Raw genomic sequence first — 57671 nt, forward strand, 5'->3', positions numbered from 1 at the left:
GCATCCCGGCATCTTTTCCACCGTTTTCTATCAAAATCGGGTTGACTCCATCTTTCAGTAATTCCATTCCCTCGCCCGAATATGTCCCGAAGCAGCGCGACGTGTAAAAGCCACGAGAATCATTGACGACAATGGGCGTTTTGCGAATCTTCCGGGTGAAATCGATGGCTACGGCCAGCGCGTAATCCGACGTTTGTTTGCCCATGATGATTTCCACAAGCATCATTTTATCGACGGGCGAGAAGAAGTGAATGCCGATGAAATTTTCGGCCTTTGCCGATGCCTGCGCCAGCCCGCTAATGGGTAGCGTAGACGTGTTGGAGCCGAGAACGTTTAGCCCTACAGGTGCCAGCATAGGTTCGGCTTCTTTCGTGACCTGTGCTTTCAGCTCCCGATTTTCGAAAACGGCTTCGATAATCAGGTCGCAGCCCTGCAAATCCTGTGCATTGGCCGTGGGTTTGATCAGGTTCAGCGTACCGTCGACTTTTTGCGGATCGACTTTACCGCGTTCAACGCCCTTCTGAAGTAATGTCCGCGAGTAGTCTTTTCCTTTTTCGGCTGCTTCGACCGATACGTCTTTCAAAACAACTTCAATACCCGCCTGCGCCGATACATAAGCAATACCCGCGCCCATCAAACCGGCCCCCAGGATTCCGAGTTTTTTGACGTCGGTTTTAGCTTGGTCTTTTGGGCGGCTGGCTCCTTTGTTGGCTTCGTTCATACCCAGAAACATCGTCTGGATAAGGTTCTTTGCCACTTTCGAGGTGGCTACCTTCACAAAATGCCGTGCCTCGATCATCAGCGCCCGGTCGATGTTGACCTGTAAACCTTCATATACACACGCCATAACTTCGAGCGGGGCGGGATAATTACCTTTGGTTTTATCCATCAGCATGGCCGTACCAGCCGAAAATGTTTGAGCACCTACGGGACTCTGCACGTTACCACCGGGAACCTTGAAATTATCTTTGCCGACAATTTTCCCGGTTTTGCGGTCGATCTCGTCCCAGGGTTTCAACGGCTTTTCGTTGGCGTCAATCCAGGCACGGGCTTTATCCATCATCTCGACTGGACTATCGGCAATGTCGTCGATCATACCCAGGTTTTTTGCTTCCTGAACCCCTACTTTTTTGCCTTCCAGAATAAGCGGCAGTGCCGCCTGGATACCAAGCATACGGGGTAGTCGCTGGGTTCCGCCTGCACCGGGCAGGAGCCCAATGGTTACTTCGACCAGACCAATTACTGTTTTTGGATTATTGAGAGCCACGCGGTGGTGACAGGCTAAACAGATTTCGTAACCTCCTCCCAGCGCCGTACCGTTTATGGCAGCAACGGTAGGCTTTCCCGATGTTTCTATGGTACGGAATATACGGTTCAACTCCGACGTGACTTTCAGCATCTCGGCGGGGGGCTTATCATTACTGCGGAGTATCATCTTCAGGTCTGCCCCCGCCACAAATTCCGGCTTTGTAGAGCTGATAATCAGCCCTTTAACAGATTCATCGGCAAAGGCGCGTTGCAGAGCCGCGTCAAATTGGGGGATCGATTCGTCATTGAGAACGTTCATAGGAGAGGAGGTCATCTCCCACGTAATGATAGCGATATCTTGATCAGTGGTGTAGTTTATCATTGCTCTATGAATGGATAATGAATAACGTAAAATGTATAATGGTGCAAGCAACGACCTAGCACCAGAAACATTATCTATTATTCATTTTACATTATTCATTAATTGACCCGTTCAAAAATTGTGGCAATACCCATGCCGCCCCCGATGCAGAGGGTCGAGAGACCAAACTGTTTGCCCGAACGTTCGAGTTCATCCAGCAGCGTGGCCGAAATGATGGCCCCCGTTGCGCCCAGTGGATGCCCCAGAGCAATAGCCCCGCCGTTTACATTCAGCTTGCTGTGATCGACGCCGAATTCGTCCATAAAGAGCAATGGTACGGCGGCAAAGGCCTCGTTCACTTCGAAGAGATCAATATCGCCGATGCTCATGCCTGCACGTTTAAGCACTTTACGCGTAGCTGGAACCGGTCCCGTGAGCATGATCGTTGGTTCAGATCCCACAATGGCGAATGCTTTGATGCGGGCACGGGGCTTGAGTCCCGACATCTCGCCAAATTCACGACTACCTATTAATACTCCGGCGGCCCCGTCGACAATTTGCGAGGAGTTTCCTGCGTGGTGAACATGGTTGATTTTATCGTATTGAGCGTATTTGAGCAGTGCCAGCGCATCTAAACCCATCTGGCCCATTGCCTCAAAAGCAGGCTTGAGCTTACTCAAACTTTCGGTTGTCGTGCCGGGGCGTACACCTTCGTCGCGGTCGAGCAGCAGCATCCCGATCTCGTCTTTAAGTGGAACGAGTGTTTTATGAAAGCGATTGTCGGCCTGCGCAGCAACGGCCCTGCGATATGACTCAGCCGCGAAACTGTCTACATCCGAGCGGGAATAACCGTATTTAGTGGCGATCAAATCGGCCGAAATGCCCTGTGGCACAATGTTATGGCGGGCCACAATCTGTGGATTCATGAAAATAGCGCCCCCGTCGGAGCCCATCGGCACTCGCGACATCGACTCTACACCCCCGGCCACGATGGCGTCGACCTGTCCCGACATGACGTAAGCAGCCGCCATATTAATGGCTTCCAGTCCCGATGAGCAGAACCGGTTGAGCTGCACCCCCGCCACCGATTCGTCGTAGCCAGCTTCGAGCGCGGCTGTGCGGGCAATATCGGCACCCTGTTCGCCAATGGGCGTTACACAACCCATGATCACATCGTCTATGAGTGATGTATCGATCTGGTTACGGTCGCGGAGCTCGCGCAAAACGCTGGTGAGTAGTTGAATGGGCTGCACATCATGCAGCGAACCGTCGCTTTTGCCCCGGCCCCGAGGTGTACGAACAGCATCATAAATGAAGGCTTCAGCCATAATTTTGTCGAAAAATTAGTATGCATGCATACGGTTTTCAGTCAAACAAAAGTACGGTAAAAGCTGAATGTGGCAATAGGGTTAGGTTAAATTTAAGAAAGCACAGGATGGTTTAGGACTGTGGTTGTACCAAACAGCCTCTGGCTGTTTGAGTGTTAAGACGATGACCAACTTACTGGCAATTTGTCTTCCACTCAAACAGCCAGAGGCTGTTTACTACTTAGCTATTTATTAAATTACTTATCCAATACGACCGTTTCTCCAATCAGGTAAGCGCCGGATTCGGTAGCCAGATTGTACACCGTCTTCACTGACCGGATGGCCGATTCTGTTCGAACTACTTTATACCCAACAGTGCTATTTGTTGCGGCATCATACCGGTACAGCACCTCGCCCGCTTTTACGTCGCCCAATGCCTTGCGGCCGCTGGCGGTGAGAACGGGATGATTAGCCGTTGCTTCCAGTAAGATGGGTGCCCCAGGCAGGCCACGCACATCAGCGGTGAGTTCGTTGGTCGAAGTCAGCCAAACGCCAGCTAGTGAGAAATCACCAACGTGGGTATCTATTTTTGTGACACGTGTTGGCGTAAGCGATTTCGTTTTAGCATCATAACCAAGCACAACGTCGCCGGTCGTTACAGCACTGATGGCTTTTGACGAACCATCGGCCAGGGTCACAGGGGCATCGGCAGCGAAGCAGAAATTGTATTCTTCTTTTTTCTTCGCGCCACCCTCTTCAGTCTTGCCCGCGCCACCCGACAGCAAACCGGCCATCTCGCGTGATAGTACGAAGGTTAACGTCGACATCAGGCCGGGCTCTTTTTCACCAACGTATTTCAAGTCGTCGATGTAAGCGTCCCATGCTTTGCGGTCGGCCGAAGCACCGGGAATAACGAACGGTTTTATCTCGCCCGATTTTTCGTTTTTATAAATTGCCAGCAAGCCAAGCTCCTTAGTGTCTTCTACGGTGAATACCTTGTACAGGTAAATTTTGCGGGTAATGCCGTCTGTGTAGTTAAAGACATAGGCCGGGCGCTCTTCGTAGCGATCCAGGATAAAGCCGCCCGATTTAAAATAGGTGTCTTTATCGAGGTTAGCGACTTTAATGGTTTTGATGGCTTTGAGTTGCTCAACGGTCATGGATGTCGAGGTTGTCTGCGCCCAAACACGCTGACTAATTAACTGCGTTGCCACAGCGCAACTAAAGAAAATGAGAATTGATAGCAGGTTGTTTTTCATAGTATTTTTTTGTCATGCTGGAACGCCAGCCCGGTGCCGAAGGAAGCATCTTCATCGGTAGTAAAAATATGTCATGCTCGAAGATGCTTCCTTCGGCACCGGGTTGGCGCTCCAGCATGACAAAAGTAAAAACCATTATTTCTTGGTGTACTCTCCCACTCGGGCATGGAGTGCTTCAACCGTTCGGCGGGCCGACGTGAAAGCACCGGCCATCCAGGCGGTCAGGTAGGTTGTGTGTTCTCCCGCAAAATAGATGTTGCCATCCGGCTCAAGCAGGGTAGGGTAGTACTTTTTACGGGTGTTGTCGTCATACGTAGCCCAGCCACCTCCGCTGTAGGGCGTGCGATGCCAGGCCAGTGAGAACGAATTCTCAAACTCTGCCGGATACTGGGGGTGAATTTTGCTCCCCTGCGCCAGTGCCATTTTTTCGCGCTCTGCAACGGGCAAGGCACCCACGGCTTCGGCCCGGCTGTAGAAATTGTAATAGCCGATCAAAACACCTTTTTTGCCCTGCAAACCAAACGACGGATACCAGATCTGGTTGATGTCGAGATTCGTGCGCGAAATACCGCCGTAAATACCATCGTCTTCTTCCCAGAAACGCCGTTTAAATTGGAGGCCAATTTTACCGGTTTTCATATAGGGCACAAAGTCAGCGGCTCGCTTTACTGTTCCCGACAAGTCGGATTCCAGATTCTTCAGCATGGGCAACGGCAAAGTACAAACGCAGAATTCACCTGTTATTTCGACGGGTTTGCCATCTTTCTGATACACAACCCGAACGCCGTTTTCAGTCTTGCGGAGTTCGCTGACAGGCGCATTGAACATGATTTTCCCGCCTAATTTCTTCTCCAGTGCTTTCGGGATGGCATCCATACCACCCACCGGTTGCAACAGCGTTGATTGCTGCTCATAGGCATAATCCCCAACGTTGTAAAAAACGGGTTGCATAAAGCCTGAGCGCAGTAAATCAGTTAAACCGTAAGGGTCGGTCAGGGAGCCGGGTGCATGACCTGCACCTGGGTGGCTTTTATCTTTATATCCTCGTCGGTTGGTGCCTTTGTACAGGTGCGCCGTATTCAGATCACCTTCGTTTTTGAGGAAGTCGATCAGTTTCTCAACATCTTCTTTCGTTAGCTGCTGATCCAGCGACGACTGGTCGAGGGCTTTAGCGAGCAACTCGGCCGTATAGCCGCGCATATCATGATGGTAATCGCTGATTCGCATGCGCCGATTTGCCAGATCGCCTTTCCCTCCATCGTTATACAGGTAAGCCGACTCGTTGGAGCCGTTGAAGATTTCGAGCGGAACACCCAGCTCACGGCAATAATGCAGGGTTATTTGGTGATGGTGCGGAATTCTGGCCGCTCCACCGTTAAAATAAAGGCCATTTTCAAATGAACAGGTTTGGGGGGTGCCGCCGTTTAATTCGGTTTCTTTGGTGCCGCCCCGAACTGTCCAAACGCGACCGCCTGAGCGAGAGCGGGCTTCCAGTACTGTGCAGTCATACCCTAATTTTTCAAGTTCATAAGCAGTGGTCAATCCCGCCAGACCCGCCCCTAAGACAATGACTTTTCGCCCTTTACCATCGCTTTTTTGCCCGTTGGCGGGTAAGTCGAGCGCCGATGCGGGTGCTGGTTGTACCATTCCCCACGCCAACAGGCTGGCATAACTCGCACTGGTTGAATTAATAAAGTCTCTTCGTGTCATTCCTTTTCAGTAATAGGAGCGAGGAGTCAGGAGCGAGAATAAGAACCTGCCTCAGCAATACTCCTACCTACTCGCTCCTCGCTCCTAACTCCTTTTTTATCCTACTACTTTTTTAAATCCATCAATGAACATGGCCATTTCGTCCATGGTACCAACGCTTACCCGGCAATAGGGTTGTCCGTTGAAATCACGCGTTTGGATGCCAATGCCCTGAGCAAACATCTGGTTGCTAAAGGCACCCGTTTTCATACGAATCGGGAACAGGATGAAATTGGTATACGATGGAATGACCTCGTAGCCCATGTTCGTCAGGGCTTTGGTCGTGTAGTCGCGCGCTTTGGCGTTTTCGGTCCGGCAGTGATCCTGCCAGGCAATGTCCTTATAGCTGGCAATACCGGCCATAAGGGTCGTAATGCTCACATCACCTTCGGCACCGATGTACTGATGCAGGGTTTTCAGCATTTCGGGCTGAGCCATCGCATAGCCTAACCGAAGACCGGCAAAGCCGTGAATTTTAGAGAACGTACGGGCCTGAATGATATTCAATCCTTCGGCTACCAGCTTACCCAGCATTGGGCGGTCGGCAGGCGTCAGGAAGTCGATATAGGCTTCGTCGAGGAAGACCGGCACTTTTGGGGCCACCTCCCGGCAGAACGCTTCGAGTTCGGCAGGCGACAGAATCGTACCGGTTGGGTTATTGGGATTCACGATGTACACCAGTTTCACATCGGGGGTGAGAGCGGCTTTCAGCGCAGGTAAATCGAATTTGAAGTCTTTCGTTAACGGAATTGGCTTGATGGTAGCGCCAAATTTGGTTGTTTTATCGAGCAGGTCATCATAGGTTGGGCGGCAGGTAAGGATCGTACCTCCTCCCTTTGCAAAATGCTCAGCCGCAGCCAGCAGAATATCCGACGAACCCGGCGACATCAGGATGTTCTGCGGCTTTACTCCTTCGTTGTCGCTGATCATCTTCTTCAACGGACCGAATTCTGTCCACGCATAGCGATTGCCAATTTCAGTTGCCTTCATAATGGCATCTTTTGCGCTTTGCGAGATGCCCAGCGGATTTTCGTTGGCAAGCAGGCGCACCTTTAACTTGGACATTTTCTCGAATGGATCGTCCATGAAGGCGAACTCATTGGAAAAGCCAGAGGCTAAAGGGGCATTAGGCGTGCTGGCTTCAGCAGGGGTAAACCGGCTCAAACCGAGACCAGCAGTTAGAAGACCGCTGGCGCGAAGCCAGTCCCGGCGAGTTAGTTGTGACGACATGAGTGCAGGTTTTTGTACTTATCTAGGATAAAATAAAAGTAAAACTAAATCTAACTCCTTAGTAGATAGGGTTTTGTGAAAGTACGAATAATGTTAACAAAAAAGGCGTTTTCTGATTGAAAAAACCTTTAAAATATTTTGCTCAATTTGTAATAGTCAAAATTTATATGACAAAAATGCGATATTTGCCAAATAAAAAATCAATTTTCTGCTCGCTGTTAATTGCTGGTGATTCATTTAGGGAGCGGTCATCACGTTAGAACCATGTCTTAACCAGCAGCGCACAAAAAAGCCAATGCAGGGCATTGGCTTTTTTGCTAATCAGTTAGCTTTACCTAACAATATAATTTGATATTATTTCCGATAAATCAATTGAAGCTGTCCAGCAGCCGTTGCGGTGGTTGATACCGGAAGAGTATAACTAACAGGCTTGCTTGCAGCTAATTCTTCAATGTTTTTATTTTTCGAATAAGTAAAAGTGCCCTCATCCCCAACATCATACTTTAATGTAAGGGTGTTGTTTGAAAAATCCCATGTTCCGGCAGCATCTTCAACCGTAACACTCTTATAGTTTTCATTAAATGTATTATCCGAGTAAATATCTATGGTTGACCCATATGATTCAAAATAATACAGATCTAATGCGGCTCCATTAATATTTGCTGTTGTAGGAAAACCACTTAACAGCCCTCTATTTAATTCCCAACGGCCTACAACGGCTGGAACTGGTACCGGATCACTGGTTTTATTACAGGAAGTTAGCCCCAAAAAAGAGACCATCAGGCAGATCACATATACAGAGTGCTTCATAAACAATTGATTTTCAATAAAGTCAGAACAAATAAGAAACAAGTGAGTGTAAACTACAAAAAAAACAATTAACGCAATATACCTGGTACGCTAAAAACACACTTATTGATGCAATGAGTGTACATCGCGGGTCATTTTATAGAAAAGAATGAGTTAACGCTATAGCGTCTTTGACTTCAAATACTTATCGAACCACTGCAAATACCGGTCAACGCGATCTTTCTGGTAACTTGGTACCGAGATGCCGTGAAACTGGCCGGGGTAAATTATCAACTGGGTGGGTATACCCAGCGACCGGAGCGCCTGGAACATTTGCTCGCTGCCCGCGGTAGGAACATTGAAGTCCTTCTCGCCCGCCATAAAGAGGGTTGGCGTTTTGATGCGGTCGGCCTTAAGGAACGGGTACGATAGTTTCAGCCATTTATCCGTGTTCTTCCAGGGCGCTCCCAGTTCGGTTTCGTACTGATTGGTGTATTGGTCAATACCGTACATCGACAGTTGCAGGGAGCTGCCGGCCCCGCTGGCTGCGGCTTTAAACCGGGTGTCGGTAGCGATGGTGTAGTTGGTCAAAATGCCACCGTAACTCCAGCCGCCAATGCCCAGCCGGTCAGGATCGGCGATGCCTTTCTCAACGAGATAGTCGGTAGCACCTAATATATCCAGTACTTCTTTGTTACCCCAATCGGCATAAATTGCTTTGGTGTAGTCGAGTCCCCGGCCATTGCTGCCCCGGTAATTAACCGCCACCACCGCATAGCCGCCAGCGGCCAGCAGTTGCCGGGTTATATCAAACGAAAACTCATCCTGCGCGACAGGCCCGCCGTGAATGAAGAAAATGGTGGGCAGTTTTTTGTTAGCTGGTGCATTGGCCGGTTTGAATAGCAGGTTCGATACCTGGGCACCATCTTTGCTTTTCGACGTAAACCCTTCTACTGTAGCCAGTTCAAGCGGAGCCAGAAAGTCGTCGTGCGTATGCGTCAGCCGACGGGTTGTTCCGTTTTCGAGGGCGTATAATTCGCCGGGTGTTTGGGGCTCGCTCATCAGCGTCAGCCAACTGCCGCTTGCTACAGGTTCCAGATCTCCAAATGCCCGATTCCCGGTGGCTACTTTTGTGAATTTACCATCGAGCGTATACTGACCAACGTAAGCCTGACGGTCGTCCTGCACCAGCACTCCAATCATTTGGCCATCTTTGGTCCAGCGTGGGTTCCGAACAGGCCGATCCAGTGCTTTTGATAATAAGGTCGGCTCGCCACCATCCCGGCCAATAACGGCCAGTACGGGCTGGTCGTACATCAGGAAGTTACCCGACGCCGTTGAGCGGGTGTAGGCAATTCGTTTGCCATCGGGACTCCATTCCGGGTTGTTGTCGGCACCGGCCCAGGTGGTCAACTGCTTCATTTTTGCGCCCGATTTCGTGTCGATGACGTAAATGTCGGTATTCTGATTCCGGTCGGGGTCTTCGGTGCGGTTACTCACAAAAGCAAGCTGCAACCCATCCGGCGACCAGACCGGCGAACTTTCGTCATATAGACCCGTTGTCAGGGTGTCCAGCTTTTTTGAGGCCACATCGTATACGTATAAATGCACGGAGCCTTTTTCCAGATACCCTTTTACATCGGCCTTAAAATGGTAACGATCCAGTACATACGGCTTCCTGACTTTGGTTTTGGCCGAGTCGGCATAGTCGGGGTCACGAAGCGCCATTGCTATCTTTTTGCCATCTGGTGACCAGACGTATTCTTCCAGATCAGTTTTTAGATCGGTGAGCTTTTTGGCTTCACCGCCCCGGCGGTCCATCAGCCAGATTTGCCCTTTTGTAGCGCCCTGCCGCGACGAGATGAACGACAGGTATTTACCATCCGGACTAAAACGGGCTCTCGATTCGGCATCGGGGCTATTGGTGATCTGAACGGATTCCTTACCGTCCCAACTTACCATCCAGACGTCGGAGTTGCGTTTGTCTTTCGTTGTATCGACGGTCGATATGCCATAGGCAATCCATTTACCATCGGGCGAAACCTGCGGGTCGCTAATGGATTGCAGCCGGTAAATATCTTTTGAGTTGATAGGACGCTTTTTCACTGGCGTTTGCGCCAGGCCGGCAAGCGTTGAGAGGATGAGAAAGGAGAGGAGAATCGAGCGGTTCATAGGCTAATTAATTGAGTTTTTGAAGAGTGTACCTACGGGCTTTAGCCCGTGACTTTTGTTATTACGTATGTTACGGGCTAAAGCCCGTAGGTACGGTTACCCCGCCAGTTCGTTCAATGCCTTCACGAAAACGTCTAATTCAGCGGTGGTCGTGTACACATGAGGGGTTACACGCACACCCTGCACCGGGGGCGAATCAATAGCAACGGTAAATACTTTGTAGTTGTCGAACAGGAGTTTAGCCAGTTCGGCGGGAGTTTTTCCGGCTACGCCAACGTTGGCAATAGCACAGGAACGGGCGGGGTCTTCGGGAGTATTGAGTATGATTTTCGGGTTGTGCCGTACCTGATCTGTCCAGTAGCGTTGCAGGTAGCGCAGCCGGGCTTCTTTTCGCGCAATGCCAATACGTTCGTGGAATTTGATGGCGTCCTGAATGGCGAGGTCGGTAGCTACGGGATGTGTGCCGGTATGATTGAGTTTTCGAATGTCATTATCAGGTACGCTGCTGTCGGCAAACATGGGCCAAATTCCCGCAATCTTGTCTTTACGTACGTATAAAATACCCGCACCCAGCGGTGTACCCAGCCATTTGTGCAGGCTGCTGGCATAATAATCACAGCCGCCGAGGTCATCCAGTTTAAAATCCAATTGTGCAAACGCATGAGCACCATCCACCAGGACTTCAACACCATGTTTATGGGCCATCTCGGTAATCTGGCGAATGGGCAGAATCTGGCCGGTGATGTTGACCATGTGGCAAACCATCAACAGCCTGGTTTTGGGCGTTATGGCTTTTTCATATAGACTTACAATCTCTGCATCGGATTTAGGATGGTTGGGAAGCGAAAGTGTCCGGTTCACAACTCCATGCCGCCGGGCCTGAAGCTTGAACATGTCCTGCATGGCGCCGTAATCCTGCTGCGCCATAATTGTCTCGTCGCCCGGTTTCCAGGTCAATCCCCCAATAACCGTATCCAGCGATTCGGTGGTGTTTCGGGTAATGATGAGTTCATTGGTGGAGCAGCCCAGTAGTTTAGCCAGTTGGGTTTGCGATTCCCGTTTATCGTCGAACTGACGCGTCCTCATATAATAGGACGACACCGAGTTTATCTGCTGAATATGCTTCAGATAGCCATCCATCACGGGCTGAGCGGCCAGTGAGTAGTAGCCGTTTTCGAGCTGGATAAAATCAGTTGTAACTGGGTACATCGCCCGAATATCCGCCCAGAAATTCTCCTGTCGCGCTAATGTTACTGCTGGAATATGCGCCACGTTTGCCAGCGTCTCGTCCAGACCTCCCCAGGTCGACAAGGCGGCTGTACCAACGATGGATTTCAGGAATTGTCGCTTGGAGAGATTGGTCATGGGATGCAAAGGGTTTAGCTGCTGACTGGTTACGGCAAGTGCCTTTCTGATACTTTTTTGTCGAAATTAATGAAATATGCCTGACTGTCTACGGAGCATCTTATTTTACTGATTGTTACGGTCTTTATTGGCTAGTCGTTTATGTATGTTCAATGTATACTTGTGTAGGCGGCAATATCCTTAAATCATAGGATACAAAATCATTGGAATTCGGGATAGTTAGGCAATAGGTATGTCAAGACCTTTGCTACTGTTATTCGTCCACACTATAGACCTTTGTGCTTACTCAGCAAAGCCGGTCAGCGTATCGGCTTTGCTGTTGTGGGCTATTTAACGTATCGGTCTAAAATCAAACTAGTGGTCTGGTTAATTACCAGTAACACAGTACTGATTTGCATTGGATTGATTTTTAGTTATTTATGTATCAGATTGCAAAAGATTTATCGTTGATTGCCACGCCCATGCGTATTCTTGTCGCCGAAGACCACCGAATGATCCTGGACAGTTTAGCGTTGCTTCTGTCCAGTATCGACGGCATTGAGGTGGTGTCGAAACACACTAACGGTCGGCAGGTGTTGACAGCTCTGGAAATTGAACCGGATATAGCCGTTGTGGTTTCTGATCTGCAAATGCCCGTGATGGGAGGCATTGAGCTGACGATTAAACTTCGCGAACGTTTTCCGCATGTGAAAATCTGTTTGCTAACTGTAGAGGATAAACCCGACACCATAAAGGAGGCCATACGTGCCGGGGCTGATGGCTATGTACTGAAAAGTGCCGAACGCGCCGAACTGGAGACAGCCCTGCACATGATTGTTAAAGGAAATAAATTTTACAGCGAACAGGTGATGATGCAGTTGGCCCACGAAACCGGCATCGAATTAATTCCCGATGCTGGGAAGCCACAAAAAATAACCATTTCGAAGCGAGAACTGGATGTGTTGACGCTAATTGCTCAGGAATTTTCGGGAACGCAGATCGCGGAAAAGCTATTCATCAGCCCCACCACCGTTGAAACCCACCGTAAACACCTGATGCAAAAGTTAGGCGTTCAGACCACGATCGGCCTAGTAAAGTATGCGATAAAATTTCAGATTATTTAATCCAATCAGTTCACGTTTAATCCTCACTCAAATCATGGAATCAGGCACCCGGATACCATTTGAAGACTTTAAGTACCTTACTTTTACAGGTTATGCAGAAATTAGTGTTAATGCCGACGGTAGGTTAACCATTGTGCTCTTTGATGAAAAACGCACACCCATCAATGCAGAAAACCCCCTGGTTATTTCTGAACAACCGCTCAAGCTTGTCAATATGGAATTGCTTGCGGCCTTCACAAAAGACTCGTTTGACCTCAATAAAGAAACTATTCTGAAGATGGATCCAGCTATAAACGAACTGGAGAAGGCTGAGGTGCCAACGCGTAAAGAAATGCCAGACATGAACCCCATTCATCCACCAACAAAAGGCGGAGGGGGAAATTAAATTCACTCATTCAATACTCTAATCCCCATTGAATCGAACCGTTTCAATGGGGATTTTTATAAGGATTCGGGTTCCTTTTTCGGCTGACAATACTGTAGTTAATATTCCACCCAAAGAGTCTAGTCGGGCTTGAATGTTTTGCAGACCAATGCCGGGCTTATTCGGATTATGGCCCATTCCTATACCATCGTCAATAACCGATAAATTAATTCCTGTATCGGTTCTGAACAGGCTAATTCCCACTGTAGTAGCTCTGGCATGTTTGATGGTATTGTTTATCAGTTCAAGCACAATACTGTAGACATTAAATTCAATTTCAACAGGTAGCCGCTCCTGTAAGCCTGTTATTGTGAGTGAAAACTGCAACGGTGAATTTTGATTTAGCTGGCCTACCAGCGTGGTCAGTGTAGTGGCGAGTCCTTCCCGGTCAAGTTCAGCCGGTAAAATATTATGCGAAATGTTCCGTACTTCGGCATACGCGTTTTGAATAAGCTGCCGAACATTTCGATAGACGGATTGCTCCGGTTCCGACAGATTTTGTGGATTAATTGCCTGAATGCTCATATTCACGGCACTAAGCAGGCTGCTCAGGTTGTCGTGCAGTTCGAGAGCCACTCGTTTGCGTTCAATCGTTTGCCCCTTGAAGAGTGCTCCTTTTATCTCCTCATTTTTCTGGATCAGTTCGCGGTTAGCCTTTACGAGGTCTTTAGTACGGTCGTCTACCCGTATTTCCAGGGTTCTATTAATGTCGGCAAGTTGTTTACGGGCGCTTTCCAGTAAGGCTCGCTGCTGGTTAATTTCTACGTTTTTGGCTTGCAGCCGTCTATTGTTCCAAAAAAGCAGCAAGGCAAGGAGCAGGGTAGCTGCTATACCCAGAAAAAGCCCATTACGTGTCTGGGCCAGTTGCTGATACTTATTTTTTTGGGCCAGCAGTGCATTTGTTTTCTGCACATTGTCATACTGGGCTTGTAACGTTTCAATACGTTGCTGGTTCTTGTCTTTCGAGAGGCTATCTCTCAGAAAGACAAAACGTTCGTGAGCCTCCAACGCTTTGTCTGGCTGACTTGTCTGCTTGAAAATTTTATAAAGTTTTTCGTCGGCTTCCGCTACGATACTACTGTTTTTTACCTGTATAGCCATTTGTTTCGCCTGCATACAATACGCCAATGCCTGTTTCCATTGATGCTGCCGGGCATACAAATCAGTGGTGTTCAGGAGAATATTTCCTTCCAGCTCAATACTCCCTGTTTTGCGGGCTAGAACAAGAGCCTTTTTGTGGTAATCAAGCGCTTTGGGTAGATCGCCCATGTCTTTATATACCAGGCCAATGGCATGCAAACCATGGGCTTCATACCACACGTTATGTTTAGATTGAGCCAGATTGTACATAGTCTGATTGATCTTGAGCGCATTCAGTAGTTGACTCTGTTCGCGGTAGATAACGCCCAGCACATTCAAGATCGACAGTTGAATTACTGCATCAGGATAGTGGCTAAGAACGGCCAAGCCCTGTTTGCAAAGTTTTGTTGCCCGTGCATATTCTTTAAGGCTGGTGTATGCATGCGCCAAAGCTCCATGTGATGCCGCTATTCGGGTGTGCATCTTTAGTTTTTCTGCCAGCGGGAGGGCCTTGTAGTGAAATCGGATACTTTGATGATAGTCTCCTCTTATCTGGTAGAGGTAGCCTGCATACTGATACGCATAGACAAGCTCTTTTTGCAATCCTGAACCTTTACAAAGCCCGATCATCAGGGTGTTGTAATGCATGGATGAATCTACGTTTACATCCGAATAAGCCCGCATTACGGCTTTCAACGTCTGGTAGCGCAGGGTATCGCGGGCATATCCGCTCGGGTTTTTATCCAGAAGCACCAGTTCCCGTTTCAGGCTGTCGATTTGAGTTGACTGGGAGAGCCCGGTATGGGCAAGCAAGCACAAAAAAAGTAGCAATTTTTTCATGAGCGTGCGGATTTTAGATAAACTTACATACTCTGACTTTATTTCCCAACGATTGCAATATCCTTAAATTATAGGATGCAAAATCGTCATAATCAGGGATTTGTGCGTGAAGATAGACAATAGACCTTTGTGGTGTTCAATCGGTTTTATCGAATTTCATTCGGCGTTCCGATTCTATCCACACTTAACGCTATTCACTTGCCTATCCAATCACCCATGCTATGAAAACCAGTATTCCTCTTCGCACTTTCAGTATTCCAGTCACTCATTAATCCCTATTCCATGTTAAATACATTCGACCTCCGAAACCGGGAACTACTTGACGGTATTCAGGGAAATATTCTCAAAGCACATGGCCGTCACCATACGGCTAATCTGTTCATCCACTGCGATGATGGTAGGCAAGCTGAGGCTAAGGCCTGGCTCAAAAGTCTGGTTGATCCAGACGATGGTATTATTCGCTCAGGATATGTACAACTACGCAGCAATGTGCTTTGGAAAGAAGCAAACGTAGACACGGGACTTTTTGCCTGTGTCCACATTAGCGCGGTTGGCTATGACTATCTGTTCGGCGAAAACGCACGCCTTAATTTTTCTGATTCTTCTTTTCAAAATGGAATGAAAAATGCTGAGCTGAACGACCCGGCAATTGTCGATTGGGAAGAAGGCTTGCGGGCAGATAACCATTTTATGCTGTTACTGGCCAACGCAGACACTGACGCACTAATGGCATTGATTGAAGAAATCGAACAGGATATTTTACTATTTGGCCGCATCAACAAAATCGAAAGAGGGGATGCTTTGCTTAATAGAGAGGGTGCGGGTCTCGAACATTTTGGGTATGTCGATGGTGTATCGCAACCCTTATTCTTCGACGATGAATGGGAGGAGTACAAAGCCCAGAATAATATTCGAAATGATACTGAGATTCAGTTCGATTCTCGGGCTGAGTTAGATCTGGTGTTAATCAATGATCCTTTTGGAGCGGGTGATCCAAATGCGTTTGGAAGCTATTTTGTCTTCCGAAAACTAGGTCAGGATGTTAGAGGCTTCAAGACTGCGGAGCAAGTTCTTGCTGACGAATTAAATCTGGTTGGTGAAGATCGGGAACGAGCCGGTGCTATGCTTGTCGGGCGATTTGAAGACGGAACACCCGTTCAGCTTAGTGATGAAGCGGGGATAATCCATAGTGCTGTGACCAACAACTTCGACTATGATATCGACATTCCGTCCAAATGCCCGTATCACGCACACATCCGCAAATCAAATCCACGTTCGAGTATGCCCACAGGGTTTGGCGGTGTACAGGAAGCTAAGAGGCACATCATAGCCCGGCGTGGCATTCCGTTTGGCGAACGGCAAGACGACCCCAACGACGGGCAACTCGACAATAAGCCAGTGCTTGCTGATGGCGTAGGGCTGTTGTTCATGAGCTATCAGGCCAGCATTATCAATCAGTTCGAGTTTATTCAGAAAAATTGGGTAAACAACTCCAGTTTTCCTCATCTCGACCTTTCTGTTCCCGATGGTTTAGATCCTGTTATTGGACAGGGAATGCCAAGGGAAGCGGGAGCTTTTCCAGCCAGATACGGTAATCCATTAACGCTGACCCGCGCAGGTTTCGACCAGTTCGTACACATGAAAGGTGGCGAATATTTCTTTGCGCCAAGCATGAATTTTTTGAAGACTGTCGACACCATCCTAATTGCATAAGACAATGAAAAAATTACTCGTTCCTCTTTTGATTTGCTCGATGTATGAACTACGGGCACAAATAATTACTTTTGATTATGCTTCGAAATCTTACACACCCGATCTGGAGTCTGTAAGTCAAAATTCATCTATCAGTTATCGGATTATTAATATCAATACATTCACTAAAAAAGTATTAGTGAACGGTACTCTTTTTAGTCTGAACACGGATATGCCAACTGAGTTTTCTACGTTGTTCAGAATAAAAATGGATAATGTAGACGATAAATTAAAGGATGCACAACAGCAGGTAGATAAAATGGTAGAAGTCGCCGACGAAGCTAAGAAAAATGCGAAAAGTGCAGACGCGATAATAACACCAAACGTTGCTAAAAAGGAATCTAAAGCATTAATTGCTACAGCTGCTCAGGAAGCTGATAACTTGGTTGTTAAATGTCAGAACTTCTACAGCGAGGCTGAAAAAATTAAAGATGCATTAGCTTTTCAAAAAAAACTGACTGAAACTATAACTGATGAGCATTTTGATAATGAAACATCTATGAAAAAAGCCTTAGATGTCAGAGGGATAAATCCTGGAACTATTGAGGCATTGAAAGCTACCCTTGGAAATTTCAAAGATGCTTATAGAAAAGTATACTGGCAATACGGAGTGACGGCTAATGCAGCATCTGATGTAGATGCAGATGGCCATGAAGCAAAAATAAAAAATGCTCAGGAGCAAATTCAAAATGACTATGAAGCTCTGTTAAAACAGTACGAAGAAACCTTGGCCAGTATTGATGATTTATTTTTAAAAGCGGTAACTTCTGCTAATTATATTTTCACATCAGAAAACCCGGTTTTCGTAGAAGAAGGTACCGATGAAATGGAGTTTAAAATTCAGGTAGGAAATATCAAAGATGACTTTAGTAAAATTAATCCCTTCAAAAAAATAATTAAAGTTGAAGGAGGTATGAAAATAGATTATAGCGTAGGGCTTGCGTTTAAATCTATCTCAGATAATCAATACTTTTTTGATGCTGATAATAAACTCCAGAAAGCCAATAGTACGAAGACTCTTACACCAGGGATTGCACCTATGATGCATTTGTATAAAAGGACTCGTAACAATGTCGGATGGGGCGGGATGTTCGGTATAAATGCTGATTTTAAACAGTTAACCGATATTAATCTGGGCTTTCTTGCAGGTGCTTCCGTTATTTTAGGAAGGTCGCAAAAGGCAATTATCTCAACAGGTATAAGTTATTCACAGGTAAGCCGCCTGAAAGAGAGTCAATACAAAATCGGTGATGCCTATGTTGATACTAAACCCGAAGACGTTACCGAGCGAGTGTTAAAACCTTCCTGGTTCGTTTCCTTTTCTTTAAGCATTGCTAAACGTACAGTTCTAAAGCCTTAATTAAGAAGCTTCTGATTGTTGGACTGTATCCCTCTTCCGTAAAGTTTGTCCAGACAACACACACATACGGGGAGGAAGCGGCCATCCAAAAAATATAATCCAGATTTTGTTGCAAACTGCGCACATATAAGATGCTTAGATTAGAGCGATTGGTATTCTAACATTGAATACCAATCGCTCTAATCTAAGCATCTACCGCAAATTCGGCACTGGTAGTACCGGTAAACTTTCGTTGCCATCTTCACTCACGGCCTGTACAGCGAAGTAGTAGTTGTCTTTCGAATAGGGGAGGGTCATGCCCAGTTTGGTCGTGAAGAACTTCTTCTGCCAGAACGGCCAGTAGGTTTCGCGCATTAGTACATAATACCCTTTCACCTTGCCAGCCGTTGGGGCCTGCCAGTATAGAACCGTTGCGTTGGTGAGGTTCCGTACATCGACGGTCACTTTTTGCGGTACTACCGGCGCTTTTGCCAGATTGGCGAGCGTAGCCAGGTTGATCGCGGTGTTTTTGCGGAGGTACTCGAAGTCCATGAACTTCGGATAATCGCCGAATTCAGTACCGTTTTCGGTGCGCAGATCCTGGTGCTGGTGTTCGTAGTTCTCGTTCATCTCGGTTAGGCGAACGGCCGCAAATCCACGCTGAACATAAGGCGTATGATCACCCCCACGCAGGTAGCGGTCGTTGCGATACACCATCACGACTTCCAGATTTTCGACATAACGCTCACCCACTTCTTTCAGGTAGCGGGCCAGGGTGCGAGCTTTGCCGTCATTTTCGTTGCCAAATCGCTGAATCTGCCCAATACGACCCGTTGTGTCTTTCAACAGGTTGGAGGGCAGTCCCTCACTAAACACACGGATGCGGGTATTGTCGATGATGCGTGTGTCGCTGCTGTTGTTACTGCCCATAATATCATTGTTGAGCACTGCTTCGAGGTTCCATTTTTCCTTAATAGCCCGTTCAGACAGGTGTTCTGCACCCAACAAGCCTTGTTCTTCGCCCGTCAGGGTAACGAAGATGACCGTAGCTGGAAACGACGATTTGCTCATGACCCGGCAAAGCTCAATAACGGCAGCCGTACCCGAACCATCGTCGTTGGCACCCGGCGCATCGGATTCACGGTTCATGACATTCGTAACGCGGCTGTCCATGTGGCCCTGCACAATGAAAACGCGGGTATCGGTAGGGTCGGTGCCTTTAAGGGTAGCCATCACGTTGCCCATGTTGGCGGGTTTATCAACGCGCTTCCCATCGGGCTGGAGCGTCCAGGTATCGAGGGTGGCCGTCATTCGCCCACCCGACTGTTTCGCGTATTGATTGAATTTGCCCAGAATCCACTGCCGGGCGGCTCCAAGGCCTTTTTTGCCAACCTGAGCGGAGGCATCGGCCGGAACACTCAGCGTATGGCGAGTACCAAAACTAACGAGTCCATTGATGTGCGCCCGCAGGCTATCGGCGGAAATTTGGCTGACAAGATCTGTGATTTGAGGGTCGCGATTGACAATCGTTTGGGCGTTGAGTAAGGGCGAAAGGAGAAGGAACGCAATAAAAAGAAGACGTGACGAATTTGTTTGCATGAGTTTGCTGATTGAAGTAGCGAAACTACTAAAAAAGCGCAAACCTGCCTAGTTTGCGCTTTTTAGACTTCTCAGTGCCAATGAATATTTTGCCAACGAGCAATCAGGCCAAATAAGCTTACAGGTGCTCGGCTAGTGCATAACGGGCAGGCAACTTTTAAATGCAATAAGACCATATGCCCGTTTATTGCGGATTGTGTAGTTGGAAACCAGTTGGCCTTCTTTGTTCCACACTTGCTGGGGACCATCCTGTTCACCAAGCGTGAAGCGGCTTTCTTCCCGTTTCGTTCCGTCTGGAAAAAAGACGAGCTGTGGGCCATGATATTGGTCGTAGCGGTAGTGGAATACGTACCGAAGATGTCCGTTAGGCCACCACTGTTTGAACAAACCTTCCTTTTTGCCATCGACAAATCGGCGTTCCAGCAGTGTCTCGCCCGTATTGTACCAGCCTTTTGCCAGTCCGTTCTCCTGCCCATCCAGAATGGGCAAGCGGTATACGATTAGGCCGTCTTTCTCTTTCTCGACCATATAACCCGAAAATACCGTCCCTTTATAATACCAGCCGCTATCGGTTTTTTGCAGCAGTGGGTCATAATTGACGACCTCAACGGTCGGAGGAGTTCGGTATCTGTTCAGGAAGAGAAACAGGCAGGCACTGAACGAAAGCAGTAGACCGGTAAGCAGCCATTTTTTCATAAGGGCGCTTTATTGAGTAACCAGAAACTGCCCCATCATGCCCCCGTCTTCGTGGTTCGAAAAGTGGCAGTGGTACATAAAAGCGTTGGTACTGCTGGCAAAGTCATCGAATTTGGCAATGACCGAGACACTTTCGCCAACGGGTACATAAACGGTGTCTTTCCAGCCCGATTCGTGCGTACCCACTGCACCCGAACTTCTCGAAATAATCTTAAACTGAATGTCGTGTATATGAAAGGAATGACCGAAAATGTTGTTGTTGGTAATCGTCCATTTCTCAATGGCATTCAGCTTGATGGTCTGGTTGATTTTTGTTTCGCCATAGAGATTGTTATCGAACGAAAAAGCGGTTGTGCCCTGCCCACCCGTAATCGTGATTGTCCGGCTGTTGGTCACGTCGGCATTTGTCCAGTAGGTGTTTGTGGTCAGTTTCGCCGAAAGGGCCGTGATACCGGTTGGCGTAGCGGCCTTCACGTTGACATGCAGCACTGAAAAATCCTTGTTGTTTAACAAACTCCCAAAATTTCCACTTGTGTTGGGCTCACCACCGGGAAAACCAAAGGCCTGCCCCGAGTTGTACGCCATCAGGTCCAGGCTTGCCCCATCGGCATCGGTGCCGAGGTTAACCAGGATTTCAACGCGTTCGCCGACCATCATTTTTACCCGTGTTACCGGCACCGGTGTATCCAGCAGACCCCCGTCGTTGGTAATAATATAAAACGTTCGGTTGTCGCTGAAACCGAGGTTATACCCGCGCTCAATTTCGGCGTTGAGGATGCGCAGGCGCACAAATTGTTTGGGTAGACTTACCTGTGCACTCGATGTGCCGTTGGTAAGCTGGTAATCGCCATAAGCACGGTCTGAGATGTCAAATGCATTAGTCGACGTGTAGTTTCGGCTGGTCAGGATGAGCGGGATATCATCTTCGCCATAGGTCCGGGGCAGGGCCAGCGCCGATTCAACGGGGTCTTTAATAATGATCAGGCCACCGGCACCATAGTTCAGTTGTTCTTTTGTTTTTTCGTGCAGGTGTGGATGGTACCAGTAGGTACCCGCGTTGTTCTTTACCTCAAATGAAGGAGACCAGGTTGTGCTGGCGTCGATCATCTGGTGGGGACCGCCATCCATAACCGCCGGAATGTGGAAGCCGTGCCAGTGCGTAGTGGTTGCTTCCGCTAAGTTGTTGGTCACGTTCAGCTTAACCAGATCACCCTTATTCATGATCAGGGTAGGGCCCCAGAAGGTCGTGTTATTGTAACTGTACGTATTGGTTGCTGAACCCGTTCGAAGTTGCTTGGTAGATTTGGCCAGCGTCAGGTTAAACGTAGTGCCCGTGAGGGTAGGCGGAATCCAGAGATCGTTGTAAGTCGATGTACCCGTTGGCGTTGGCGTTACTGTTGTATCATTCTGCTCGCTACAACTGATGACAAACAGGAAACCCAGGAGTACGGTAAGTGCACGTATTTTTTGCATGGTCGGTCGGTAAAAATGAATGGTTGACAGTAGCGTTACCACTACCTATATTCAGATTAGACGACATGCCTTTGGTTATTCCTATGCTGCTGATCGTTTTTTCGACAAGAGAATAATCTGGAAACGGATTCTGTCCAACGGAAGTGGAATAGGGACCGACTCACAGAATTATTTATAGTTAAAACCCCAAGACACCCCTACACCCGCAGCCAGCTGTCCCGTTAGCGGAACCGGTGAAAAGGATATGCCCACCCGGGGCTGACGAAGTAGTTGATTATACCTTGTTACGGCTTTATTGATCTGCGCGTTTCCGATGATCGAAAGCGTTAGCGAGGCTGCAATGGAGCCACCATACACCGTCCAGTAGGTGCCTCCGGTTCGATTGCTGCTCAGTAAAATGTAAGCCAGAGGCACCAGCGCCGTCAGCCGACTCAGGGTGGTTACGGTACGGAATGTCTGAAACCGATGGGATACATCGGGGTCGTTAAGTTCATAAAACGGAACTTCCAGCGAATACGGCGATGATAGCTTTTTGCCGCCGTAAAAATACACGCTGCCAAGTGACGACGACCCATACGCCCGCTCAATAGGTAACAGATGCGCCGGAATAGGAACGCTTCGGTAATGGGACGTATCATCGTCGCGTTGGCGCTGGGCATTGGCCAATTGACAGATAACGAGTAGTAGAATGAGCAATAAAACTGTTCGCATAGGGATAGAACGATAAAAAGCGCATAGGGGTGGGTGCAGGTTGTAAAAACAATGACGCTCCCATTGAAAGCGCCATTAGTTAAGGGTAAACGGTAACCTTACTTTACCACCTTCAGCGTACCCTGCATCAGTGACGAGTGGCCGGGGAAAGAACACACGAACTGATAATCACCCGGCTCGGTGGGCGCCAGGAAATAGATACTTTCCGAGCTTTCGGGCTGGAGAATATTGGTGTGATACAGTACGTTGGGCGTGGCCGGTACATAGTTCATTTTCGGGCCGTTGAGGTTGAGCCGTAAGGCGGCATCTCCCACGGCATTAGCCGCACCGGGTTTCGTGATAACGAAATTGTGCAGCATGTCGTCGTTGTTGTTAAAAACTAGCTTGATACGGCTGCCCGCTTTTACCTCCAGCCTGTCGGTGTCAAATTTCAGACCGGGTTTGGTGCCTATTGTCAGCGTTTGGTCGGGCCCGTTGGTCCAGTCGGCAGGCATGGCTACCGTCCGTTTGGCATTGACCGATTTTACGTTTCGGCTGGTTGTGGCTGCCGCTTTCTTTTCGGTCGCCATCATCTCCGCATGGTCGTGTTTGGCCATAGCCACCGCCCGCGCCGGGAGCGTCAGTTTCTCGCCCGGCGCAATGGCATTGAGGGTATAGTAACCAACCGAGTGCAGCAAAGGCACTCCCGACGCCGACCGGACGCCCTCGGCCTTTACTTCATGAATGTAGCCTTCACGCAGAACGGTATCGGCAACGATGCGGGCACTCAGGCCATCTGGCGCAACGACAATACCCCGAATGGGCACCGGGCGCGTATTTTCGATGGGGCTTCCGTAGGTTTTGTGGTATTTATAGGTGAAGCTGTTGAGGCTGTAACTTTCGGGATTTTCGGCCGTTTTCCGGTCGACGGGGGTGGTGAAGGTGACGTCGAAGCCATCGGGTTTGGAGGTGATCGTTTTCATCTCGAAGGGCGTTTTGCCCGTCCAGACCAACCGCTGTATACCGTAGGGGTCTTTGCCCGTTGCGGCCCAGCCCCGGCTCGTCATGCCCACAAACAGCGAGCCATCCTGCCCCCAAACAGTCCGGATAATGCCCGACTGGAATCCTTCGCGGAAAGGGAAACAGGCTCCCTGCCACTCACCGTTGACTTTTTCAAGCGCTACCCGCATAATTTTGCTATGCCCCTGATCGCCCACGAACAATTGCCCGGCAAACGGACCGAAAGCGCCATTGGTCGTATCTTCCTTAAAGTCGGAGGTCGAAATACCCATAAGCGTATGCGGAAACCAAACGGCGGGCACTTTCAGCTCTTTAACGGTTTTCGCTACCTCAAACATTGGTTTGCCGGTGCTAGGCACATCTTGCGGCTTTAGCGACAAGGGAGAACCCGGCTCGCCTGACCAGCGCAAACCCGCCGGATTACCCGCAAAAGCTCCTTTGGTCAGGTTCGTCATCCGGCCAGAGCCAACCCAGTCGCCCTGGTTTTCGGTATAGAAAATACTGCCATCGCGCAGAACGCCGAAGCCAGCCGGTGAGCGAAGACCCGTTGCCCAGGGCGTCATCTCCCCATTTTCGGTTAGCTTGAGCATCCAGCCGCGCCACTTGGACAGACTTGCCCCATACCCGATCCAGCTTAGGTTGAGCGTAATGATCATGTCGCCATCGGGCAGCAGCACCGGGCCGTAACTGTATTCGTGGTAATTGCCCGAGATTGGCCATTTGTAAAATGACCGGTATTCATCGGCCACGTCGTCGCCATCATTATCAATCAGCTTCGTGACTTCGCCCCGTTGCGTACAGAGTAAATAACCTTTCGGATGCCACATCAGGCCCAGCGGTTCGTGAAGCCCCGACGCAAACTTTTTATAAGTTGGTATGCGGCTTCCCTGCATGTAGGGATTACTGATAATCCAGACTTCGCCCCGGCGCGTACAGACCGCCATCCGTCCATCGGGCAGGGGCGCCAGACCACCTACTTCCAGCTTGATGCTTTCCGGAATTGGCAGGGTTACAATTCGGTAATAGTCTTCTTCCGTAGCCGGGCGCTGGGCCAGGGCGAAAGAGAGGGGAAATAAAAGAGCGAGTAAAAGACCGGGTATGGTCAGTGATTTTTTCATAGTCTGATTAATTTCAGGACGTAATAGATTGTCAGGGCGAGACGCTGAATCGGTCAGGCAATTCTCATCCCATTCTGCGTTGGTCGTTCGGTTTGGAGCAGGGTTACGGTACCATCGTCGGTCACGGCACCCAGCACCAGGCATTCGCTCATAAACGTGGCAATTTGCTTGGGCGGGAAATTGACTACTGCCACCACCTGTTTACCAACCAGTTCCTCCGCCTGATACAATTTGGTGAGCTGTGCCGATGTCCGTTTGGTCCCCAACTCGCCAAAGTCGATGGTTAGCTTATAGGCTGGTTTGCGAGCCTTTGGAAACGCTTCGACAGCCATAACAGTGCCGGTGCGAATCTCTACTTTTTCAAAATCGGTCCAGGTAATTGGCTCATTCATGGTATGTACTGGCGAATAGGTAGGGATTGGGGTGAAGGCCACTATTTAAAAAACAATCGAATACTGAACTGTCCCGGCTCCGCTTTTCATGTCTACGGGCAGTAGCAGTTCCTGTTTTCCGTTGCTCTGGCGCAGTTTTACTTTGGCTTTCGGGTCGAAGCGAACAAAATAACTCCGGTCATTAACGGCGTATAAACCTTTGGCAACTTCGTCGATAGTCGTACCGGCAGCCACGCGGCAGTAGGGCGTACCATCGGGTGAGCCTTTCAGCGTGAGGGTACGAACCAGTGCATTGCCGTCCGGGCGGATTGCATCCGTAACGGTTGCACCGGCCAGGGTGTACTCAATGGTGGGCATACCCTGTTTGTCGACTATAAGTCCCTTGTACTTCAGTACGTTTTCGCCGAGACTGTCGGTCCAGGCTGTGTTATCGTTGGTAAGTACCATAAGGGGCGATTGAGCCGGTGGCCGAACGGTTACGCCCATCGGGCTCAGGAGCTGGGGTTCACCCCGCTCGTACCACATTTCGGTAACGTTGGCAAAATCGCCTTTCCAGACTTGTAACAACACCATCTGGTTCAGGTCGACGGTATAGTGCAGACCCTCCGGCGAACCAACCGACAGGCTGTGGGTGCGCTTCGTTTTTTCGCCCGGCATCTGAACAAACGACCGGATCAGTTCGGTTTTTATGGTAGGCTGCACACTAACAACCGCCACAGGGTCAGGCTCGGGTAACGACGAGAGCGAATGAAGCGGTTGCGAACGAGTACCCGCCTGCGACACAAACAGACCCAGTCCGGGCCGAAACCAGGAGCGCGAGAAGTAGACCTCTACGGTATGCGGCCCGGCCGTAAGGTTTGTTGTTCCGAAGCTGGACTGTCCCAGTTCGCGATGGTCGGTTGGAATGATTTCTTTGCCGTCGATCCATACGCCCCCAACGCCCCCCTGATTCAGTTCGAACTGATAGTCACCTGTCTGCAAGGCTGTCAGTTTACCAGAAAACAGAATGGAGTACTGACGCGGCTGGCCATACGACACTTCGTACGTCAACAAGGCAGTCGTGTCCTGTTTAAGAACTTTTTTGGTTTGGGCGTCGGCACGGCTGGTCACGTAGCCGCCCTCTACGATGGTATAACTTACCGGCGAACTCCATTTCGCTACAGTCCGGGGCGACATAACCCGGTAGCCTATGTTTCGAATGGCAACACTTCCGGTCTTCGCCATAACCGTTACCGGGCCGGATTTAGCATTATTCAGGGTTTGACTTTCCCGCACCGTTACCCCGTTGAGCGCGAGTTTTTCCAGAAGAGCATGGCCTTTGCCGGTTTTATACCAGACATCGACGGTTTGCCAGAGGCCGGGGGCTTTGGTCAGTCGGGCCAGTTCCTGCGTACCGGCAAACGAAATGGCCTGGCCAGTTGGCAAGGTCAAAACAAAATCGGCATTTGCCGAAAGGAGCATGTCGAACCGCAGCCGGAAATCATCGGTGGGGGTTAGCAGGGTTAGCGGTTCAGTGGAGCCGGTCAGGATGGTACTGCCGGACTGGGTTTTCAGCGATGACCCATCGGCCGTTGTGGAGACAGCCCCGACTAACTGCCAGCCAGATGGCCGGTTGAGCTGTGCCAGGGGTAAGACTGGCAATTCCTGCTGTGCATAGAGCGGCACGGCCAGAAGCCAACAAAACAGTAGGGGTAGCGTCTGATTGAAAAAGGATGTAATCTGTTTGTTCATAGACCTCTTTGTGTAGAAATAGCTACTATTGTAGGCATCAAAAATACATAAACAGCGGTGTCTACTGACTGACAACAAAAACTTTTGTCTGTCACCTTCCGTTTACCGGGTGTTATACGGCGCAATGCGCCACCCAAGCAACTTTTAGCCATGAAAACAATCGTACTTTTAGTTACGGTAACAACAACCTTAGCCCTTGCGGGACCGGGCACGACAAGTCCCGGTAAGTCGGTAAAGCCAGCGCCCGCAAAACCTGGAACGGTATCGACAACTCGCTCGGCCATCGCCCCTGATCCGGACAACGGCGGCCTTAAACTGGCATCCGGTTTTGGTGCCCTGACGTTTGCCGATAACCTGGGGAAAGCCCGGCACATCATCGTTGATAAGTCGGGAGCGGTGTTCGTGAAATTAGAAAAACTCAATGAGGGCAAAGGCATTGTTGAGTTGATTGACGCCAATGGCGATGGCCGCGCCGACGAAACAATCAAGTTCGGAAACAATACCGGAACGGGTATGGGTATCTATAACGATTACCTGTATGCGTCGTCTGACACGTCTGTTTATCGCTACAAACTGACCAATGGCAAGGTGATGGAAACAACGCCGATGGAGCCGATCATCACGGGCCTGACGCTGCAACGCCAGCATGCCAGCAAGTCATTGGCTATCTCGCCCGATGGTAAGCTGTTCGTTAATTTTGGCGCACCGTCCAACGCCTGTCAGGAGAAGGACCGGCAAAAAGGGTCGATGGGTATGGACCCTTGTCCAATTCTGGAAGAATACGGTGGTATCTGGCAGTTCGATGCCAACAAGCTAAACCAGCACAAGGCCGATGGTAAACGCTATGCGACGGGTATTCGGAACGCCGTTGCCCTCGACTGGAACACCGCTAGCAACACGCTTTACGCGCTGCAGCATGGCCGTGATAACCTGAACAACTGGGGTGGCATTTTCACGGATGAGTACAGCGCCGAGTTTCCTTCCGAAGAAATGCTGATGGTGAAAGAAGGCGCTGATTTTGGCTGGCCTTATTGCTATAATAACCAGGATAAAAATCAGAAACTGCTTGCCCCCGAATATGGTGGTGATGGGACTAAAATAGACCGTTGTGCCGGAAAAGAGAAGCCTATTATGGCATTTCCGGGTCACTGGGCACCTAATGATCTGTTATTTTATACGGGTGGGGGCGCAAATGCCTTTCCGGCCCGTTACAAAAATGGTGCGTTTGTTTGCTTCCACGGCTCCTGGAACCGCGCTCCGCTGAAACAGGGCGGCTATTTTGTGGCGTTTATTCCGTTCGGAAAAGACGGCCGTCCGTCGGGGAAATACGAAGTGTTCGCCGAGAATTTTGCCGGTGTAGCCGAACTGGGCAAACCCGGTACCAATGTCAATGCGGGTAAACTCGACCTGGCCAGCCCCGGCGATGCCAAAGCCCGCCCGGTGGGATTAGCACAAGGCCCCGATGGGTCGCTTTATATTTCCGATTCAGTGAAAGGAAAAGTTTGGCGGGTGATGTACACCGCGAAGAAATAGCATTTTAAACCAGTAAAAAGCGCGTACTACCTCTAGGGGTGGTACGCGCTTTTTTTATAGATTTTTCTCAACAAAATTCGTCATCATCTGGTAGAGGTGCAGCCGAGTGTTGCCGCCGTAGATGCCATGATTTCGGTTGGGGTAATAAAAGGACTGGAACTGTTTGCCAGCCGCGATGAGCGCATCTTCAAAGGCAATAGAGTTCTGGAAATGAACATTATCGTCGCCGGTGCCGTGGATGAGCAAAAATGGACCACGTAGTTTGGCGGCATGCGTTACGGGAGAGTTGTCGTCATAACCTGATGCGTTCTCCTGCGGACGCTTGAGGTAACGCTCGGTGTAGATTGTGTCGTAGAATCGCCAGTTTGTAACAGGGGCCACCGAGATGCCCGCTTTGAAAACGTCGGCACCAAGGGTCATGCAGAGGGCCGTCATATAGCCGCCGTAACTCCACCCCCAGATACCCACACGGGCAGGATCAACAAAAGGGATGTTTTTTAACTGTCGGGCGACCGCGATCTGATCTTCGGTTTCGAGTTTACCGAGTTGGGCATAGGTAGCGTTCCGAAACGCAGTACCCCGCGCGCCCGTACCCCGGCCATCTACCGAAACAATGATGTAGCCTTTCTGGACTAGCGTCTGATACCAGAAAAAATCGCGGCTATCCCAATCATTTTTGACCGTTTGCGACCCCGGTCCGCCATACACAAACATCAGTAGCGGATACTTTTTTGTACCCGAACTATCGAAATTGGCCGGGCGAATCATCCATCCGTTCAGGGATGTACCATCGGCGGCTTTGGTTTGAAAAAACTGTTTCGGCGAGATAGAATAGGCCGATAGCCGGGATTTCAGGGCTTCATTCGATTCCAGAATACGTCGGTCGGTAGTCGATTTAGTATCTCGCAGGCTAACCGTCACGGGGGAGTTGGCCGAGGTACGGTAAAGCAGATAATACCCAAAGTCAGGGCTAAAATTGGCCGTATACGTACCGCCCTGGCTGGTAAGTTTCTGTTTGTTTTTACCATCCAGCCCAACGCTGTAAAGGTGCCGTTCGAGGGGCGATTCCTCGGTAGAGATGAAATAAATGGTGCCAGCTTTTTCGTCCACGCCCGATACGGTAGCCACCTCAAAGCTGCCCGATGTAAGGGGTCGGGTGAGTTTGCCGCTTAGGTCGTAGAGGTACAGGTGTTTGTAGCCCGTGCGCTCGCTGCTCCACACAAATGAGTTGCCATCGTTCAGGTAAGTCAGGTCATCGGTAAATTCCAGATCGACATAGGTCGTGCTTGTTTCGGTCAGTACTGTATTGGCTTGCCCTGTGCCAGCGTTTACGTGCAGCAAATCGAGCTTATTCTGGAGTCGGTTCATCCGCCGAATGGAGAGCAGATTTGAATTTTTTGTCCATTGAATTCGCGGCAGGTACATATCTGTTTCTGCACCTGTTTGCGCCTGTACTTTTTTGCCGGTCGCCACATCGGCTACCCAGACGGATACCTGTGCGTTTGCTTCGCCCGCCTTGGGGTATTTGAATCGATACTCTACCGGATACAGCTTACCCCAAAGCTGCATGTCATATTCGGGCACGCGGCTCTCGTCGAACCGAATCCAGGCCAGTCGCTTACTGTCCGGCGACCATTCGAAAGCCCGCGACATGCTGAATTCCTCTTCATAAACCCAATCGGCCCCACCGTTGATGATGGCATTCTGCTTACCGTCGGTCGTCAGTTTTATTTCTTTTTGGGTGCTCAGGTCAACCACAAACAGGTTGTTGTCGCGCATGAACGCCACACGTTTGCCATCGGGCGAGAAAGTGGCGTATTGTTGTTTGCCACCTTTACTCAAGGGTACTAACTGTTTGGCCGAAAGGTCATAGACATAAACCTGTGCCTTGCTCGACCGACGATAAATAGGCTCTTCCTGCGTTGTGATGAGCATTTTTTGCTCATCGGCCGATAGTTGGTATCCATCAACGGCAACTGATGTCTCCGTTCCTGCTACCTTTGCTTGCCGGGAATCGAACAGCGTTTCTACCAGGGCGCCGGTGGTGATCGTGAACTTTACGATTTTTCCACCATCGAGCGTTGTATAAAAGCCACCGGTTTTCATCCAGTTCACCGCTTCGACAGTACGTTGATTAAACACGCCCTGATTTTGGCCCCATACATCGTCGAGCGAAACAGTCTTCAGGGTTTGACCACTGGCTGGAAACGTAAGGAGCAAAAGGGAAATTCGAATCAGAAAACGACGGGTTGTCATAAATACAGGTTGATGAATGTATTGTAAACATAGAACGGTTCGCCGTTGCGCAATGATAAACTGCGCAACGGCGAACCGCTATCATATAAAAATAACCCTTATTTCACCGTTTCGGCAGGAACGCTTCCGGGCAATAAGCCTTTGCGTTTCAGCAGCGCTTCGGTAAAGCGCAGGTCGTTATCGCTCGTGAAAATGTTGAATGGCAGGTATAGAAACTGCGCTTTGGCAAGTCCCTTCGTAACGGTTTTGGCAAACCAGTTGGCCTTTACATTCGACATAGCATCGGCGTTATCCAGAAACAGGATATAGGCCTCCTTATCTTTGATAACACTATCAATCTGAGCCCACTTCAAAATGCCGCCTTCTTTGGCATTTATCCGCATTAGAATCTGACGACTGTCGATTTCATAAATGTATTTCTGAAACAAGGCTTTGCTCTGCTCCATCTGGGCGATGCCCGTAATCTGAATAGCCCAAAACAGGACGTATATAATCGTGAGTAACACAATGACGATATAAATCCAGTAATTAGGATAAACGTTTGTCAGGCTTAGAACGACATTCAGAAAAATCAGGCCAAGCGGCACAAATGCCCACTTCCAGTTGTCTTTTACCCACTGCCGCAGGGCGATATTAATATACGTTTTCTGGTCTAACGCGTATTTTTTGGTCTTAACAATCATAATACCTCTACATGAAAGTGCAAAGATAAGGGGATTTATACTTAATGATGCTGGTTAAACAAGCAATCGCTTTCCCGAATAATGACGAAAATAAGGCTAATTAAATACCCGTACCGATATTTCACTGGCTAACGGCTTTTTTCCCATCTTTACACCCTCATTACTTTCGTCACTTTTTACATGAGTACCGTCCAGCCGACACTTATTCTGAATGCCGAACAAATCCGTCAGAAAATCAGACGGATCGCGTTTCAGATTTATGAGAACAATTTTGACGAGTCCGCTTTACTGCTGGCGGGCATTTCGGGCGAGGGGTATGTGCTGGCGCAGGCGTTGGCAAAGGAATTGCACGCGATAGCCCCGTTCTCGGTCAACCTGATTAAAATCGACCTCGACAAAGCGCAGAAAGCCCAGCCTGCTGTTCAGGCCGACCAGCCCGAACGTGTCTATACCAACTCGGTGGTAATTGTTGTCGACGATGTATTATACACCGGCCGAACGCTGGCGTTCAGTTTGCAGCCCTTTCTGGTTGTGCCCGTTCGCAAATTGCAGGTTGCCGTTTTAATTGATCGAAATCACCCGCTTTTTCCTGTTTCTGCCGATTATAAAGGCTACGAATTGAGCACGACTCTTACCGAACACGTCGATGTAGTGCTTAGCGATGAAAGCCGTATGGGGGTTTATTTGAAGTAGACACTAGTGAAGTAGTTGATTGGTGAAATAGTGGAGTGGTTAATTCATGAGCCGCTCGTGGTAACCACTTCACCCACTCCACTATTTCACCAATAACTAAATCAGGCTTTTGTGCTGCGGACCAAGCCAACCCCGGCGAAGAAAAAGATGGCTCCCATGATAACGTAAACGAAAGATGCCTGCGAAACACCACCTTTTGTGAAGTCAATTCCTCCATACACAAGGCCAATCAGACCGGCCAGTGTGAGGATAATGCCTAATATACTTTTAGCATTCATATGTTGAGTTTTTTGCGCGAACGGTTAATTGTCGGGGTATTAACTAACGCCAACCAAAATCCTCCCTGAAATAGTTGATTTCCTTCTGACCGTCTACTCCAGAAGTACCATAATATCCTCCTTCGTCAGCGATTTCATGAAGTTTTCTTCTGTCGTAATCAGGCTTCCCGCGAGTTGCTGTTTGGCTCGCTGTAATGACAGAATTTTCTCTTCGACCGTGTTCTTGGCGATGAATTTGTACGTAAATACGGTTTTTAACTGCCCGATCCGGTGCGCCCGGTCTACGGCCTGGGCCTCAATGGCGGGATTCCACCACGGGTCAAGAATAAACACGTAGTCGGCAGCGGTCAGGTTATGACCCAAACCACCCGCCTTGAGCGAAATCAGAAATAACTTTACGGAATCATCGGTCTGAAACAACTCTACCTGGCTTCGGCGGTCTACCGTCGACCCATCCAGATAGGCATATTTGATATTCTTCTCTTTCAAATAGTGCTGAACAACGCTTAAATGCTTAATAAACTGACTGAATACCAAGACTTTGTGGTTTTCGGTCATGGCGCTTTCCAGCCGCATCAGCATATCGTCCAGTTTACCCGAATCGCCCTCATAATCGGCATCGACCATACGCGGGTGATTGGCAATTTGCCGCAGTTTGGTCAACCCCTGTAAAACAATCATCTGCGATTTGGCGATGCCTTCTTCCTCAATGCGTTCCAGAATCAGGTTCCGGAAGTATGATTTGGCTTCTTCGTATTGCGTCGATTGATCGGGCGTCATGTCGCAATAGAGCACACTTTCCACTTTAGGGGGCAGATCTGTAGCCACCTGCGCCTTGTTGCGCCGAAGCATAAACGGTTTTATCAGCCCATACAGCTTCCCGGTTTTCGCTTCGTCGTGCTTCTTTTCTATGGGTATCTGAAATTCATTGCGAAAGAACGATTGACTACCCAGCAAGCCCGGATTGATGAACGACATCTGCGACCAAAGATCCATCGTGCTGTTTTCTAGCGGAGTACCCGTCAGAATGAGCCGATAGGTGGTATTGAGCAACATGACCGCCTTTGTAATATGCGATGATGGGTTTTTAATAGCCTGCGACTCATCGAGAATGACGTAGTTGAACCGATAATCGCTTAGCAGATCAATATCTATCCTGACAATCCCGTAGGAGGTCAGTATCAAATCATAGTCATTAAACTGAGCCGTGTTTTTATCGCGGTACGTGCCTGTGTACACCATTACCCGCAGTTCGGGCGTAAACTTTTTGGCTTCCAGTTCCCAGTTGTATAGTAGCGACGTTGGCATGACCAGCAAACTCGGTTCGGCAGCGCCCGCTTCCTTTTGCCCTTGCAGCATGGCCAGGGTCATAACCGTCTTGCCAAGGCCCATATCGTCGGCCAGGCAACCCCCGAAATTATACTGCCGCAGGAAATTCATCCAGTCGTATCCTGCCTGTTGGTAAGGGCGCAGGTTACCTGTAAACCCTTTGGGTAACGGGAACGGCTCAATCTCCTCAAAGTTGCGCAGACGTTCGAGCTTGCGGCTGATGATGGTCGTAGCCAGGTTGTCGCGCTCCAGTTCCTGCACCAGCGCTAGGTGGTACTTCTGCAGCACCAGGCGCCCATCGCCATCAATTCCATCGGCATGTTCCAGAAAACCGAATAATTCGGAATATTTCGTAAACCAGGCCTCAGGAATAACGGCAATCTCGCCGTTGGGGAGTGTGAACTCGTGTTTTTTATTCAGAATGAGCGTCCGCAGTTTCAGGAAGGGAATTTCGAACTCCCCGAAAAGGACGTTGGCATAAATATCGAACCAGTCGCGGCCCTCTTCGATAGACAGTTTAATGCTCGAATAGCCCAGAAAATAGCGTTTTGTATCCTGTGCATCCTGCCGAAGCAGAAACCCGGCCTCCTTGAGCTGTCCATTATTATTCGACAACCACGTAAAGGCTTCGGCCTTCGAAATAGCCAGTCTGCCGTGGCGTAAATCGAGACCCGTGTCATGCAGAAATGTAAGTTTATTCCGCTCCAAACGCTGATCCCGCCGAATTTTATGGAATATGTATTCGTCGTTTTTCTTTTCCAGACTCACGTTAGCCGACGCGCCGAAGCTATCGAACCGAAACGTAAAGTCGCCATACTGAAACGACAGATCAAACACAATGCGCTGGTTTGCCACCTCATCGCTATCATCTGCCCCCCCCGCAAACATGGGCACCGTAACGGATCGACTCGATTGCACCATTTCAGAAACCGTTAATACCGGCACCGGCTCCATTGCCTCGGTCCTGATTTCGAAACCCTTGGCATATACGTCATACGAAGCGATAAGGGGCGTTACAAATCGCTCGTAGTATTGCTGCTCAATGTTTCGGGGAATAACGATGTGGTTCTTCGAGAAAAACGGACGAAGCTTTTTCCCATCTACATTTTTGCTGAAGTGATAAAGCCGGTTACCAACCATCAGATAGGCGGGCTCATCGCAAATCATCAGCGCATCTTTAAATTGAAACTCGACCCGCTCCGTTTCGCTGCTTTGTCCATCCTTCGCCCCATTCTCTCGTGGTGCTATAGGATAGCGGATAATGGGAAAATAGTGCGTTGAATCGGCATTGCGAACGAAGTGAAAATGCACACGTGCCGGTTCGGGCATCCAGTTGATCGGCTCCCAGGCGGGATTACCATCATTGCCCATGATATAGAAAGGCCTGCCGGGTAACAGGGCCATGATCTTGGCCTTTACCGTTTCCAGGTGACCACCAATCGTTTCCTGAATAAGCTTGTCGCCCTTTTGAGGATCATAAATTTTCAGGAAGAAATCGACCGCAGGTAACTTTTTGGTGTTGAACTTCTTAACAATAAAGTCCTGCTGTATGGTGTCGATCAGTTTCACCAGATCGAAATCCCGTTCATCTAATCCTTTGGCAAATTCATTAACATTTTGCGCAGAAAGGGTCTGATTTTGCAGAGTCAGTTCGCCCCGGCTATTGCGTTGCACCACAAAAGCCTCAATAAGATAGCCCAGAAACTCGTGATTCAGTAATGAATAAACGATTTGAAACGGCTGCAAAGGCGATACTTTCATGATAAACAATACTGTTCTTTCCCGATCCCATTGAGGACGAGACGAACGCAGGAAAAAGGTGAACAATTCTCCAGGAGAAACTGCGTGGATAAGCCTGTTGGCAGATGCGAAAAACTCAGGCAAACTTGCTCATTATGAACATTTTACCAGATAATCACATTTGTCAAAGGTGTCAAATATACGAATCAATATAAAATGTACAAGAGAGAATCTGACAAAATCAGTAAATGGTAAAATCCATCGCTCAGCCACGATGAAAATGCTTGACACAGTTAACGATATACCGGGCAAGGATCTGAAAAATGAACAATCAGCGCAAGGGGAAACGATTTTGTTAGGGTTAGGTAAAAATGGGTAGTATAGTAGGAGAATTAAATTAAATTCTGTTTAAATAGATAGCCTAATAAGTAAGTAAGGTATTAATTATCAGTAGTTTATAAATGAGCTTACTTGTGCTTTAAGCAACTTTATCGATAGGTGTTAGTTACTCCTAAAACTAATTTACTCATATACGTATGGAAAGGAAAGGATCTGTTGCGTCGCCAGCTAACAAGGGCTATTTTGAGCGCTTTGCCTCGACCGTAACGCAGGCAACCGGTAGCTCGGCCGCTTTTATCATCGCTTTTTTCACCGTAATCATCTGGGCAGTAACGGGCCCGCTGTTTCATTATTCCGAAAATTGGCAACTGGTTATCAATACCGGCACCACCATTGTGACGTTTCTGATGGTATTCCTGATTCAAAAAGCGCAAAATAAAGATTCGATGTCGGTGCAACTTAAATTGAACGAATTGATAGCAGCCACAAAGGGAGCCAGTAACCGGCTGGTATCGGTAGAGAACCTGACCGAAGATGAATTGAAGGTCTTGCAGGACCATTATAAGATGATGGCCGAGTTAACCCGGCAGGCATCCGATCTGCGGCAATCGCACTCTGTAGAAGAAGCCATAAAAGACACCGCCGAAAAGTTAGAGGACGAAATGGGCACTGGTCATACACTGTAAAAATTGCCGTTAATAAATGCGTTGAAACAGGCCTTAAATCGTAAATTTTTGGTTGGCAATTCGTTTTTAGTCATGTCAGGATAAACACTTAATTTCGTATTTAAATTAGATAAATTCTATGTATTTATAGATTGTTTATATCCTTAATTTTGGTTATTTTTAATCTATGAAGCATATATCTATATTAGTTCCGGAAGGGCACACCAGTTTGACAAATATTGAGGGCGCCCATCAAATACTTTCCGAAGTAAATTCCTCTCTAAGTAGTATGGGGAAGCCTCCTTTATTCACCGTTCAGTTGATTGGAATTTCTGAAGAAACTAAACAACGAAATGGTTTATTTACCGTAAAGCCAGATCGACTAATAGAGGATATAAAAAAGACAAATCTGATTATTATACCGGCTCTGCATGGTGATCCAATAAAAGCGCTGGAACGAAATAGAGAATTCATACCCTGGATCATACATCAGCGGAAACAGGGTGCCGAAATAGCCAGCTTTTGCGTAGGTGCTTTCTTCCTGGCCTCGACTGGTTTGCTAACCGGCAAACAGTGCGCTACCCATTGGAAACTTGCCAATGAGTTTAGGGCCATGTTCCCGGATGTAAATCTGGTGGATGATAAGATCATGACCGAAGAAGACGGCATTTACACCAGTGGTGGCGCTTATTCGTATTTAAATCTACTTGTTTACCTGATCGAAAAATACGCTGGCCGCGATATGGCGATCTTAACGGCCAAGGCGTTTATGATTGATATAGACCGCACCAGTCAATCGCCTTTTATTATTTTTCAGGGCCAAAAGGGGCATGAAGATGAGCCCATACGAAAAGCACAGGCTTTTATTGAATCTAATTTTCAGGCTAAAATTACGGTCGATCAACTCGCCGATATGCTGGCACTCGGCCGCCGGAGCCTTGAGCGCCGATTCAAAAAAGCGACCTGCAATACCGTTACCGAATACATCCAGCGTGTGAAAATAGAAGCCGCAAAAAAAGAACTGGAAACGAGCCGAAAAAATATAAATGAAGTGATGTATAACGTAGGCTATTCAGATACAAAAGCTTTCCGAATTATTTTCAAGAAAACCACTGGAATGACGCCTATCAATTATCGGAATAAATACAATAATGAGGGGGTATTTGTTTAGGTGGTTTTGTTGTTTTTATTGACTCTCTGTTACAGTTTCTGATTGAACTACGAAGAGTTGCGAATGAGCAGGAACCCCTGCTCATTCGCTCCCATATAGTAATCGAATGTATTCTGCATTACAAACTATTGTAAAGAAAGTAAGGCCCTGCGTCCATTCGTATGCGCCGTAACTGCTTTTCATATTTTCCGTTTACCAAGTCGTGGTAGAGTGAATCAATAAACGGTTTCCCATCCTGAATTACCAGTAGCTCAATTACCTGACGCTTCCAATCACAGATAAACAAGTAAGCATCATGGCGGTAAGGTAGTGCGGGGTTCGGCGATCCATCATACAGAACTAATTTGCCATTGGGAAAGCCATAACGATACTGTTTAGAGCCAGACCGATCAAAGTAAAGACTGGTCAGGTTCTGTTTTCCATTACTCAATGCGTAAGATGCTCGTCGCAGATCGCCGGTTTTCACTAGATCACGGGATTCGACAAAATAGAAGAAGAGCATCCCTTTTGGGCTCCGGTAAACGTTCAGGCCGCTATACCCTTTTGGATTCCAGACAGCCACACAATCAATACGGCTTGGACTGTTTATCTTATAGGCATTTCGTACTGTTTGCGATAAACTCTCAAAGCGATAATAGGCCGTTATCATTGCTCCTCACCTCCTCTTTGCCCCTTCGTCCCAGGCTGTTGCTTATCAAAGATAACGGCCGACAGTCGATCCTTTCGGGCCAATTGCTGCCCGTGCTCCTGTAATTGCTGGCTGAGATCAGCCCCGCTCATTGTGTTTTTTTCCACTTCTTTAAACGGTTTAAACGTTTGAAAAAATGGACTTGCAAGCCCGGTTAACTAATAAATGTTATAACGAGAGCAAAGAAATTAAACAAAAGAAATTGGATATGAAATTTGGGTACCACAGTTTCAATGTTTTTTGGAGTATCTATCACCATAAAATTTTAACTTTTTCAAGATGTCGTCTACTTTGTCCTTGTCCTTCAACTTGCACTTCCCAGACTTTATATTGTAGAGCGAACTTGTTAAATTAGTATAACTAAGCCTATTCCCCTGTTTGGTAATCGTATTTCTATACTTACTCATGACGATACACTAGTTCTTATTCATTATGTACTTTCCCAAGAGAAGACGATGAAAAAAATAAGCTACTTTTGCAGTCCCACATTTCCACTCAAAAGGACTTAAGCTGGCTATTCTTCCAGTCATGTAGTTCAAAAGGTCAAACGAATTAACGTCCTTAGAAATAAAACCAACCCGTTTTAATATTCTACACAAGTAAGACAATTGCTCTGAGGATAGGGTACATCCAAAGGAGTCTTTAGGGTAACTCCCACCATAGTCTCCATCTAAGTATATTAAGCTATCTAAATATTGATAAGTCCATCTCGCACTCAATTTGATTTCAAGTAAATAGAATAGTTTCCTCTCACCTGTATAGCTCAAAAACTCCTCTGGAACTTTATCAAATTCGTTTAAGTAAAATCTTATACCTCCTCTTTTTGACTGCTCAAGTAAATTATCAATTAATTGGTATTCTACGGGCGTGAAAAACATTTGCGTTGGTGAACACCCTTTATAAAAGGGTGCATTTCAAATTGTCGCCTGATGTCGTTAGCTTAGGGCATGACTGAAGATGAATACATAGCCTTGGCCCGCCAAAAATATCAAGACCTGCAACAACTTAAAAGCAAGCCAACTTTCTACGACTATGAAAAGTCGTTCGATGAAATTTGGCAGGAATTGGGTCGGCAAGTCTTGGAAAAAAGCCTGAGTGATGTGCCAACTGACCGACGTAAAAAAAAAGATGACAACGCGTTACGGACAGATACAAATTGCTAACAGTGAATTATTTAGCCAACACCCCAACGGATTTGGCACTAGCTAGCTAGACTCCTGACAACTTACCAAAAACGGTGGGGCATCGAGGAGTACCACAAATCACTCAAACAGAATGCGTCGCTGGAGAAATCTCCTACGCGCACCCACCGTACTCAAGCTAACCATCTGTTTGCCAGTATCTGCGCCTACGTCAAGTTAGAGCGTTTGCGGCTGAGATCTGCCACCAATCACTTTGCCTTGAAAGGGCGGTTATATCTCAAAGCCATGCAAGCGGCTTTTGCCGAATTAAACAGCCTGAAAAATCAACTTAGCCAAAAGCCAACAATGGAGTTGGCGTAACATCAGTTAAGTATTTTTGTCCAACTAATTTATTTCTTAAATAAATTCATTTTTTAGAACCCGGGCAGCAGCGTTTTACATGGCCTGGTACTTATAAATCGTTTAGGCACATTATCATTTACTGAAGTAGAACTATCAACAAAATTTATTACACTCATATCACTTGCTAATAAAGGTGTTGCCACCAGACCAGATTACATCTAAATGGACCAACGCCAAAATACCTGCCTATTGATCAATTAGTTTACGATCCGCTCATTAAGACTGTACAGCATAGTTTATGTTGTACATCGAAAAGATAATTTAATCAGCGTTCTCTTTGCCTGTCTTATAAAAAAAGATCTACTAAGCAGGTGCATCATAAGCTTACTGGTCTACTGATGGCCTCATACATATCAATTAATAAATGATTTAATAACTACGAATACATGGCTTCAACTATTACTCCTAAACGTCGAAAGGAAAACCGGACCCCGATCTTAGTCGTCGAAAATAACGCGGATCAATGGCTTATTATTCGTTCTGCGCTGGCACAGGGATTTCCTGAGGTAGAGCCGATCTGGATGAACCATGCCTCCCAAACCTTAACTTATCTGGACAAATATGCATCTGATGATTGTAAGTTACCAAGGATGATTTTACTAGAACCCTATTTACCGAGTCAGGAAGACGGTTGGGCTTTGTTAAAGTCAATCAAATCTCATCCACAATACCAGCATATACCAGTTATAATTTTAAGCCATTCGCAAGAACAGGTAGATATTGTAAAATCATACAGTTTTAGTGTAGCCGCCTATATAACAAAGCCAACGGTTAATCATAAATGGCTCGCCTGTTTCTATACCCTTCGTCGATACTGGTGGGAACTGGCAATCCTGCCGATAATATCCAAAGAAGTCAATTAAAAATACATAAAATGGTTAATAGTACCTGAATTAGGGAAACTCATTATAACTATTCCAACTAAGTCAGACGTATATATTCCTATTTCATTTTCTTTACCCGCAAAGATTTACTCACTTTGCGGGTAATTTTTTTATATAACCATGACTTCGTCACCAGAAACGGCACTAACACCCGCTATACAGGAAAAATTTGAACACCTCTGGCACCTGGTAGGCAACACGCCCATGCTGGAATTATTCTATACCGATCAGGGACAGCCTCGCTCGCTCTATGTTAAATGTGAGCATTATAACCTGACTGGCAGCATGAAAGACCGGATGGCGCTCCATGTGCTGCACCAGGCATATAGAGAGGGGAATATTAAACCCGGCGACCGTATTGTGGAAGCCACCAGCGGTAGTTCGGGCATCGCTTTCTCTGCAGTGGGCCGAGCCCTGGGGCATCCTGTAACGATTATTATGCCGGCCGGTATTAGCCAGGAACGTATCGATATTATTCGTAGTCTGGGGGCCGATATTGTACTGTTCACGAAAGAAGAGGGTGGTTTTATGGGTGCCATTCGGCGTTCGGAGGAGTTGGCCGCCAACGATCCGAATGTGTTTTTACCCCGTCAGTTCGCGAATAAATACAATTCAGAAGCCCACCGCTTAACGACAGGCAAAGAAATCTGGCTGCAACTCCAGGGCGTGGATGTTACACCCGATGCCTTTGTGGCTGGCGTCGGCACTGGCGGCACGGTTATGGGTGTAGGGCGTTATCTCAAATCCCGCAAGCCCGATATTCGTATTCACCCCCTCGAACCCGCCGAATCACCCACGCTGTCGGTAGGCTACAAAACGGGGACACACCGTATTCAAGGATTTTTCGATGAGTTCATCCCCGATATTTTAAAGCTGGATGAGTTGGATAAAGTAGTGCAGGCCAGCGATGGCGATTCGATCTTGATTGCGCAGAAGCTTGCCCTCCAATTGGGTGTTGCGGTAGGCATTTCGTCGGGAGCCAACCTGATTGGCGCCATTAACCTTCAACGCGAAATGGGCACCAACGCCCGTGTTGTGACCATTCTCTGCGACAGCAACAAGAAATACCTCAGTACCGATCTGGTACGTGAAGAACCTATCAAACCAGGCTACGTCGCACCTGATATTGAGTTTACCGACTACCGCCCTATTAGCCGTTTACTGGTTGGCAGACCGGGGGTATTTTAATGATTCATACTGTCTGGGCCAAGCTCTGGCTTGGCCTTCATAGCCTATAATTTGATGACCCAAGCTACGACTTGGACAGGATAACCACTAGAGTCAGCAGCCTTAATAAGAAAAAAGCCACCCTTTCTTAGTCAAGGGCGGCTTTTTTCTTATTAAGAGAACCTGTTACTTGATCGCAATCAGGCGGTTGGGTGTTTCTGCTTTTTGTGTCGAGATTGTCACGTTGTGCGTGGTCGTTTCAACACCGTTCGTAATTTCTACCTGATAGACACCATCTGGCAGTTCTTCCAGATTTAGCCGGGTACGGTATTTGCTTTCTTTTTTACCCAAATGCTGGGCATAAAACACCTTGCCATCAGACCCTTTCAGGCTAACATCGACAGGACCGCCGATCTGTTTGTCAAGGCAGATGTTGAGTTTGCCGTCTACAGATGTGTAAATACCCGATTGATACGAGGCTATGGCCGATGGACGACCACCGGGATTAACGTCAGCAAATGAAGCAACCGATGTAACGAAACCCAGTGTAAGGGCTAATGCGAGGGATTTGATAAGCGTTTTCATGATATTTTGTTTCTTAGTAGTTTAAAATCTGGTCGGGTTATTCCCGATTGGTGAAACAAAGATATAGGCCACAGACAGTACTATGCATTACAAACTACCAGAACGGTCATACGACTGGATGAGTGGCAAGAAAATGAGGATGGTTGAGCGAACGGTATTGGTTTGTTTGGCGTATAGAAGACCCATCAGGGATAGTTTCCCTGTTAATGACTACCTGTAGCTAATGAAATTAGATTAACGTGTGAGCAAACCCGCGTCCAGCACAAACTGCGAGCCTGTTACATACCGGGATTTATCCGATACCAGGAATAACACCATTGCCGATACATCTTCCGGCTCTACCCACGGTACGGGCAGCAGGTTCCCCGCCGAGCGTTCGGCAATTTCCTGTGTGGTGGTTCCTTCCAGTTCGGCAAGCCCATCGTTCATGGGGGTGTTTACGCCCGTTGGGTGAATGGAATTTACCCGGATGTTGTACGGAGCCAGTTCAATAGCCCACGATTTCGTCAGGCCGACCAGTCCCCATTTTGAGGCCGCATAATGACTCAGACGGTTCATACCCCGAAGCCCGGCAATGGTTGAGTTGTTGATAATAACGCCCGATTTTTGCTGCATCATCACCGGAATAACTCGTTTGGCCACCAACCAGGCGCCTTTCAGATTAATATCGAGCATGGCATCCCATTCTTCTTCGGGTAATTCGTGCACTAGCCCATAGGCACAAATCCCCGCGTTGTTGAACAGTATGTCAATCCGACCGAACTGCTCCACGGCGGCATCAACCGCCAGTTTTATATCGGCATCCCGCCGAACATCACCCTGAGCGGTCAGGCACGAAGCGCCGAGTGCTTCGACTTCGCGTTTTAAGGAATCCAGCTCACTTTCGGAACCAAGCGCATAGCCCGGATAAGCCAGCGGTTTGGCCAGATCAAAGGCCACAATGTTGGCCCCCTCCTTCGCTAGAGACAGCGCCACAGTCCGCCCCTGTCCATGAGCGGCTCCCGTAATAAACGCAACTCTGTTCTGTAAATCGGCCATTAGTTACGGCTGGGTTTATTATGTCAAGGGTAAATATGGATAGAGGTACTCGTCGATAGGCACATCCAGCACGTTGTTGAACACGTTGGTAGCAATCATCTGACCGGCAAAAGCGACCAGCACAACGATTTGTGTATCGGTATATCGTTCAGCGATGGGTGCATATAGCTCGTCCGAAATTTCGCCTTTATGCTGGGCAATAGCACTAGCAAAGTCAATGAGCGTCTGCTCTTCCTCTGTCAGTTGAAGGTCTTCTGGACGTTCGCCATTGTCGATAATGATTCGGCGAAAAAAGGTGGTGCAAAGCGGGCAGTTCGACCCTTCCGAAATGGCGTGTGCAAACAGATACGCCTGTCGATTTCCCACAATCTTCTTTACTTCTTCGTAGAGTGGATACCACTGCATGTAAACCTGAAAAGCCAGCACAGAACGGCCCAGCGTGGCTTTCATATTGGTAATACGGCTACCGGGATAGTCGGTAACGTGTTCGGCAAAAGCAGCCTGTATCTCAGGCGTTTCGTCGGCGGCAGGAAGGGGTGTAATGCGTGGCATAGCTGAAGGTTCAGACAGGCTTGGGCGCTATAATTTACTCAATCGTTCGGCGGCTTCCTGCAAAACGGCATCGTCTTTAGCAAAACAGAATCGGAGGATTTTGTAATCGTTCTTCTGATTGTAAAATACCGAAACCGGAATGGAGGCCACCCCTATCTCGTTGGTCAGCCGAATCGCCAGCTCGTAATCGGGCTCGTCGGTGATGTCAGCATACGAAACGGTTTGAAAAAAACTACCTTCTGCGGGTTTGATCTTGAACCGGGAACCAGCCAAACCAGCCAGAAACAGGTCGCGCTTACGTTGATAAAAATCCGGTAACTGGCGAAAGTGATCCGGTTCTTTCAGGTAATCGGCCAGCGCATATTGAATAGGAGTAACAGTGCTGAATGTCAGGTACTGGTGTATTTTCCGAAACTCCGCACTCAACTCTCTCGGGGCCAGGCAGTAACCAATTTTCCAGCCCGTAATGTGAAAAGTTTTCCCAAATGAGCCAATAATAAACGTGCGCTCCTGCAAAACCGGATGCGTCATGAGCGAGTGGTGCGTTCGGCCATCGAACAGAATGTGCTCATACACCTCATCGCTCACAATCCAGATATCGCGGTCGCGTACTAGATCGGCTAGCTGATTCATATCGTCAGCCGTCCAGACGTGGCCCGTGGGATTGTGGGGCGTATTGACCAGAATCATTCGTGTTCTGTCGGTAATTTTTTCCCGAACAACCTGCCAATCTATAGTATAGTCAGGTGGGGTAAGGGTCACGAAAACCGGGATACCACCGTTGAGTTCGATGGCGGGTACGTAGCTGTCGTAGGCGGGTTCAAAAACAATTACCTCGTCCGGTCCGGCGGTCTGGTTGGGGCGGATAACGGCCGTTATGGCGGCAAAAATTGCTTCAGTTGCCCCCGACGTCACGGTAATTTCGGTATCGGGGTCGTAGACAACATTATACTGGGTAAATGTTTTCTGAGCCAGGGCTTCGCGCAACGCCGGAACGCCCGTCATTGGCGCATATTGATTGAATCCTTTCCGCATATAGTGTTCAACCAACGACACCAGTTCGGGCGAACAGTCGAAACCGGGAAACCCCTGCGACAGATTAATGGCACCCGTTTCGGTCGCCAGCTTCGACATGACCGTAAATATCGTCGTGCCTACATTTGGCAACTTTGACACAAGGCTAGTGCTTTTACTTTGTGTACTCATACCTAAAATTAAGCTAAAAAAAATTTTACCATAGTATCATAGGCAAGTAGCCGACACTGCAAAAACGAAAAAAGGGTTTAACCACAGAGGCACAGAGACTACAGCGTTGAAATAGTATGAAATGGACTCTTTTCTTTGTGATCTCTGTGCCTCTGTGGTTAAACCCTTTTTTCAACTAGCACTATTGAGTTCATCCGAAAATAAATTGCTGTAATGTCAGATGATTACATCTAACGGCAAAAAAAGTTAATGATCGCCGTAGCGTTTTTCTCCAGCGTTCACAACCAATGCCAGCTTATTCTGTTTCGGTGGTATGGGACAGGTAGCATACGGAGTAAACGCACAGGGCGGATTAATAGCCTGATTGAAATCGAGAATGACCATATTTCTCTCAGCCGATGCACTCCCGGCTACTGGCCTGTCGGCATACAAAAACCGCCCCGAACCGTATGTTTCGTGGGTGTTTGTCTGATCGCCAAACAGAATGAACAGTTTTTCCCCCTCACCAACGGCATCTAACCGGTAGGTTTTACCGGCTCGTTCAAAGATCAGCGTACCGGCCAGGGGTTGTTGTGAAACGATTCCCAACACATCAATAATGGAGATGGTTCTAGGCGTTGTCGGCGCTTCCAGACGGGCTTTCAGTTTCCAGCTTTCGTCGATCGGGTAACGATCAATGGTTTGAAACTCCTTCAGATAAGGGCTATCCAGATCACGCAACCGAACACCGTATTTATCGCCCCGTTTGATAATGAACCACCGTAATGAGCCGTGTTCCAGCACCGTCGGTTTCGTATTGGGCGAGAAAACAACCAGCGGTTCCGTTACAGGCTTTCCAGCAGCCGAGACCGTTGCACCCGTATTAGGCAAAAATCGAACCTCTCCTTTATCCAGGTAAAACGCGCCCAGATCGGCCGGGGCCTTGGCAACAGGGAAAGGAACATCGAAATCAGGGCCAAGGCCCAGCGAATTTTTTCCATTGTCTAGCCAGAACAATCCAGCCAGATTCAGCCAGCCGGTTTCGCTTTTCAGGGAATTTACCCGGTTCTGATGCCATTCGTCCATCTGGGCTTTGTACGATGGTCCGTCTGCATTACGCCAGCCAACAGAGGCCATCATGGCCAGGAACCACAATCCAAAAAAACACCGCGAGTAGCTATTTAGTGGGCCAACTGTTTGATTAATAAGTTGCATGATGCACTTGGTTAAGGGTATCAACAGCATCAGAAATTGCTTTAGTATCAAGCGTACGGTCAAAGTTTTCGTCGAGGAAATGGTAAGAAATCCGGCGATCCTGCCCAATCACATACAAAGCGGGCGTAAAGGCTTCTTCCGAAATGCCTGATACACGTTCCCAAACGGGGTAATCTTCATTGTACACCCCAAACCGCTGTGCCACTGTCGAATCGGCATCGTAGGCAACGCGAAAATCGAGCCCGCCCACTTGCCGGTTCAATATACCAGGCGATTCGTTGGAGAACACAACTAATTCGGCATCAACGTCAATTAATGTTTGATTCAGCCGAACCAGCGACTCCAGATAAGGCCGGGCGTAGCGACCCCAGCAAGGGCAATAGAAACTAACCACCAATGGCCGAACACTCACCAGATCGAGCAGAGACGTTGCCCCTTCGGGCAGTTTCTGGCCAAAAACAGAGGCTCGCCAATTGGTAGCAGCACCGGTAATACTGAAAAAAGGAGCCAGGTCGCCGGTTAGCAATGGCTTGACCGGAGTCGTTTTGGCCCGAGGCTGTGTACTAACTGAGCGGATATCGCCTAATTCATTTTGAAATTCGAGTGTCATAATAGTATGGATTTTATGGCAAATAACAGCCAGTCTAACTGCATATTACCGAAGAATTTTAGCCCCTAACCGATGATAAAAGGGTGTTTTACTAGCCGCATGCTTCGGTTGATGCGCCCCCGTAATCAAGGGAATGTACATGACCCGCCGACGACTGGCAGCGCCTAGGTTGGGCGACTGTTCGACGCGATGCCACAGGCTACCATTGTGAATAGTCAGGTCACCCGCTTCAATATCAAAGCCAACTTCGCGGGGATCGGGGCGATGGTCGATGAACTGCCGTTTGCGAAACAGCGTCATCAGTGTGTTTTGTTTGTGGGTACCGGGCAACACACGCAGGCCGCCATTGCTCATAGGGCAGTCGTCTAGGTGTAGCCCCACATTGAGCATCGGCTGGATACGCTGACCTAGAAATAAATCGCGCGGGCTATCGGTATGCCAGCCCATGCGTGAGAACGAGCTTTCGGGTGTGCGAACGTAGTGGTTGACTACCAGCCCATCTTTCTCCTCTTCGCCAATACGCCCGCTATATGGTTGAAGTAGTTGAGTTAACCCCTGTAACCTTTCGTCCCGCAAAAAGGCATGCAATACCGGACTAAATAAGGATGCGAAGGCAAACCGTTGCACAATAACTTGCCCGTTTTCGTCGCGGCCGTATTTAATTGGTGTGCCATTGATCTTATCTACTTTATCGGTAATCCAACTTGCTTCAACGCGCTGCAATTCACGCAAAAAAAGTTGTACACGCTCACGGCCAACAAAGTTCTTGATGTGTAAAAAACCGTTCTTAGTAAAGAAAGCGATCTCGTCTGCGGTCAAGGATTGAGCAGGAAGGACAGAAACCAGAGTACCAGATAATGCTACCATTGAAATTAAGACTAGTGTCGATTGATATGATTAATTATTAAATCTATTTACTATACAGATTAAGTATAGTATTCTTGACAAATAAACGTAAACATTCGTTTACAAGATTTTTGTGTTGAGATTTCCTGGTTAGTGTAACACAGGCAAACGGAAGAAACTTAGCAACAACACACACCCATCAATATAACCACATGGGCGGGTACAGAATGGGCGTTCGGACGCAAAATAGTCTGTTGTTGATCTAATTTCATGAGATAATGGGCCATTTTCACTTTAGTCCCCTAGTTTGATAGGCAAAGATGGATAGTGATTTTACCAATTCCAAATTTTTTATTTCCCCAAATCCAATGAGTAGGTAGAACTAATCCAAATAATCCTTTAACGATTTGTAATCTAAAGAAGAATATTTTGTTTTTTTTGAATATATGAATCTAAAATCAAGTTCTGTCCAAAAATGAAACACACTTTACGAGAAAAGGCAAAAATCTGCTTCCTGGCGCTCTGGTCTATATTGCTGATTAGCCATGCAACGCAGGCGCAGGACCACCGGCTAACAGGTAGGGTCACATCAGGCAAAGATCAGCAACCCATTCCAGGCGTTAATATCCTGGTAAGAAATACCCAGTTAGGGACTACTACCGATGGTAATGGCAACTTCACGCTGAATGTTCCGGCTAATGCAACGCTGGTCTTTAGTGCCATTGGGTATGCAGGCAGCACCGTGGATGTTGGCAATAAGACCCAGCTAAACGTTACCCTTCAGGAAGCCGAGCAGAGCTTGGGCGAAGTTGTTGTAACCGCACTTGGTATCAAGAAAGAAGCCAAACGCCTGGGCTATGCTACGGCCATTGTCAACCCCGAGCAGGTAACAACCAATCGATCGGTTAACTTTATCAATGCGCTACAGGGCAAAATTGCCGGGGTAAATATCTCCAGCTTAGGCACGGGCGCTGCGGGAACAAGTAAGATTCGTATTCGGGGTCAGTCGTCGTTCTCAGGACAAAATTCGCCCCTGATCGTTATCAATGGCGTACCGGTCGATAACACCAACTTTGGGCAGAACAACGGCAACACGGGCAGTGATAACTCCATTGGTAGCCGCGACCGGAACTACTCCGATGGTGGCGACGGACTATCATCCATCAACCCCGACGATATTGAAGGTATGACCGTTTTGAAAGGGGGTACTGCTGCGGCTCTGTACGGCTCCCGTGCTAAAGATGGCGCTATTCTGATTACAACGAAAACAAAGGGTACGGGACAGGGAATTGGGGTAACCTATAACATGAACTATACGAGTGATCACCCGCTCGACTACACGGATTACCAGTATGAATACGGGCAGGGTGAATATGGCGTTCGGCCCACGGCCCCAAATCCAACATCGGGCGTGTGGAGCTTTGGCGAGAAGTTTGCCGGTCAGACACAGGTGTTATTTGGTGGGCTAACGGTGCCTTATGCTCCTGTGCGTAACCGGATCAACACTTTTTATCGGGATGGTTCGACTATGACCAACTCCATTGCGGTTTCGTCGGGCAATGAAAAAGGAGGATTCAACCTCTCTGTTTCTAATCTGGACAATAAGGGCATTACCCGAAATAACTCATTTAACCGCAAAACCATCAACCTTGGGTTTAGCTACAACCTCTCCCCGCGCCTTTCTGTAACGGGTTCGATGAACTACTCCAACGAGTATAACAAAAACCCGCCCCAGATTGCTCAACAGGATAACAGTACGCCTACCGTTATCTACACGCTGGCCAACTCTATGCCGCTCGACGTGCTGGAAGCGAATCAGATCAATCCGGCAACAGGTAATGAGTTCATTTACTCCCGGTTCATGAACCGGACAAACCCTTATTTCGTCCTTAACAACAAGTTTGAGAACATCCGTCGGGATCGCCTGTTCGGCAACATTTCGGCCCGCTATAACGTCACCGACTGGTTGTATGTTCAGGGGCGTGTAGGGCAGGATTACTGGTCCCGCGATCAGGACTATAACTTCCCAACGGGTCAGGCTTCGCTGGCCGCAGCACCGGCCGGTTTTGTTAACGGGGCCTATGTACAGGAAGCCCGCCGATTCCGCGAAGTCAACACCGATTTCCTGATTGGGGCCAACCGCAAATTTGGCGTCATCGGCATTGATCTGACTTTGGGCGGCAACCAACTCTATCGCCGGTCGGATTTGAATAGTGTTCTGGCAACTGATTTTGTTGTTCGGGGGCTTTACACGCCACAGAATGGCCGGGTAAAAGATCCGCAGTATAGTCTGAGCGAACGTAAAGTGAACTCGTTGTACGGAGCCGCCGAAATATCTTACAAAGACGTTCTCTTTCTGAACGGAACCGTCCGGAACGACTGGTTCTCGACGCTGTCTCCGGCAAACCGCAGTATCTTATATCCGTCGGTAACGGGTAGCTTCGTCTTTTCGCAAGCCTTCAATAATTTACCCAGTTGGCTGAACTTCGGTAAGTTACGGGCGGCTTATGCCGAAGTGGGTAGTGATGGCGATGTAGGCCCCTATTCGAACAACTTGTTTTATGGCGTCAATGCCAATTTATTCCCCAACCCGTCGGGCAATGGCCAGCCGGTAGGGTTCATTACCTCCAACACGGTTCCCAGTGCCACGCTGAAACCAAGCCGGGTTGCCGAAACTGAAGTAGGGCTGGAGTTGAAACTGTTCAACAACCGGGTGGGCCTGGATGTAGCCGTGTACAACAAAATTACCAGCGACCAAATCGTTGCCAAACAATCCTCTGATGCGTCTGGCTACACAAGCTCGCTCATAAATAGTGGCCAAAGCCGCAACCAGGGTATTGAAGTTTTGCTAAATATGTCGCCGGTTCGGACAAAGAATTTCTCGTGGGACGTAACCCTGAATGGTTCCTATAACCAGACCAAATTGCTAAAGTTATTGACCGATACGCCGGGCGAGCAAATTGTGGTGGGTACGGGCATTTATGTTGGTGAACTCCGCCAGGTGGTCGGTCAGCAATTAGGCCAGTTGTACACCTATGGTTATAAACGTGATGCGCAGGGCCAGTTGATCAACGGAACAGATGGCCTTCCTGTCCGTACCGATGCGCCGGTTTCATTTGGTTCAGCTCTGCCCCGTTTTATAGGCGGTATTACTAATGGCTTCAATTATAAAGGGGTGAGTTTATCCTTCCTGATCGACTTCAAACTGGGTGGAAAAATGATATCAGGCACCAACCTGAATGCTTTCCGCCATGGCCTGCAAAAGGAAACCTTAATTGGACGCGGAGAAGCGGATAACAAAATGGTTGGCCCTGGCGTAAACGCCAATGGCGAAGTAAATGCGGTGCGTGCTTTTGTGCAGGATTACTATTCGGTAGGGCGCTCCAAGAGTCTCGGCGAACAGGTGGTTTATGACGCTGGTTTATGGAAACTTCGCCAGATCAGCCTCGGCTATGACTTCACGAAGGTGCTGCCTAAAAATCTGTTTATCAAAGGTGTACGCCTGAGCGCAGTAGCGAATAACGTAGCCATCCTGAAAAAGTGGGTACCCAACATGGACCCTGAGCAGTTCGGTTTTAGCTCCGATAATTTGATTGGTCTGGAATCAACAGGCTTGCCTACAACCCGCAGTATAGGCTTTAACCTGAATGTTAAATTCTAAAAGCCCCAACTTTATTACTTCCATGAAAAAGACACTTTTATATATACCGCTGGTTGCCCTGCTCTTTACGACGAGCAGTTGCGATAAAGGGTTTGACGAATTGAACATCAACCCAACGGCGGCAACAGCGCTTAACCCCGTTTTCACGTTCAACAATGCCATGATTGGCACCTCCTTTCCGGGAAGTATACTAACTTTCGAAGAGCCTACTGTTCAGCAGATGTTCACCCCGAACTCAGGCATCGTTGCCGGGGGTAATTTTAATATCGACAACCGGGGCCCATCGGGTGTGAATGGGGGTATCTGGCGGCAATATTACCAGAACGTCGTTCGCTATCTGGTCGATGTTATCAACCAAACCAAGTCAGATGCTAACCGGGCCAATCTGTATAACATGACCCGTATCTGGAAGGCATATACCTTTAGTGTACTGACAGATACCTACGGCGATATCCCTTACAGTCAGGCGGGTGTAGGCTATATTTCGGCTAATGTAACGCCGAAGTATGACACACAGGAGAGCATTTATAATGATCTGATTAAGGAGCTGACCGAGGCTACAGCTGCACTAGATGCCACAAAGCCAACCGAAGCCGGTGAAATTACGTATGGGGGCGACATTACGAAATGGAAAAAATTCGGCAATTCGCTGCTGCTTCGCGTGGGTATGCGCCTGTCGAAAGTGAATGCGACTCTGGCACAATCGACGGTCCAGAAAGCTATTGCAGGTGGGCTCATGGTCTCCAACGCCGACAACGCGCTGGTTCGTAACAATGCCAACTACACCAATAACGTAGGGGCTACCGTCAACTCGACCGAAGCAGCCAACTACTACCTGACGAAAACCTTCGTAGACTATCTTAAATCAACCTCCGACCCTCGTCTGGTTTCTATTGCCGTTCGATATGTAGGGGCAAAAAGTGGTCCTGAACAAACGGCCACCCTGGCCAGTCGTGATCCGGCTACGCAGATCGGAATGCCCCTTGGCTACGACAACGGCACCATTCCAGCCCGCGCCACCATCGATCTTGGTATCCCGTTCTTTTATGGATACTCACAGTTAGACCGTACTCGTATGGGTAGTCAGTTTGCGCCCTGCTATCTGGTCACTTACGCCCAAACACAACTGTTACTGGCCGAAGCAGCCCAGCGCACCTGGACGACAGGCAATGCCGCCGACTACTACAATGCGGGGGTTACGGCACACATGAAACAGCTAGCCGATTATGGAACGACATCGGCGGTAGCAGATGCCGACATCAGCACCTACCTGACCAAAAATCCGTATGTGGCGGCTAAAGGGCTTGAATTGATCAATACGCAATACTGGATAGCCTCTTTCCTGAACGGCCCCGAGGTATTCGCCAATTTCCGGCGGAGTGGCTTTCCTACACTGACGCCTAACCCCTATCCGGGCAAAGAGATAAAAGGCAATTTCATTAATCGCTTATCCTACCCGGATTCGGAGCAGTCAGTAAATACCGCTAACCGGCAGGAAGCTGTTGCCCGGCAGGGAGCAGACAACCTGGACACTCACGTTTGGTGGGATAAATAGAGTAGAGTACTAGAGCGGGTGGCCACCCGCTCTAGTGTTTTTCAAACACTACATCAGCAAAGTAGCTCTTGCCATCAGTGAACCAGCCTGTCATAGCAAAGCCCGTTTGTCGGGCGAGTTCCTCGATCTGGTTCCGGGTGAATTTTCGGGAAATCTCGGTATGAATGATTTCGCCGTATTGAAACGGCACCTGCATACCAAGCGCGTTAACATCTACCGTTTGCGCTTTCTGGCTCACTAGATACGAGCGAGCTTCACCGTTTTCGGGATTATAGGTTTCGTAATGATCGAAAGCAGCCAGATCGAAATTAGCGTCGAGGTCGCGGTTTATTCGCCGGAGCAGGTTCAGGTTGAACGCCCGCGTCAATCCCTGACGATCATTATAGGCCGTATGAATAATGGCAGGGTGCTTTTGCAAATCGAAACCAGTAAGTACCAAATCGCCCGGCTGAAGGCGGTCATGGAGCTGCTGATAAAACGCTATAGCCTCATCGGGTGCGAAGTTGCCAATATTAGACCCCAGAAAGAGAACCACTTTCCGACTGTTGCTCTCACTCGATAGCAGCTCAAGGGCGCTGAAGTAATCATCGTGCCGCGGATTAAGCTGCAAATCGGGCCACTGCTTCCGTAAATCAACAACTAATCCTTCAAGGGCATCCACCGAAATATCAATGGGTGCATAGGTAAAATCGGCTTGCTGGTCTTCGAAGTGTCCAATCAGAATTTTCGTTTTCAGCCCATCTCCTGCACCTAATTCCACCAATTCGAATGGGCGATTATCGAGCATAAACTGCCGGAGCAAATCAGCTTTGTGCGTATCCAGCACTTCATACTCAGACCGGGTCAGGTAGTAGTCTGGGGAGCGCATGATTTCGGCAAAAATCCTGCTCCCTTCGGCATCATAAAAAAAACGCGACGACAGGCGTTTAGGCGTTTGCTGTAAGCCTGTACGTACTTCATCAACTAATGCCGGATCAATATCACTACTAACTGTTTGTGGTTCCAAAGCTATTGATTCGCTAAACGTATTCCGGTATATTGCCATCGTTTGTCGGGTTGAAAAAAATTGCGGTACGTTGGTCGGGAATGACCCTCGGACGTAGCTACCGATGCCCCGCGTAAAACCATCTGGCTACTCATAAATTTGCCGTTGTATTCACCCACGGCCCCTTCGGCAGTAATAAAGCCGGGATAAGGCAGGTAAGCAGAGTTCGTCCACTCCCACCGGGCGCCCCAATTGAGTTGTTGATTTGAATCCACGGCGGCCGAGTCCACGGCGGCAACTTCCCACTCGAATTCGGTTGGCAGGCGTTGGCCTTTCCAACGTGCGTAGGCATCGGCTTCGTAGTGGCTTACATGGCAAACCGGCGCATCCAGATCAACAGGCTTCAGACCGTCGAAGGTATAATTCCACCACTCGCCATCAACCTGATGCCAATATAAAGGTGCCTGAACAGCATTTGTTTTTACCCACGCCCAGCCATCAGAAAGCCAGTGCCGGAAGTTCTGATAGCCTCCCGCTTCCACAAAGGCCAGATACGCTTCATTCGTAACCAGATTTCCGGCAAGCGTCGTTTTGTTGAGGTACACTTTGTGTGCGCCCACTTCATTATCGAAGTAGAACGAACCAGGCTGCTGATTTTCATTTGCTTGATAACCAACGGTGTAAATTCCTTCGGGAATGACCAAAGACGGGCGTGAAACCGACAACGGATTTTCCAGAATGGGCATCTTAATGGCGGGCTGCAATGGATTGTGGCCCAGAATAAACTTGATATCGGTAATGAGCAGTTCCTGGTGTTGCTGCTCGTGGTTCAGGCCGAGAATAATTAGTGCGTGAAGTTCGGGCGATAGGTCGGCTGTGTCCAGAAAACGACTCATTTGCTCGTCTACATACGCGCGGTAGGCATACACACCCGCTACGGTTGGACGGCTGAGGTTACCCCGGTCGGTTCGCAGAACGCGCTTTCCAACTGTTTCGTAATAGCTGTTGAAAACGTAGCTGAAATCCTGATGAAAAATGCGGTAATGGGGCGCATTAGGAACCAGTACAAAGTTTTCCCAAAACCAGGTCGTATGCCCTAAATGCCATTTCGGCGGACTAACATCGGCAACGGGCTGAACCACATAATCTTCGGTTTCGAGCCCCCGGCATATAGCCTCAGAATGAAGCCGTACGCGGTAATAGTGTTCGGTAAGCGTTTGTTCGGCAATCATTCTTATTGTCATTAGGAGTTGTCCACTAGTCTATGGACAACTCTGGTATTAAAAACGAAAAACTAAGGTTCTTGTTTAATACCCAACCATTTGCTCATCAACGTAACACCAAAACCAGCGTTCGCCCGGTTCGGCTGAGGCCACTACCGGGTGTCCGCTCGCATGAGAATGCTTTGTTGCATGGGTATTGGGCGATGAGTCGCAGCAGAGTGTTGTGCCGCACGTCTGGCACGTTCGTAAATGCACCCACGAATCACCCGTTTTGATGCATTCTTCGCAAACGTATTCCTCAGCCAGACGAACTTCCGTCAGCGAGGAGAGATGAGAACAGAGAGTTGGTTTAAGCATAAAAGTTGAGCGGGTGGAAACCCGCATTATAATTGAATGGCGAATTTTACCCGCCCCATGTTAGCTCTCGGCCAGATATTTGTGAACAAAGCTCACGGCCATAGCCCCTTCGCCCACGGCTGAAGCAACGCGGTTCATGGCTCCGGCCCGAACATCGCCAGCCGCAAAAATACCCGCGCTACAGGTTTCAAGGGAGAAGGGCTCCCGCTCATAGCGCCAGACCTGTTTAAAATCGGCGTACTTGGCCAGGTCGCGACCCGTGGCAATAAACCCTTTGGGGTCTTTTATAATGTCCATCTCGATCCAATCGGTCAGGGGTTTGGTGCCGATGAAAATAAAAAGGCCAGCCGCCTGTACGGTTCGGCGTTCTTTTGTGTTCATATCTTCCAGTACCAGACATTCCAGACGTTCATTTCCCAGTCCTTCCATCACCTCTGTACAACCCAGCACCGTAATATTTGGCGTCTTTTCGATCTGCTCGATCAGGTATTGCGACATGGTTTCGGACAGATCGGGCCGACGAACGCAGATAAAAACCTCCGATGCCGTTCGGGAGAGGTACATGGCTCCCTGCCCCGCCGAATTACCGCCCCCAACGATATAAACCGGCTTGCCTTTAAAGGCAAAAGCCTCGGTCGTTGCGGCCCCGTAGTAGACACCCGCTCCCGTATATTTCTGGAGACTTTCGTTGTCCAGCTGGTGATAAGACACGCCCGTACTGAGGATAATTGACCGCGCAATAACTTCGCTGCCGTTGCCCAGATCAATGTGTTTGTATTGCCCCTGCGACTTGATCGACATTACTTCCTGAGGAGCCAGAAACTCCACACCAAAGCGTTGCGCCTGGGTAATGGCCCGTCGGGTAAGGTCGGCCCCGCTAAGGCCATTGGGGAAGCCGAGGTAATTTTCGATTCGTGAACTGGTACCAGCCTGACCACCGGGAGCACGTTTGTCAATCAAGATCGTTTTTAATCCTTCCGAACCACCATACACCGCTGCCGCCAATCCGGCTGGTCCGGCACCGATGATAGCCAGATCATACAACCCTTGGGATGCCTTGGGTTGCAGGCCCAGCTTTTCGCCCACATCGGCCAGTGTAGGCTGCCTGAGGGCGTTACCATCGCCAAGAATGACCACAGGAAGATCGCTTGTGGTCAATTTGTGCAAATCGAGGAGCTCCTGCGCTTGTGGATTATTCTCAATATCGAGCCATTGATACGGGAACAGATTACCCGCCAGGAAATCCTTTAACTCATGCGAGCGGGGCGAAAACTGATACCCGATCAGTTTCAGACCTTCAAAAGCGGGCCGGTAATTCGACTGCCAGTCGCTCAGCAAATCGTCCAGCACGGGGTATAGCTTTTCTTCGGGTGGGTCCCAGGGTTTGGCAATGTAGTAATCCAGCTGCACGTCATTAATGGCCCGAACAGCCGCGTCGATGTCGGAGTAGGCCGTTAACAGCACCCGTTTGGCATTCGGAAACGCCTGCTTGGCCTGCATCAGAAACTCCACGCCCGTCATACTCGGCATTCGCTGATCTGACAAAAACAGGGCAACTTCCTCCCCTTTTTTCTTTAGTTCAGGCAAGGTATCGAGGGCTTCCTGTGCCGAACTCGTACACAGAATCCGATATTTTTTTCGGTATTGCTGCCGCAAATCGTGCTGAATCGCCTGCAACACCTGTTGATCGTCGTCGATGGAAAAGATGATTGGTAGTTTCATAAGGTTTAAAGAGCGAAAGAGTGAAAGAGCGAAAGAGCGAAAGAAATGGCACGTCAGCCACTCTTTCACTCTCTCGCCTTTATACCGGTAAGCAAACGCTAAACTCGGTATGACCCGGTTTTGACTCGACTTTAACGGAGCCATTGTGGTGTTTGATAATGCCCTGAACAATATCGAGGCCGAGACCGGTGCCTTTGCCTATTTCTTTGGTCGTAAAAAATGGTTCAAATATTTTATCGCGTATGTCCTCCGGAATCCCGGCTCCATTGTCGATTACTTTTGTCAACACAAACTCCAACCCCTCGTTTGCCGACCGTTTATCGAGCTCACTGACAATTTCGAGTTTGCCGCCATCGGGCAGGGCGTCTATGGCGTTGTCGATCAGGTTGGTCCAGACTTGGTTCAACTCACCCGGCCAGCCACAAACAAC

General features: G+C 48.5%; 48 protein-coding genes and 2 pseudogenes (2 of these 50 cut by a window edge). 14 read left to right on the plus strand and 36 right to left on the minus strand.

Translation table 11 applies throughout. From position 1 onward, the window contains the following. From CWM47_RS26760 to CWM47_RS26795, 9 genes are all read right to left on the minus strand, one after another. On the minus strand, nucleotides 1–1630 hold the 5' portion of the coding sequence (locus CWM47_RS26760) for a 3-hydroxyacyl-CoA dehydrogenase NAD-binding domain-containing protein (protein WP_100991617.1). Its footprint begins 524 nt before the window's first position; the window shows 1630 of its 2154 coding nt (coding positions 1–1630); the start codon lies at nucleotides 1628–1630; the stop codon falls past the left edge of the window. A 98-nt stretch (nucleotides 1631–1728) separates the two neighbouring features. Then, nucleotides 1729–2937, minus strand: a complete 1209-nt coding sequence (locus tag CWM47_RS26765) for an acetyl-CoA C-acetyltransferase (protein WP_100991619.1) — start codon at nucleotides 2935–2937, stop codon at nucleotides 1729–1731. A 236-nt stretch (nucleotides 2938–3173) separates the two neighbouring features. Further along, a complete protein-coding gene (locus CWM47_RS26770) occupies nucleotides 3174–4175 on the minus strand; it encodes a Hint domain-containing protein (RefSeq protein ID WP_100991621.1) in 1002 nt (333 codons plus the stop codon). Continuing rightward, nucleotides 4138–4311: a hypothetical protein gene (locus CWM47_RS38825; protein WP_170069388.1), complete on the minus strand. Its 174-nt coding sequence runs from the start codon at nucleotides 4309–4311 to the stop codon at nucleotides 4138–4140. Before CWM47_RS38825 ends, CWM47_RS26770 begins: the two co-directional genes overlap by 38 nt. After that, a complete protein-coding gene (locus CWM47_RS26775; protein WP_100991623.1) occupies nucleotides 4311–5885 on the minus strand; it encodes a flavin monoamine oxidase family protein in 1575 nt (524 codons plus the stop codon). Before CWM47_RS26775 ends, CWM47_RS38825 begins: the two co-directional genes overlap by 1 nt. A 96-nt stretch (nucleotides 5886–5981) precedes the next feature. Further along, entirely contained in the window at nucleotides 5982–7154 is a 1173-nt protein-coding gene (locus tag CWM47_RS26780) for a pyridoxal phosphate-dependent aminotransferase (RefSeq protein ID WP_100991625.1), read from the minus strand. A gap of 354 nt (nucleotides 7155–7508) precedes the next feature. Then, entirely contained in the window at nucleotides 7509–7964 is a 456-nt protein-coding gene (locus CWM47_RS26785; RefSeq protein ID WP_100991627.1) for a hypothetical protein, read from the minus strand. Nucleotides 7965–8123: 159 nt separating this feature from the next. Next, complete coding sequence (locus CWM47_RS26790; RefSeq protein WP_100991629.1) at nucleotides 8124–10115, minus strand: S9 family peptidase; 1992 nt, start codon at nucleotides 10113–10115, stop codon at nucleotides 8124–8126. A 96-nt stretch (nucleotides 10116–10211) separates the two neighbouring features. Then, nucleotides 10212–11480, minus strand: coding sequence for an aminotransferase class V-fold PLP-dependent enzyme (locus CWM47_RS26795; RefSeq protein WP_100991631.1), 1269 nt, complete (start codon nucleotides 11478–11480; stop codon nucleotides 10212–10214). A gap of 419 nt (nucleotides 11481–11899) precedes the next feature. Between CWM47_RS26795 and CWM47_RS26800 the strand changes: the two genes are divergently transcribed. Both CWM47_RS26800 and CWM47_RS26805 read left to right on the plus strand, forming a co-directional pair. Continuing rightward, entirely contained in the window at nucleotides 11900–12583 is a 684-nt protein-coding gene (locus CWM47_RS26800) for a response regulator (RefSeq protein WP_240625486.1), read from the plus strand. A gap of 34 nt (nucleotides 12584–12617) precedes the next feature. Then, nucleotides 12618–12968 carry a hypothetical protein gene (locus CWM47_RS26805; protein ID WP_100991633.1) on the plus strand — a complete coding sequence of 117 codons (351 nt, stop codon included), beginning with the start codon at nucleotides 12618–12620 and terminating at the stop codon, nucleotides 12966–12968. Nucleotides 12969–12986: 18 nt separating this feature from the next. Here CWM47_RS26805 and CWM47_RS26810 read toward each other — a convergent pair whose 3' ends face one another. After that, nucleotides 12987–14927: a tetratricopeptide repeat-containing sensor histidine kinase gene (locus CWM47_RS26810; RefSeq protein ID WP_100991635.1), complete on the minus strand. Its 1941-nt coding sequence runs from the start codon at nucleotides 14925–14927 to the stop codon at nucleotides 12987–12989. A gap of 282 nt (nucleotides 14928–15209) precedes the next feature. Between CWM47_RS26810 and CWM47_RS26815 the strand changes: the two genes are divergently transcribed. Then, nucleotides 15210–16640: a Dyp-type peroxidase gene (locus CWM47_RS26815; RefSeq protein WP_100991637.1), complete on the plus strand. Its 1431-nt coding sequence runs from the start codon at nucleotides 15210–15212 to the stop codon at nucleotides 16638–16640. A gap of 4 nt (nucleotides 16641–16644) precedes the next feature. Next, a complete protein-coding gene (locus CWM47_RS26820) occupies nucleotides 16645–18039 on the plus strand; it encodes a hypothetical protein (protein ID WP_157816067.1) in 1395 nt (464 codons plus the stop codon). A 192-nt stretch (nucleotides 18040–18231) separates the two neighbouring features. Here CWM47_RS26820 and CWM47_RS26825 read toward each other — a convergent pair whose 3' ends face one another. From CWM47_RS26825 to CWM47_RS26855, 7 genes are all read right to left on the minus strand, one after another. After that, nucleotides 18232–19617 (minus strand): M28 family metallopeptidase, encoded by a 1386-nt coding sequence (locus tag CWM47_RS26825; RefSeq protein WP_100991641.1) that lies wholly within the window; start codon nucleotides 19615–19617, stop codon nucleotides 18232–18234. A 132-nt stretch (nucleotides 19618–19749) separates the two neighbouring features. Continuing rightward, nucleotides 19750–20313, minus strand: coding sequence for a toxin-antitoxin system YwqK family antitoxin (locus CWM47_RS26830; RefSeq protein WP_100991643.1), 564 nt, complete (start codon nucleotides 20311–20313; stop codon nucleotides 19750–19752). Nucleotides 20314–20322: 9 nt separating this feature from the next. Then, nucleotides 20323–21786, minus strand: a complete 1464-nt coding sequence (locus tag CWM47_RS26835; RefSeq protein ID WP_100991645.1) for a multicopper oxidase family protein — start codon at nucleotides 21784–21786, stop codon at nucleotides 20323–20325. A gap of 168 nt (nucleotides 21787–21954) precedes the next feature. Continuing rightward, nucleotides 21955–22497 (minus strand): hypothetical protein, encoded by a 543-nt coding sequence (locus tag CWM47_RS26840; RefSeq protein ID WP_100991647.1) that lies wholly within the window; start codon nucleotides 22495–22497, stop codon nucleotides 21955–21957. Nucleotides 22498–22595: 98 nt separating this feature from the next. Further along, the gene (locus CWM47_RS26845; RefSeq protein WP_100991649.1) at nucleotides 22596–24614 is read right to left on the minus strand and encodes a plastocyanin/azurin family copper-binding protein; all 2019 of its coding nucleotides are present in this window, start codon (nucleotides 24612–24614) and stop codon (nucleotides 22596–22598) included. Nucleotides 24615–24667: 53 nt separating this feature from the next. Next, the gene (locus CWM47_RS26850) at nucleotides 24668–25006 is read right to left on the minus strand and encodes a tRNA-binding protein (RefSeq protein WP_100991651.1); all 339 of its coding nucleotides are present in this window, start codon (nucleotides 25004–25006) and stop codon (nucleotides 24668–24670) included. A gap of 45 nt (nucleotides 25007–25051) precedes the next feature. Next, nucleotides 25052–26737 carry a PA14 domain-containing protein gene (locus CWM47_RS26855; protein ID WP_100991653.1) on the minus strand — a complete coding sequence of 562 codons (1686 nt, stop codon included), beginning with the start codon at nucleotides 26735–26737 and terminating at the stop codon, nucleotides 25052–25054. 150 nt (nucleotides 26738–26887) lie between these two features. Between CWM47_RS26855 and CWM47_RS26860 the strand changes: the two genes are divergently transcribed. Beyond that, a complete protein-coding gene (locus CWM47_RS26860) occupies nucleotides 26888–28270 on the plus strand; it encodes a PQQ-dependent sugar dehydrogenase (protein ID WP_100991655.1) in 1383 nt (460 codons plus the stop codon). Nucleotides 28271–28324: 54 nt separating this feature from the next. On the opposite strand, the gene CWM47_RS26865 is transcribed toward CWM47_RS26860, so the two are convergent. After that, nucleotides 28325–30526, minus strand: a complete 2202-nt coding sequence (locus CWM47_RS26865; RefSeq protein ID WP_100991657.1) for a S9 family peptidase — start codon at nucleotides 30524–30526, stop codon at nucleotides 28325–28327. 98 nt (nucleotides 30527–30624) lie between these two features. Next, complete coding sequence (locus tag CWM47_RS26870; protein ID WP_100991659.1) at nucleotides 30625–31209, minus strand: hypothetical protein; 585 nt, start codon at nucleotides 31207–31209, stop codon at nucleotides 30625–30627. A 180-nt stretch (nucleotides 31210–31389) separates the two neighbouring features. Here CWM47_RS26870 and CWM47_RS26875 point away from each other — a divergent pair, with 180 nt between their 5' ends. Further along, complete coding sequence (locus CWM47_RS26875; RefSeq protein WP_100991661.1) at nucleotides 31390–31902, plus strand: phosphoribosyltransferase family protein; 513 nt, start codon at nucleotides 31390–31392, stop codon at nucleotides 31900–31902. A 101-nt stretch (nucleotides 31903–32003) separates the two neighbouring features. Here CWM47_RS26875 and CWM47_RS38830 read toward each other — a convergent pair whose 3' ends face one another. Continuing rightward, nucleotides 32004–32180, minus strand: coding sequence for a hypothetical protein (locus tag CWM47_RS38830; protein ID WP_170069455.1), 177 nt, complete (start codon nucleotides 32178–32180; stop codon nucleotides 32004–32006). Nucleotides 32181–32273: 93 nt separating this feature from the next. Continuing rightward, nucleotides 32274–35270, minus strand: a complete 2997-nt coding sequence (locus CWM47_RS26880) for a DEAD/DEAH box helicase (protein ID WP_100991663.1) — start codon at nucleotides 35268–35270, stop codon at nucleotides 32274–32276. Between the two features lie 515 nt (nucleotides 35271–35785). On the opposite strand from CWM47_RS26880, the gene CWM47_RS26885 reads away from it, so the two are divergent. Together CWM47_RS26885 and CWM47_RS26890 are read left to right on the plus strand one after the other, a co-directional pair. Further along, nucleotides 35786–36274, plus strand: coding sequence for a low affinity iron permease family protein (locus tag CWM47_RS26885; protein WP_100991666.1), 489 nt, complete (start codon nucleotides 35786–35788; stop codon nucleotides 36272–36274). 166 nt (nucleotides 36275–36440) lie between these two features. Continuing rightward, nucleotides 36441–37424 (plus strand): GlxA family transcriptional regulator, encoded by a 984-nt coding sequence (locus tag CWM47_RS26890; protein WP_100991668.1) that lies wholly within the window; start codon nucleotides 36441–36443, stop codon nucleotides 37422–37424. A gap of 118 nt (nucleotides 37425–37542) precedes the next feature. On the opposite strand, the gene CWM47_RS26895 is transcribed toward CWM47_RS26890, so the two are convergent. The 3 genes from CWM47_RS26895 to CWM47_RS38965 form a co-directional block, all read right to left on the minus strand. Then, the gene (locus CWM47_RS26895) at nucleotides 37543–38073 is read right to left on the minus strand and encodes a hypothetical protein (protein ID WP_100991670.1); all 531 of its coding nucleotides are present in this window, start codon (nucleotides 38071–38073) and stop codon (nucleotides 37543–37545) included. Continuing rightward, the gene (locus CWM47_RS38340) at nucleotides 38070–38219 is read right to left on the minus strand and encodes a hypothetical protein (RefSeq protein ID WP_157816068.1); all 150 of its coding nucleotides are present in this window, start codon (nucleotides 38217–38219) and stop codon (nucleotides 38070–38072) included. Before CWM47_RS38340 ends, CWM47_RS26895 begins: the two co-directional genes overlap by 4 nt. Before the next feature lie 309 nt (nucleotides 38220–38528). After that, entirely contained in the window at nucleotides 38529–38990 is a 462-nt protein-coding gene (locus CWM47_RS38965) for a hypothetical protein (protein WP_100991672.1), read from the minus strand. Between the two features lie 69 nt (nucleotides 38991–39059). Between CWM47_RS38965 and CWM47_RS26905 the strand changes: the two are divergent. From CWM47_RS26905 to CWM47_RS26915, 4 genes and pseudogenes are all read left to right on the plus strand, one after another. After that, nucleotides 39060–39318 (plus strand): annotated as a pseudogene (locus tag CWM47_RS26905) (ISLre2-like element ISRsl1 family transposase); the annotation flags it as partial. Nucleotides 39319–39326: 8 nt separating this feature from the next. Beyond that, a pseudogene (locus CWM47_RS38345) lies at nucleotides 39327–39614 on the plus strand (transposase); the annotation flags it as partial. 428 nt (nucleotides 39615–40042) lie between these two features. After that, nucleotides 40043–40519, plus strand: coding sequence for a response regulator (locus CWM47_RS26910; RefSeq protein ID WP_100991674.1), 477 nt, complete (start codon nucleotides 40043–40045; stop codon nucleotides 40517–40519). A 141-nt stretch (nucleotides 40520–40660) separates the two neighbouring features. Then, entirely contained in the window at nucleotides 40661–41728 is a 1068-nt protein-coding gene (locus CWM47_RS26915) for a PLP-dependent cysteine synthase family protein (protein WP_100991676.1), read from the plus strand. Nucleotides 41729–41893: 165 nt separating this feature from the next. Here the strand turns inward: CWM47_RS26915 and CWM47_RS26920 are convergent, their stop codons facing one another. From CWM47_RS26920 to CWM47_RS26950, 7 genes are all read right to left on the minus strand, one after another. Then, complete coding sequence (locus CWM47_RS26920) at nucleotides 41894–42292, minus strand: T9SS type A sorting domain-containing protein (protein WP_100991678.1); 399 nt, start codon at nucleotides 42290–42292, stop codon at nucleotides 41894–41896. A 234-nt stretch (nucleotides 42293–42526) separates the two neighbouring features. After that, nucleotides 42527–43330 (minus strand): mycofactocin-coupled SDR family oxidoreductase, encoded by an 804-nt coding sequence (locus CWM47_RS26925; RefSeq protein WP_100991680.1) that lies wholly within the window; start codon nucleotides 43328–43330, stop codon nucleotides 42527–42529. An 18-nt stretch (nucleotides 43331–43348) separates the two neighbouring features. Then, a complete protein-coding gene (locus CWM47_RS26930) occupies nucleotides 43349–43882 on the minus strand; it encodes a carboxymuconolactone decarboxylase family protein (RefSeq protein ID WP_100991682.1) in 534 nt (177 codons plus the stop codon). Between the two features lie 27 nt (nucleotides 43883–43909). Continuing rightward, entirely contained in the window at nucleotides 43910–45088 is a 1179-nt protein-coding gene (locus CWM47_RS26935; RefSeq protein ID WP_100991684.1) for a methionine aminotransferase, read from the minus strand. Between the two features lie 246 nt (nucleotides 45089–45334). Then, nucleotides 45335–46282 carry a DUF1684 domain-containing protein gene (locus CWM47_RS26940; RefSeq protein WP_100991686.1) on the minus strand — a complete coding sequence of 316 codons (948 nt, stop codon included), beginning with the start codon at nucleotides 46280–46282 and terminating at the stop codon, nucleotides 45335–45337. Next, nucleotides 46269–46892, minus strand: a complete 624-nt coding sequence (locus tag CWM47_RS26945; RefSeq protein ID WP_100991688.1) for a redoxin domain-containing protein — start codon at nucleotides 46890–46892, stop codon at nucleotides 46269–46271. Before CWM47_RS26945 ends, CWM47_RS26940 begins: the two co-directional genes overlap by 14 nt. Before the next feature lie 45 nt (nucleotides 46893–46937). Then, nucleotides 46938–47759: a phytanoyl-CoA dioxygenase family protein gene (locus tag CWM47_RS26950; RefSeq protein ID WP_100991690.1), complete on the minus strand. Its 822-nt coding sequence runs from the start codon at nucleotides 47757–47759 to the stop codon at nucleotides 46938–46940. A 454-nt stretch (nucleotides 47760–48213) separates the two neighbouring features. On the opposite strand from CWM47_RS26950, the gene CWM47_RS26955 reads away from it, so the two are divergent. Next, on the plus strand, nucleotides 48214–51399 hold the full coding sequence (locus tag CWM47_RS26955; RefSeq protein ID WP_100991692.1) for a SusC/RagA family TonB-linked outer membrane protein: 3186 nt from the start codon (nucleotides 48214–48216) through the stop codon (nucleotides 51397–51399). 22 nt (nucleotides 51400–51421) lie between these two features. Further along, nucleotides 51422–52954 carry a SusD/RagB family nutrient-binding outer membrane lipoprotein gene (locus CWM47_RS26960; protein WP_100994068.1) on the plus strand — a complete coding sequence of 511 codons (1533 nt, stop codon included), beginning with the start codon at nucleotides 51422–51424 and terminating at the stop codon, nucleotides 52952–52954. A 31-nt stretch (nucleotides 52955–52985) separates the two neighbouring features. On the opposite strand, the gene egtD is transcribed toward CWM47_RS26960, so the two are convergent. From egtD to CWM47_RS26985, 5 genes are all read right to left on the minus strand, one after another. Further along, nucleotides 52986–53960 (minus strand): L-histidine N(alpha)-methyltransferase, encoded by a 975-nt coding sequence (egtD, locus tag CWM47_RS26965; RefSeq protein WP_240625487.1) that lies wholly within the window; start codon nucleotides 53958–53960, stop codon nucleotides 52986–52988. Nucleotides 53961–53962: 2 nt separating this feature from the next. Then, nucleotides 53963–55171 (minus strand): ergothioneine biosynthesis protein EgtB, encoded by a 1209-nt coding sequence (gene egtB, locus CWM47_RS26970; protein ID WP_100991696.1) that lies wholly within the window; start codon nucleotides 55169–55171, stop codon nucleotides 53963–53965. A 75-nt stretch (nucleotides 55172–55246) separates the two neighbouring features. Beyond that, nucleotides 55247–55519: a UBP-type zinc finger domain-containing protein gene (locus tag CWM47_RS26975; RefSeq protein WP_100994069.1), complete on the minus strand. Its 273-nt coding sequence runs from the start codon at nucleotides 55517–55519 to the stop codon at nucleotides 55247–55249. Between the two features lie 60 nt (nucleotides 55520–55579). After that, complete coding sequence (locus tag CWM47_RS26980) at nucleotides 55580–57241, minus strand: FAD-dependent oxidoreductase (RefSeq protein ID WP_100991698.1); 1662 nt, start codon at nucleotides 57239–57241, stop codon at nucleotides 55580–55582. A gap of 79 nt (nucleotides 57242–57320) precedes the next feature. After that, nucleotides 57321–57671, minus strand: partial view of an ATP-binding protein gene (locus tag CWM47_RS26985; protein WP_100991700.1) — the 3' portion only. Its footprint extends 1056 nt past the window's final position; 351 of the gene's 1407 nt are visible here — the last part of the coding sequence; its start codon lies off the right edge, out of view; it ends in the stop codon at nucleotides 57321–57323.

It is taken from the genome of Spirosoma pollinicola (genome assembly GCF_002831565.1).
Taxonomy (GTDB): Bacteria; Bacteroidota; Bacteroidia; order Cytophagales; family Spirosomataceae; genus Spirosoma; species Spirosoma pollinicola.

Coding starts and splice junctions, on each gene's coding strand:
- CWM47_RS26765 (WP_100991619.1), bottom strand. CDS start 2,937: ATGGCTGAAGCCTTCATTTATGATGCTGTTCGTACACCTCGGGGCCGG.
- CWM47_RS26770 (WP_100991621.1), bottom strand. CDS start 4,175: ATGAAAAACAACCTGCTATCAATTCTCATTTTCTTTAGTTGCGCTGTG.
- CWM47_RS38825 (WP_170069388.1), bottom strand. CDS start 4,311: ATGGTTTTTACTTTTGTCATGCTGGAGCGCCAACCCGGTGCCGAAGGA.
- CWM47_RS26775 (WP_100991623.1), bottom strand. CDS start 5,885: ATGACACGAAGAGACTTTATTAATTCAACCAGTGCGAGTTATGCCAGC.
- CWM47_RS26780 (WP_100991625.1), bottom strand. CDS start 7,154: ATGTCGTCACAACTAACTCGCCGGGACTGGCTTCGCGCCAGCGGTCTT.
- CWM47_RS26785 (WP_100991627.1), bottom strand. CDS start 7,964: ATGAAGCACTCTGTATATGTGATCTGCCTGATGGTCTCTTTTTTGGGG.
- CWM47_RS26790 (WP_100991629.1), bottom strand. CDS start 10,115: ATGAACCGCTCGATTCTCCTCTCCTTTCTCATCCTCTCAACGCTTGCC.
- CWM47_RS26795 (WP_100991631.1), bottom strand. CDS start 11,480: ATGACCAATCTCTCCAAGCGACAATTCCTGAAATCCATCGTTGGTACA.
- CWM47_RS26800 (WP_240625486.1), top strand. CDS start 11,900: ATGTATCAGATTGCAAAAGATTTATCGTTGATTGCCACGCCCATGCGT.
- CWM47_RS26805 (WP_100991633.1), top strand. CDS start 12,618: ATGGAATCAGGCACCCGGATACCATTTGAAGACTTTAAGTACCTTACT.
- CWM47_RS26810 (WP_100991635.1), bottom strand. CDS start 14,927: ATGAAAAAATTGCTACTTTTTTTGTGCTTGCTTGCCCATACCGGGCTC.
- CWM47_RS26815 (WP_100991637.1), top strand. CDS start 15,210: ATGTTAAATACATTCGACCTCCGAAACCGGGAACTACTTGACGGTATT.
- CWM47_RS26820 (WP_157816067.1), top strand. CDS start 16,645: ATGAAAAAATTACTCGTTCCTCTTTTGATTTGCTCGATGTATGAACTA.
- CWM47_RS26825 (WP_100991641.1), bottom strand. CDS start 19,617: ATGCAAACAAATTCGTCACGTCTTCTTTTTATTGCGTTCCTTCTCCTT.
- CWM47_RS26830 (WP_100991643.1), bottom strand. CDS start 20,313: ATGAAAAAATGGCTGCTTACCGGTCTACTGCTTTCGTTCAGTGCCTGC.
- CWM47_RS26835 (WP_100991645.1), bottom strand. CDS start 21,786: ATGCAAAAAATACGTGCACTTACCGTACTCCTGGGTTTCCTGTTTGTC.
- CWM47_RS26840 (WP_100991647.1), bottom strand. CDS start 22,497: ATGCGAACAGTTTTATTGCTCATTCTACTACTCGTTATCTGTCAATTG.
- CWM47_RS26845 (WP_100991649.1), bottom strand. CDS start 24,614: ATGAAAAAATCACTGACCATACCCGGTCTTTTACTCGCTCTTTTATTT.
- CWM47_RS26850 (WP_100991651.1), bottom strand. CDS start 25,006: ATGAATGAGCCAATTACCTGGACCGATTTTGAAAAAGTAGAGATTCGC.
- CWM47_RS26855 (WP_100991653.1), bottom strand. CDS start 26,737: ATGAACAAACAGATTACATCCTTTTTCAATCAGACGCTACCCCTACTG.
- CWM47_RS26860 (WP_100991655.1), top strand. CDS start 26,888: ATGAAAACAATCGTACTTTTAGTTACGGTAACAACAACCTTAGCCCTT.
- CWM47_RS26865 (WP_100991657.1), bottom strand. CDS start 30,526: ATGACAACCCGTCGTTTTCTGATTCGAATTTCCCTTTTGCTCCTTACG.
- CWM47_RS26870 (WP_100991659.1), bottom strand. CDS start 31,209: ATGATTGTTAAGACCAAAAAATACGCGTTAGACCAGAAAACGTATATT.
- CWM47_RS26875 (WP_100991661.1), top strand. CDS start 31,390: ATGAGTACCGTCCAGCCGACACTTATTCTGAATGCCGAACAAATCCGT.
- CWM47_RS38830 (WP_170069455.1), bottom strand. CDS start 32,180: ATGAATGCTAAAAGTATATTAGGCATTATCCTCACACTGGCCGGTCTG.
- CWM47_RS26880 (WP_100991663.1), bottom strand. CDS start 35,270: ATGAAAGTATCGCCTTTGCAGCCGTTTCAAATCGTTTATTCATTACTG.
- CWM47_RS26885 (WP_100991666.1), top strand. CDS start 35,786: ATGGAAAGGAAAGGATCTGTTGCGTCGCCAGCTAACAAGGGCTATTTT.
- CWM47_RS26890 (WP_100991668.1), top strand. CDS start 36,441: ATGAAGCATATATCTATATTAGTTCCGGAAGGGCACACCAGTTTGACA.
- CWM47_RS26895 (WP_100991670.1), bottom strand. CDS start 38,073: ATGATAACGGCCTATTATCGCTTTGAGAGTTTATCGCAAACAGTACGA.
- CWM47_RS38965 (WP_100991672.1), bottom strand. CDS start 38,990: ATGTTTTTCACGCCCGTAGAATACCAATTAATTGATAATTTACTTGAG.
- CWM47_RS26910 (WP_100991674.1), top strand. CDS start 40,043: ATGGCTTCAACTATTACTCCTAAACGTCGAAAGGAAAACCGGACCCCG.
- CWM47_RS26915 (WP_100991676.1), top strand. CDS start 40,661: ATGACTTCGTCACCAGAAACGGCACTAACACCCGCTATACAGGAAAAA.
- CWM47_RS26920 (WP_100991678.1), bottom strand. CDS start 42,292: ATGAAAACGCTTATCAAATCCCTCGCATTAGCCCTTACACTGGGTTTC.
- CWM47_RS26925 (WP_100991680.1), bottom strand. CDS start 43,330: ATGGCCGATTTACAGAACAGAGTTGCGTTTATTACGGGAGCCGCTCAT.
- CWM47_RS26930 (WP_100991682.1), bottom strand. CDS start 43,882: ATGCCACGCATTACACCCCTTCCTGCCGCCGACGAAACGCCTGAGATA.
- CWM47_RS26935 (WP_100991684.1), bottom strand. CDS start 45,088: ATGAGTACACAAAGTAAAAGCACTAGCCTTGTGTCAAAGTTGCCAAAT.
- CWM47_RS26940 (WP_100991686.1), bottom strand. CDS start 46,282: ATGCAACTTATTAATCAAACAGTTGGCCCACTAAATAGCTACTCGCGG.
- CWM47_RS26945 (WP_100991688.1), bottom strand. CDS start 46,892: ATGACACTCGAATTTCAAAATGAATTAGGCGATATCCGCTCAGTTAGT.
- CWM47_RS26950 (WP_100991690.1), bottom strand. CDS start 47,759: ATGGTAGCATTATCTGGTACTCTGGTTTCTGTCCTTCCTGCTCAATCC.
- CWM47_RS26955 (WP_100991692.1), top strand. CDS start 48,214: ATGAAACACACTTTACGAGAAAAGGCAAAAATCTGCTTCCTGGCGCTC.
- CWM47_RS26960 (WP_100994068.1), top strand. CDS start 51,422: ATGAAAAAGACACTTTTATATATACCGCTGGTTGCCCTGCTCTTTACG.
- egtB (WP_100991696.1), bottom strand. CDS start 55,171: ATGATTGCCGAACAAACGCTTACCGAACACTATTACCGCGTACGGCTT.
- CWM47_RS26975 (WP_100994069.1), bottom strand. CDS start 55,519: ATGCTTAAACCAACTCTCTGTTCTCATCTCTCCTCGCTGACGGAAGTT.
- CWM47_RS26980 (WP_100991698.1), bottom strand. CDS start 57,241: ATGAAACTACCAATCATCTTTTCCATCGACGACGATCAACAGGTGTTG.